Source organism: Thainema salinarum CENA647 (assembly GCF_057732415.1).
The window spans coordinates 2,476,182-2,533,852 of record NZ_JBYJZJ010000022.1; the positions used below are offsets into that span (position 1 = coordinate 2,476,182).

Annotated in this window: 47 protein-coding genes and 1 pseudogene (2 of these 48 cut by a window edge); 13 read left to right on the top strand and 35 right to left on the bottom strand. The window is 49.8% G+C overall.

Translation table 11 applies throughout. The features are described from left to right. The 4 genes and pseudogenes from AC286M_RS17815 to AC286M_RS17830 all read right to left on the bottom strand — a co-directional run. A protein-coding gene (locus AC286M_RS17815) for a TniQ family protein (protein ID WP_488205668.1) crosses the window boundary here: on the bottom strand, nt 1-158 show its 5' end (the start). It extends 247 nt beyond the left edge of the window; 158 of the gene's 405 nt are visible here — the first part of the coding sequence; its start codon is at nt 156-158; its stop codon lies beyond the left edge, outside the window. A 106-nt stretch (nt 159-264) separates the two neighbouring features. Further along, a pseudogene (locus AC286M_RS17820) lies at nt 265-1,478 on the bottom strand (ISAzo13 family transposase). Between the two features lie 142 nt (nt 1,479-1,620). Continuing rightward, complete coding sequence (locus tag AC286M_RS17825) at nt 1,621-2,481, bottom strand: AAA family ATPase (protein WP_488205669.1); 861 nt, start codon at nt 2,479-2,481, stop codon at nt 1,621-1,623. A gap of 3 nt (nt 2,482-2,484) precedes the next feature. Next, the gene (locus AC286M_RS17830) at nt 2,485-4,395 is read right to left on the bottom strand and encodes a TnsB C-terminal domain-containing protein (RefSeq protein WP_488205670.1); all 1,911 of its coding nucleotides are present in this window, start codon (nt 4,393-4,395) and stop codon (nt 2,485-2,487) included. A gap of 207 nt (nt 4,396-4,602) precedes the next feature. Here AC286M_RS17830 and AC286M_RS17835 point away from each other — a divergent pair, with 207 nt between their 5' ends. Then, complete coding sequence (locus tag AC286M_RS17835) at nt 4,603-4,776, top strand: hypothetical protein (protein WP_488205671.1); 174 nt, start codon at nt 4,603-4,605, stop codon at nt 4,774-4,776. A 395-nt stretch (nt 4,777-5,171) separates the two neighbouring features. Here AC286M_RS17835 and AC286M_RS17840 read toward each other — a convergent pair whose 3' ends face one another. The 11 genes from AC286M_RS17840 to wecB all read right to left on the bottom strand — a co-directional run bounded on the left by AC286M_RS17840 (nt 5,172) and on the right by wecB (nt 19,136). Then, nucleotides 5,172-6,662, bottom strand: a complete 1,491-nt coding sequence (locus tag AC286M_RS17840) for a WD40 repeat domain-containing protein (RefSeq protein ID WP_488208849.1) — start codon at nt 6,660-6,662, stop codon at nt 5,172-5,174. 36 nt (nt 6,663-6,698) lie between these two features. Beyond that, nucleotides 6,699-7,442 (bottom strand): hypothetical protein, encoded by a 744-nt coding sequence (locus tag AC286M_RS17845; protein ID WP_488202632.1) that lies wholly within the window; start codon nt 7,440-7,442, stop codon nt 6,699-6,701. Between the two features lie 50 nt (nt 7,443-7,492). Then, nucleotides 7,493-7,966 carry a hypothetical protein gene (locus tag AC286M_RS17850; protein WP_488202633.1) on the bottom strand — a complete coding sequence of 158 codons (474 nt, stop codon included), beginning with the start codon at nt 7,964-7,966 and terminating at the stop codon, nt 7,493-7,495. Between the two features lie 33 nt (nt 7,967-7,999). After that, nucleotides 8,000-11,479: an nSTAND1 domain-containing NTPase gene (locus tag AC286M_RS17855; protein WP_488205672.1), complete on the bottom strand. Its 3,480-nt coding sequence runs from the start codon at nt 11,477-11,479 to the stop codon at nt 8,000-8,002. A gap of 2 nt (nt 11,480-11,481) precedes the next feature. After that, entirely contained in the window at nt 11,482-12,540 is a 1,059-nt protein-coding gene (locus AC286M_RS17860) for an ATP-binding protein (protein ID WP_488205673.1), read from the bottom strand. Between the two features lie 24 nt (nt 12,541-12,564). After that, nucleotides 12,565-13,700, bottom strand: a protein-coding gene (locus tag AC286M_RS17865) for an IS630 family transposase (RefSeq protein ID WP_488205674.1) whose coding sequence is annotated in 2 segments (ribosomal slippage) — nt 12,565-13,268 and nt 13,268-13,700 — 1,137 coding nt in all. Because the reading frame shifts where the segments join, the coding sequence is not laid out codon by codon here. A gap of 40 nt (nt 13,701-13,740) precedes the next feature. Beyond that, complete coding sequence (locus AC286M_RS17870) at nt 13,741-14,037, bottom strand: P-loop NTPase family protein (RefSeq protein WP_488205675.1); 297 nt, start codon at nt 14,035-14,037, stop codon at nt 13,741-13,743. Nucleotides 14,038-14,481: 444 nt separating this feature from the next. Continuing rightward, nucleotides 14,482-15,633, bottom strand: a complete 1,152-nt coding sequence (locus AC286M_RS17875; protein WP_488205676.1) for a baeRF7 domain-containing protein — start codon at nt 15,631-15,633, stop codon at nt 14,482-14,484. Between the two features lie 156 nt (nt 15,634-15,789). Further along, on the bottom strand, nt 15,790-16,299 hold the full coding sequence (locus AC286M_RS17880) for a hypothetical protein (RefSeq protein ID WP_488205677.1): 510 nt from the start codon (nt 16,297-16,299) through the stop codon (nt 15,790-15,792). Between the two features lie 165 nt (nt 16,300-16,464). Further along, complete coding sequence (gene glmU, locus AC286M_RS17885) at nt 16,465-17,820, bottom strand: bifunctional UDP-N-acetylglucosamine diphosphorylase/glucosamine-1-phosphate N-acetyltransferase GlmU (protein WP_488205678.1); 1,356 nt, start codon at nt 17,818-17,820, stop codon at nt 16,465-16,467. Nucleotides 17,821-18,023: 203 nt separating this feature from the next. Next, nucleotides 18,024-19,136: a non-hydrolyzing UDP-N-acetylglucosamine 2-epimerase gene (wecB, locus tag AC286M_RS17890; RefSeq protein ID WP_488205679.1), complete on the bottom strand. Its 1,113-nt coding sequence runs from the start codon at nt 19,134-19,136 to the stop codon at nt 18,024-18,026. Between the two features lie 374 nt (nt 19,137-19,510). Between wecB and AC286M_RS17895 the strand changes: the two genes are divergently transcribed. Then, the gene (locus AC286M_RS17895; RefSeq protein ID WP_488205680.1) at nt 19,511-21,157 is read left to right on the top strand and encodes a sensor histidine kinase; all 1,647 of its coding nucleotides are present in this window, start codon (nt 19,511-19,513) and stop codon (nt 21,155-21,157) included. Between the two features lie 164 nt (nt 21,158-21,321). On the opposite strand, the gene AC286M_RS17900 is transcribed toward AC286M_RS17895, so the two are convergent. Beyond that, nucleotides 21,322-21,561, bottom strand: a complete 240-nt coding sequence (locus AC286M_RS17900; protein WP_488205681.1) for a helix-turn-helix domain-containing protein — start codon at nt 21,559-21,561, stop codon at nt 21,322-21,324. A 109-nt stretch (nt 21,562-21,670) separates the two neighbouring features. Between AC286M_RS17900 and AC286M_RS17905 the strand changes: the two genes are divergently transcribed. After that, nucleotides 21,671-21,928: a hypothetical protein gene (locus AC286M_RS17905; protein WP_488205682.1), complete on the top strand. Its 258-nt coding sequence runs from the start codon at nt 21,671-21,673 to the stop codon at nt 21,926-21,928. Between the two features lie 3 nt (nt 21,929-21,931). Here the strand turns inward: AC286M_RS17905 and AC286M_RS17910 are convergent, their stop codons facing one another. Both AC286M_RS17910 and AC286M_RS17915 read right to left on the bottom strand, forming a co-directional pair. Then, nucleotides 21,932-22,975 carry a tetratricopeptide repeat protein gene (locus tag AC286M_RS17910; RefSeq protein ID WP_488205683.1) on the bottom strand — a complete coding sequence of 348 codons (1,044 nt, stop codon included), beginning with the start codon at nt 22,973-22,975 and terminating at the stop codon, nt 21,932-21,934. A gap of 43 nt (nt 22,976-23,018) precedes the next feature. After that, entirely contained in the window at nt 23,019-24,074 is a 1,056-nt protein-coding gene (locus AC286M_RS17915) for a tellurite resistance TerB family protein (RefSeq protein WP_488205684.1), read from the bottom strand. 559 nt (nt 24,075-24,633) lie between these two features. On the opposite strand from AC286M_RS17915, the gene AC286M_RS17920 reads away from it, so the two are divergent. Then, nucleotides 24,634-27,216: an O-antigen ligase family protein gene (locus tag AC286M_RS17920; RefSeq protein WP_488205685.1), complete on the top strand. Its 2,583-nt coding sequence runs from the start codon at nt 24,634-24,636 to the stop codon at nt 27,214-27,216. Nucleotides 27,217-27,551: 335 nt separating this feature from the next. Beyond that, nucleotides 27,552-27,779, top strand: coding sequence for a DUF4278 domain-containing protein (locus AC286M_RS17925; protein ID WP_488205686.1), 228 nt, complete (start codon nt 27,552-27,554; stop codon nt 27,777-27,779). Between the two features lie 340 nt (nt 27,780-28,119). Here the strand turns inward: AC286M_RS17925 and AC286M_RS17930 are convergent, their stop codons facing one another. The 5 genes from AC286M_RS17930 to minC form a co-directional block, all read right to left on the bottom strand. Beyond that, nucleotides 28,120-28,767 carry a response regulator transcription factor gene (locus tag AC286M_RS17930; RefSeq protein WP_488205687.1) on the bottom strand — a complete coding sequence of 216 codons (648 nt, stop codon included), beginning with the start codon at nt 28,765-28,767 and terminating at the stop codon, nt 28,120-28,122. 649 nt (nt 28,768-29,416) lie between these two features. Beyond that, nucleotides 29,417-29,911, bottom strand: a complete 495-nt coding sequence (locus tag AC286M_RS17935) for a (2Fe-2S) ferredoxin domain-containing protein (RefSeq protein WP_488205688.1) — start codon at nt 29,909-29,911, stop codon at nt 29,417-29,419. A gap of 41 nt (nt 29,912-29,952) precedes the next feature. Beyond that, nucleotides 29,953-30,555 (bottom strand): cell division topological specificity factor MinE, encoded by a 603-nt coding sequence (minE, locus tag AC286M_RS17940; RefSeq protein ID WP_488205689.1) that lies wholly within the window; start codon nt 30,553-30,555, stop codon nt 29,953-29,955. 184 nt (nt 30,556-30,739) lie between these two features. Next, a complete protein-coding gene (gene minD / locus AC286M_RS17945) occupies nt 30,740-31,546 on the bottom strand; it encodes a septum site-determining protein MinD (RefSeq protein ID WP_488205690.1) in 807 nt (268 codons plus the stop codon). 57 nt (nt 31,547-31,603) lie between these two features. Beyond that, nucleotides 31,604-32,404: a septum site-determining protein MinC gene (gene minC, locus AC286M_RS17950; protein WP_488205691.1), complete on the bottom strand. Its 801-nt coding sequence runs from the start codon at nt 32,402-32,404 to the stop codon at nt 31,604-31,606. A gap of 417 nt (nt 32,405-32,821) precedes the next feature. On the opposite strand from minC, the gene AC286M_RS17955 reads away from it, so the two are divergent. Continuing rightward, entirely contained in the window at nt 32,822-33,571 is a 750-nt protein-coding gene (locus AC286M_RS17955) for a DUF1995 family protein (protein WP_488205692.1), read from the top strand. A 36-nt stretch (nt 33,572-33,607) separates the two neighbouring features. After that, nucleotides 33,608-33,859, top strand: a complete 252-nt coding sequence (locus tag AC286M_RS17960; RefSeq protein WP_488205693.1) for a hypothetical protein — start codon at nt 33,608-33,610, stop codon at nt 33,857-33,859. A 299-nt stretch (nt 33,860-34,158) separates the two neighbouring features. Here AC286M_RS17960 and AC286M_RS17965 read toward each other — a convergent pair whose 3' ends face one another. The 6 genes from AC286M_RS17965 to AC286M_RS17990 all read right to left on the bottom strand — a co-directional run bounded on the left by AC286M_RS17965 (nt 34,159) and on the right by AC286M_RS17990 (nt 40,807). Continuing rightward, nucleotides 34,159-34,530 (bottom strand): cyclic nucleotide-binding domain-containing protein, encoded by a 372-nt coding sequence (locus tag AC286M_RS17965; protein ID WP_488205694.1) that lies wholly within the window; start codon nt 34,528-34,530, stop codon nt 34,159-34,161. Between the two features lie 27 nt (nt 34,531-34,557). Beyond that, nucleotides 34,558-35,328, bottom strand: a complete 771-nt coding sequence (locus AC286M_RS17970; RefSeq protein ID WP_488205695.1) for an SDR family NAD(P)-dependent oxidoreductase — start codon at nt 35,326-35,328, stop codon at nt 34,558-34,560. 210 nt (nt 35,329-35,538) lie between these two features. Next, the gene (locus AC286M_RS17975; RefSeq protein ID WP_488205696.1) at nt 35,539-37,056 is read right to left on the bottom strand and encodes a leucyl aminopeptidase; all 1,518 of its coding nucleotides are present in this window, start codon (nt 37,054-37,056) and stop codon (nt 35,539-35,541) included. Between the two features lie 133 nt (nt 37,057-37,189). Continuing rightward, on the bottom strand, nt 37,190-38,584 hold the full coding sequence (gene argH / locus AC286M_RS17980; RefSeq protein ID WP_488205697.1) for an argininosuccinate lyase: 1,395 nt from the start codon (nt 38,582-38,584) through the stop codon (nt 37,190-37,192). 251 nt (nt 38,585-38,835) lie between these two features. Further along, nucleotides 38,836-39,123: a hypothetical protein gene (locus AC286M_RS17985; protein WP_488205698.1), complete on the bottom strand. Its 288-nt coding sequence runs from the start codon at nt 39,121-39,123 to the stop codon at nt 38,836-38,838. A 115-nt stretch (nt 39,124-39,238) separates the two neighbouring features. After that, on the bottom strand, nt 39,239-40,807 hold the full coding sequence (locus AC286M_RS17990; protein ID WP_488205699.1) for a PP2C family protein-serine/threonine phosphatase: 1,569 nt from the start codon (nt 40,805-40,807) through the stop codon (nt 39,239-39,241). 1,047 nt (nt 40,808-41,854) lie between these two features. Here AC286M_RS17990 and AC286M_RS17995 point away from each other — a divergent pair. After that, complete coding sequence (locus AC286M_RS17995; RefSeq protein ID WP_488205700.1) at nt 41,855-42,319, top strand: hypothetical protein; 465 nt, start codon at nt 41,855-41,857, stop codon at nt 42,317-42,319. 54 nt (nt 42,320-42,373) lie between these two features. Here AC286M_RS17995 and AC286M_RS18000 read toward each other — a convergent pair whose 3' ends face one another. Continuing rightward, entirely contained in the window at nt 42,374-44,647 is a 2,274-nt protein-coding gene (locus AC286M_RS18000) for a RelA/SpoT family protein (protein ID WP_488205701.1), read from the bottom strand. 909 nt (nt 44,648-45,556) lie between these two features. Here AC286M_RS18000 and dprA point away from each other — a divergent pair. Next, nucleotides 45,557-46,666: a DNA-processing protein DprA gene (gene dprA, locus AC286M_RS18005; protein ID WP_488205702.1), complete on the top strand. Its 1,110-nt coding sequence runs from the start codon at nt 45,557-45,559 to the stop codon at nt 46,664-46,666. Nucleotides 46,667-46,733: 67 nt separating this feature from the next. Here the strand turns inward: dprA and AC286M_RS18010 are convergent, their stop codons facing one another. The 4 genes from AC286M_RS18010 to ureE form a co-directional block, all read right to left on the bottom strand. Beyond that, nucleotides 46,734-47,714, bottom strand: coding sequence for an IS110 family RNA-guided transposase (locus AC286M_RS18010; protein ID WP_488202946.1), 981 nt, complete (start codon nt 47,712-47,714; stop codon nt 46,734-46,736). Nucleotides 47,715-48,423: 709 nt separating this feature from the next. Then, entirely contained in the window at nt 48,424-49,062 is a 639-nt protein-coding gene (gene ureG / locus AC286M_RS18015) for an urease accessory protein UreG (RefSeq protein ID WP_488205703.1), read from the bottom strand. A gap of 104 nt (nt 49,063-49,166) precedes the next feature. Then, complete coding sequence (locus AC286M_RS18020; protein ID WP_488205704.1) at nt 49,167-49,847, bottom strand: urease accessory protein UreF; 681 nt, start codon at nt 49,845-49,847, stop codon at nt 49,167-49,169. Nucleotides 49,848-49,940: 93 nt separating this feature from the next. Next, entirely contained in the window at nt 49,941-50,417 is a 477-nt protein-coding gene (ureE, locus tag AC286M_RS18025) for an urease accessory protein UreE (RefSeq protein ID WP_488205705.1), read from the bottom strand. A 595-nt stretch (nt 50,418-51,012) separates the two neighbouring features. On the opposite strand from ureE, the gene AC286M_RS18030 reads away from it, so the two are divergent. After that, nucleotides 51,013-51,543: a helix-turn-helix transcriptional regulator gene (locus AC286M_RS18030; RefSeq protein ID WP_488205706.1), complete on the top strand. Its 531-nt coding sequence runs from the start codon at nt 51,013-51,015 to the stop codon at nt 51,541-51,543. Between the two features lie 432 nt (nt 51,544-51,975). On the opposite strand, the gene AC286M_RS18035 is transcribed toward AC286M_RS18030, so the two are convergent. Then, complete coding sequence (locus AC286M_RS18035) at nt 51,976-52,254, bottom strand: hypothetical protein (protein WP_488205707.1); 279 nt, start codon at nt 52,252-52,254, stop codon at nt 51,976-51,978. Nucleotides 52,255-52,374: 120 nt separating this feature from the next. Between AC286M_RS18035 and AC286M_RS18040 the strand changes: the two genes are divergently transcribed. The 3 genes from AC286M_RS18040 to AC286M_RS18050 form a co-directional block, all read left to right on the top strand. Then, nucleotides 52,375-53,235 carry a sulfurtransferase gene (locus AC286M_RS18040; protein ID WP_488205708.1) on the top strand — a complete coding sequence of 287 codons (861 nt, stop codon included), beginning with the start codon at nt 52,375-52,377 and terminating at the stop codon, nt 53,233-53,235. Between the two features lie 200 nt (nt 53,236-53,435). Next, nucleotides 53,436-56,456 (top strand): HAMP domain-containing protein, encoded by a 3,021-nt coding sequence (locus tag AC286M_RS18045; RefSeq protein ID WP_488205709.1) that lies wholly within the window; start codon nt 53,436-53,438, stop codon nt 56,454-56,456. A gap of 75 nt (nt 56,457-56,531) precedes the next feature. Then, nucleotides 56,532-57,671, top strand: the beginning of a protein-coding gene (locus tag AC286M_RS18050; RefSeq protein WP_488205710.1) for a chemotaxis protein CheW. It continues 2,178 nt past the right edge of the window; only the first 1,140 of its 3,318 coding nucleotides appear in the window; it begins with the start codon at nt 56,532-56,534; its stop codon lies beyond the right edge, outside the window.

Below are 57,671 nucleotides of genomic sequence, written 5' to 3' on the forward strand. Positions count from 1 at the left end.
TGGGTAATGCCTTTGCGCGGCAGCATGTCCTGAAATCGCTGAGGATCAAGACCAATTAATTGTGCGATCGCAGCTAACTCAGCCTCAGTCGGAAATGGATTGAAGTAGAGCTTTTCCCATCGCGCCGTTACACCGCCAATTCCAGCGACTTGGCCCAATGCAGAAGCCGAGGGTAAGCTGTTGGCCTTGTATCGCCTGAGACGGCCTAGATAATGACTGATACTCTCGTGCTCAAATGGTGCAACATAGGCTAAGGATTGTGAATTAAATAACCTGTAATTCTGGTTTTGCTGTGTAATTCCATTGCGGCAGAAGCTCGTCGAAGACAATCTTCATGTTGGCTTTGAAGTCCTCAGCAACTTTACGACCCTTGTGATACGTTTTATCGAGAATCGTCGTAAAGACCTTGAGACCTGTGCGAGTGGTTGCCTTTTCCATCAGCTCTTTTACCATCTGGACACTCTCAAAAATTACCCCTTGACACCTGCTTGAGACGTGAGGAAACAAGCGGTGTTCAATTGGATTGTACTTGGAGGTATAGGGGGGATAGTGAGCAATGCGAATTTCAATCCCTAACTCGTTGACCAATGCTTGCAAGTCTTGCTTAAAGATGTAGTAGCGAGAACTGTTACTGCCCCCACCATCGCAAAGCAGCAAAATCGAGCCAGCTAGGGGATAGCGTGCTTTGCCATAGGTGTTCCACCAGTAGCGAATCGATTCGCAGGCAAACTCACTGGTATCATGACTCGTGCCGATCTGGATGTAGCCAATATTATCGCTCAAGTCGTACAGTCCGTGGGGAATAGCGACGCCTTCTGCGAGCGTTGCCCAATCATGGTCAAACACTTCGACTCCCTGCTCTTGAGTGTACAGTTGCCCCGCTCGATACAACTTGCCAATTAATTCTCTTTTTTTGTGTCCATACTCATGACGGGATTGCCAGCAGCTTGATAGGTGCCTTTCAACTGCTCAATCCGCTCAAATTGTTCATTGCGATGTTCACTCTCCCCAGTTGCCAGTCTTTTCACCGCTTTGCGTTTACGAAAGTTGTGCCGCTCCAACAACTGATCGACCACCGTCACACTCACGTCAATTCCGTCCTCTTTCAGCAAGGCCACAATCTCATGGCGCTTGAGATTAGTCCACTTCACCGTCTCATCCATGGGTGAACCCGCCGTGTGTTGCTCCAACACCTGCAGAAATGACGCATCTAGCCCTTCAATGGTCTCAAATGCTGACTTCCGTCCACCTCCCACTTGACGAATCCGTTCCCGTTTGAGAGCAGGTTCATCATCCAGTTCTGCCAGTCCCAACGCTAGGGTTGCATGATGGCATCCGAACAACTCTCGGATATAGGCTTGCCCACCATATCCGAGTTTGATCGCTTCAATGGCGGCATAGCGACGACGATCCTTCTCAGACAACGATTGATAATAGCGTTGCATTTGAGCTTCAATTGGCGCAGGGTAGGGTTGCATTCAGGTTCTGCTTCATCTTCTATTGCTCTAGCTTACAAATACAGACGGTAAAATTACATCTTATTTAATCCACGATCCTAAGCGCGGCGAATCAATGTCAGGCTGGCTCATGATGCACTCTTCCTGCAAACACAAAGTGGAATTAGCTCTCTGTTAATTGCTTTCTGGCTTCTCGCGGGATATAGCGTCTGCCATAGCGATTGGCAATGTTTTCCAAAATTGCCTCATCCACCTTGCCATGCCCTTTTTTCAGCGAGTGCAAAACAGCCTTAGTCAAAATTTTGATCAGAACGCCCATGCGGGCTTCTGTGGTGGTGGCCAAAATCTCGAACAGAGTGCCTTCAGCCAAGTTAGAGGCTTCAGGTAGTGCCAAAATATCGAGTTCAATCGTATCTAGGGTTTTCTGGAAGTCTTCATAGTCCAGGCGATCAAACTCAAACAGGGTCGGAAAGCAGGTGAGCAAATCGTAATTGTGCAAGCAACTGTCTAGATCTTGACTACCAATGAGCTGAATCGGCACGCCCGACTCTTCATAGAGCTGTTTCAGATCAAGAAACGCCTCCCGCTGTAGGTTTTCGGCATTGTCGATGAGCAGTAGCTCAATGCCAAAGGGTTCCAAACATCCCGCTAATCGGGAGTGCAAGTCTTGCCGCTTACCGCGCGGAGCCGCATGATTGATGTCCTTGAGGATTTGAGAAAACAGGCGTTTAGAACTCGAATTCGACCACGCTTTCACATAGGATATACGCTTCCGATCTTCACCTCGGTAATGCAGCGAGGAACGGCTCTTGCCCACATCCCGAGGTCCAATGATGCGACCGCATTGTTTCAAAAGTCGCTGTTCATCTAGCCACCTAAAACATTGGGAGCTGCGATCGGTCGGAATAAACGCTGTTTTGAATAGCTCCTCAATCACTGCTGTTTTGGCCAGCAGGTCTGTAATATCGAGTTGGGGAGCCAGTACTTCGACAGCAGCTTGATCGACTCGTTGGGGTTGCGCCATGTCTTACCAAATCCTCTTCAATTTCTGATCTTTTGGAAGTACTAGCCGATGACGTTCTCTAGGTTGAGCCTCTGCCACCGTTGGTTGAGTTGTCTGAGGCAAAGAGGCTGGTTTGGGTGACGGGATCTCCTCTGGTGTAATCCGCTCGGGCAACAGCTCTAGCGGCTGAGACTTATTAGCCGATTTTGCTCCCCGTTTCTGCCGAATCTCAACCACGTTCGAGTTTTGCTGAGTTTTCTGACTCTTGCTTCTGCGCCACTTTTTCTGCTCTGAACGCTGGCGTTCTTTTTTATCCTGCTTGCGCTGCTCTGCCAGCTTATTGCGTTTGTCGAGAGCTAGTAGAGCATCGTAGTTGGAATGTTGCCGCTTAGCGTTGCTACGCTCTTTGTTTAGCTGCTCTAACTCAGCCAAACTCAGATCCTGAGCATCCATATTAATGGCATGGGCATAGCCAATAAACTCTCCGGGTTCATTCTCCCTACTTGGGCTGTAAATAAATAGCGTTAGAATATGTTCCGGGTCGTAGCGCAATGTCACATATTCACCAATCCGCGATCGCAACTCTTCACAGCGATACGTCAAATTCTCGAAGTAAATCGACCCATGTGCCTGAACGACTCGTTGTTCCTCTTTCATCAGGCAGATGTCTAAATCGCGTTCATTCACGGGTTCAGGTAGCTTATACCCCATGCCTTTGAACCAGCGTTGATAACGGGTTTCGCGTGGATCTTTGGGGTAAGGCTGATGGTTATAGTCATCGCAAAAATAAATGGTCAGCAGCTTATCAAGATCGTCGATCGTGAAGGAGGCTTCTTTCTCAGCTCGCTCTTGCACTGTTTGAGTTGTTTCGCCCTCTTTGGGTACTAGGGAACCAGGCAAACCCGCCAAGAATTGGGTATTAACAGTTTTAAATAATCGCTCTACGATGCCGCCTTGAGACGGGCGATCACGTAGTTCGCATTGAAAGCCTAATTTTTTACCGATTGCCTTGATATGTTTCGACTTACTGAGATCTTTCCCGCCATCGGTGAAGAAATATTGGAGAGGAGCACCGTAGATATTCCACTCTTTCTCAAGCTGATAGTCAGGTGGATACTGCTTTGGCAAGATGGCGTGTCTCAATGCCAGAGAAACTTCGTGAGAGCCGGGTTGTTTATGCCAGAGGCGATAGCCAATCAGGCAGCTTGAAAACGTATCAACGACGGTGGTGAGCCAGGGACGCCAATTCAGCAGATTTCTATCTTTGTCAACAATCCGGATATCGAGCTTAGTGTGGTCGCATTGAACAATTTGATTACTGAAGTCTGCTCTGAGCAGTTTTCCATCTCGCGTTTCAACGGCTAGCCAAGACCCAGAACCAGGATTGCGAGCTTTTTTCCGCTGCTTTTGCTGTTTAATCAGCGGGTTGAGAATGCGATAAACGGTGGCTGGATGTGGATAGTCGCCTTCTTCATGTCGTAGATCGATGACTGCATGACGTTGAACTTCGCGGACAACATCGGCGGGAGACATGGGGTGTTTGGCTTTGATGCTCTTCTCGTAAACAGTTTGGATGTAGTCCTGCCAGTATGAGTCGATGCGATGCTGGCCTTTGTCAGAGCGCTCAACTCCAGTTGTTTCGTGTAGTTCGTAGTCGTAATACTGCTTGAGCAATCGTTCAACTTGACGGGTAGAAACTTGAAGCGTTTTGGCAACCTCAGCCTTGCGTTGGGCTTTGACCCTGCGATTGGGTGAATCAGCTAACCATTCGATGAGTTGATAACGAAGCCTCTGTGGATCGGCGGATTTAATTATGGTGGAAAGCGGATCAGAATTGAGGGTGGAGCCGCTTAATAAAATCTCGTTATCGCTGAGCAGTGCTTCTTCAACTGGTTGAGAGTTGGCTGCTGAACGGGTCGCTTGGCTGTTATCCATCGGGAATTGCTGCGCTTCCAGCTGCTTAGTAAAAGAGTACCAATATCTTATGGGAAAGCGCTGGAAATTGCGACATTAAATTTGCGATTGAATTTTTGAATTTGAAGGTATTGGCGGGCGTAGATCTGTTGATGGCTGCGATTGTCTCATATTTTATTCTGAGCCAAATGCTGGTTGCCTGTCCATGGCAGGGATTCTACGTTTGCGGTGGCGATTGGCCGAGATTGGGAGGGTAAGGTTTCGGTGATTATTTATGCGGTGGCGATTCCGCTGGCGTTTGTGGGGGCTTGGCTGGTTTGCCTGCTTTATTTGTTGGTTGTTGCGATGTGGTTGATTCCAGATCGACGGATTGAGAGGGTACTCATTCGCGATGATCGTTGACCTCATCTGCTAACAACGCCTTACGCCTCTCTCCACTCGTTTTAGAATGCCACAAAGGGCGCAATTTCCGTTACTAAAATAGGTCAGGTAATCATGAACTTAAGCTGTTAAAATCTAAAAACTATCGGCTACCACTTGGTATTGATGGAGCTCTACCGGGACCTCCTACATCGGATGGACGACCTCCCCTAAAGTGAGAGCTAATCTCTGATACTTCTTTAGTTGCCTCAGCTTTGGCTACATCTAAAATTATGAGGGGCACTAAAATAGAAATTGCGATAAGTGCAGAAGAATAAGGTTTCATATCTTTAGCCTTTAAGTCCAACGATTATATTACAAACTCTGAAGCTACTATGTACAAAGCATCCTTACTAAATAGTAGCAAATCTTGAATGTCAGCTTCCACACAAATCATCTTGACCTTTTTTAGAGGGTGCTTCATATTCCGATAGCCAGCTACATCCCGATTTGATCAATTGAGATAACTGCTGAATTTCCCATGTTCTAATATTTCCTTCACCATCAGACACTAAAAATAGCTCTGTATGTGGAAGGAAATCAATGCTAAATGCTCCACCGCGATGGCCATCAAAGTACGATAACTGTCTACCGCTCAAAGTCCATTGCCGCACTGTTTCATCTATACCAGCAGTAAAAACACTCCTTCCATCTGGTGAGAAGCCTACCCAAGGTACCCGGCCCAGATGGCCCGTGAATTCAACCAAAGAGCTATCTTCCAGATCCCACAACTTAGCCTTGCCATCTTTTCCAGATGAAATCAAAAATTGCCCATCAGGGCTAAAATCAACCCATAGCGCACCATTTTGATGTCCATCGTATTCGCCGACTTGCTGTCCCTTCAAATTCCATAAACGAACACGACCATCCTCACCAGCTGAAGCCAACGTTTTTCCGTTGGGTGAAAAACTGACGCTGTAGACATCAGATTCATGAGCTTGAAATCGAACAATATCTTCGCCAACTCTATCCTGTAATACAACCTCACCCTCTTTGCATGACGTTGCAATTATTTCCTCATCCGGACTAAATTGCGTCATAAAAGCAATATTTTGGCAACTATGCCAGGCTCTGACTAACTCTCCTGAAGTATTCCAAATTTTTGTCATTCCATCTGCTCCAGCAGAGACCATCTCACGCCCTTTAGGATCGAAAGATACCCACAAGGTAGCCCCTTCATGCCCTTCAATCTCAAAGAGCTTCTCTCCAGAAGGTTCCCATATATTTATCAGGCCATCTTGCCCTGCTGTAGCGACGAGTCGTCCATCAGGACTGGTACTGACGCTCCATGCCGCACCAGAATGAGATCGCCAAATAGCAAGTTCCTTGTCTAAAAATTCCCATATTCTTACTGTTCCATCAGCGCTTGCCGAGACAAGTTGCTTACCATCTGAGCTAAAGTTGATGCTCCAAATAAGATTTTGGTGTCCAGTTAATTCGAACAGATTCTGACCTAACCTATTCCAGACTCTAATTTTTCCGTCACTCCCTGTTGTTAAAATATTTGTCCCATCAGGGGAAAAACTTACATTCGTTACCCATCCCGGATGTCCTGCAAATTCTGCTAATTTTTCGGCATTCAAGTTCCAAATTTTAGCTGTTCCATCTTCTCCCGTTGTGACGATAGTGTCGCCATTAGGAGAAAAGTCAGCGCTTGTAACAAATCCCACATGTCCACTGAACTCAGTAATAAATTGAGCCTTTGCATCCCAGAGCTTTGCTAAACCATCTTCACCAACGGTCAAAAAACTTTTTCCATCTGGACTGATGCTAATCCAGTTTACAGAGCCTTCATGACCAATATTCTCAAAAGATAACTTGCCAGAGGGTTCCCAAATCCGTATGTACCCATCCTGGCCAACCGAAATAAATTGATTTGTTAAAGAATTAAATCTAGTTCCAACTTATTTTGTGTCAGCGTTCCTGAGCAATGGTCTTCTGCCATTCAACGATGAGGCAATCAGCCAATTGCGAACCCAGTTGTCGTGATAGCGGAAGCCGTTGAGTTGCTCAAAGGGGCATAAGCACCCGCCCATTGCTTTGCGAGTCTTGCGACAAAAGGGATGGAAGTTCCAGAGTAAGGCCATCGAGCGCACCGACTGTTCCGCCGAGTCCCAGAATCCATGAAAATCTTGCATGGCATACAAGATGCGGTCAAGATAGTTCATCGGACGGTCAACCTGATTGCTGGTGCGATAGGCGTCAGGGAAGTCAAAGGCGCGTTGGAAGACGTGAGATTTGTCGTTGAGGCGTCGCAAGCGAGCGTCAATGGCCTGGGGCAACGCGTGGGTGTTCACCCACTCCAGCAACCGACGCAACCGTTGAGCAAAGTGACGTTTGCTCTGGCCCCGATACAGATGCCAAAGCTTGTCGGCTAGTTGCTGACCCAGGACTGGTTTAGAGCGGCACCCATCGCGAATTTTAATCACCTCATGCAGGAAGCACAGAATCCAGACCAGGCCAGGGAATAGCTCCTCCCAAGCGGCTCGGGTGGCCTCCCAACCATCAGTCGTCACCGTCTCGGGCGCATAGTCGGGAACATGATGGGCAGCTTCCTGCTGGAATACCCCATAGGCTGCGGTTAATCCATCCTGACCCGCATTGGCACTGAGACTGGCTCCCAGGACGCACCCTTGCGCCGCTGTCACTGCCAGATAGACTCGCTGCCCGTGCCAATCACAATGCTTCTCATCGGCAACTAGATGGGGGGGAGCGCCGTTTCCCTTTTGAGGGTACTGCCCACAATCGAGGCTCGACCGAACGACTGACAGAGCCGATACCAGTGCATCTCAGAACGGCCCAGCACATAGGCAATCCCCTCATACGACAGGCCATGCTTTCTTAAATAGAGCGCTTTGTCGGCCATCTCCGCCGTCTCGCTCATGTACGGCATCACCAAATCGGGACGCAGTTGATAAGCCTCTCCGGTACTCGGCAGCAAAATCCGCCGGGTCTTGAGCTGTTGACGAGAGGACTCGACCCATCCGTGAAAGCGATAGCCTGCCTCAATCCCGTCGGGAAACAGTTCCGGGTGGGATGCGATCTGCTCGTTGAGATACTGGCGAAAGGCTTCCCGGTCTTCTACTAAGACCTCGTAGTCAAGGTCGTCTGCAATGGGCAGACAAATCGTTTTATCGCCTGCTGTGCCACGCTTGCGTCGTTGCTGAGCCATCGGCTTTGGCCTGCTGAACTCTCTGCCTCAATTCTACTCAACACAAACTTGGGTGGAACTAGAATTAAATCTTATACTTCCGACTCCACTTTCGTGCGCATTCCAATTGAGTATCTTACGGCCATTTACAGTCCATAACTCGATTTGACCAGTAACACCACAAGCAGTAGCTAATTTGTTATTCTCAAAGAAGCTGACACCCCATGCAGGAGCACCCTCACAAGCCTTGAACTCAGAAACTAAAGCCCCTGAGACTTGTCTTATTTGGATGAAGCCGTCTTCTGAGGTAATAACAAGGTGTTTACCATCTAAGCTGTAATCTACCCATAGAACTTCTCCATGTTGTATATTAATTCTATTCTTCTCACTAATTTGGTTGAGAATCTTCTGTAAGGAGAAAACAGGATTCAGAGCTGGATAATCTTCTAAGGCGATATTTTCATCTATTAAATCATCTAACCTTCTTCCGGCGCTTATTGCAGTAATTAAAGCATCAATCTGTGATGAGTCAAACTGTTGCAAAGCATAGTTGCCTGACTGTTCAATTTCGGCAGCTAAAGATATTTCTTCTCTTTGGCTTTCAGCTTTCTTGTTTGCAAAAGTCGCAAAAGATACTGTTGCTAAAAATACACAAACTGATACTCCTAAAGTAGCTTTTAATAGCTTGCCAGCCCTTTGCCTTGCATTCTCTAGAATCTGGTTGGAAGATGAAAGCTCTGCTCGTTCTGCTTCTGATTCGATGAGCTTTTTATGAAGACTGAATTCATACCTTGAACGAAAGCTCTCTGCAATATAATCATGAACTAGTTGATACCTTCCATCTGTATCTTCCGGTAAATAGATTATAATTCCCGATCCACATAAAATTCTCAATACATACTCTAGTGGCTCATTTACGGCCTGTCCTACCTTCTCTTTCCCACCATTAGGAGAACGGTTGAGGTTGAGGTCTAAATTTCCACAATTTGACGAGTAATCAGAGGAGACGGTATCCTCAAACAAACCCGGCAACAACGCCTCTAACTCCCGCCGCAAATCCGATCGCGTCTTGAGCGGTCGCGTGCCCCGCTCGTCCGTCAGCAAATACAGCACCAGTTCCGCAATCTGTTCATACTCCGCGCCACAATCGTCGATTACCTCTTGCAGATAGCGGCTGACCAACTCCTCCTTTGGCTGATCGCCCAGCTCCCGATATTGCGCCAATGAGCGAATCCGCTCCGTCTCCAACTGCGAACCCACAATCTGTAGCTCAATTGGGCGCACCTCCTGCAACGGCCCCGCCAGATCCGCCACCAGCGCATCCACCAAATCCGGCTCCAGATACGATCGCGACTGCTGAGTCAAATCATCAATAATCGCCTTTGCCTGCTCCGGGCTGAAATTGCCGATGGGATAGAGAATATCGCGCCCCAGAATATTGCCAAACAGATTTTGGCTCAGCATATTAGGGCTAGCAACACCGCGTAGCGCCCGACTCGCTTCCAGCAGATAGTGAAGATAATCCTCCCGCAGCGACAGGATGATATTGAGATAGGTGATTCCCAGACAATTGCTCAAAAACTGAAAAAACTGCCGCCGCTGCACCGGATCAGGATTGGCAAAAAAGAACTCCTCAAACTGGTCAAACACCAGGACAATGCAGCGATTGTTCTGCTCGCACTGGCGCAGCATCGCCAAAATATCAGGACTGGATTCTGGCACCTGCACCGTTTTAGATCGTGACGATGCCTGAATCGATTCCGTCAGCGCCGTCGCTAGTTCCTTTTCCCAGTTCATATACTGCCGCACAATCACTGGCAGCGCAGACCGATAGCCAATCGCCTCTTTTTGCAGCGCCGGAATCAAACCCGCATTCACCAGCGAGCTTTTGCCCACTCCTGAATCCCCATGCAGCACCGTCAGCTTCGAGTCCGTGCTGTTAATCCGGCTCAGCAGTTCTTGTAGATCTAACTGCCGACCCGACGCATAAATCTCTGGCGCTGGCTCATCCGACTCCTCCAGCAGTTGCCCTTGTGCCCCCAGCCGTCCAGCACCGACAAACGCCCGAATGCCAGCAACTTTCTCCACCTCCAGCCGCGCCTGCTTCAGCTTAAACGCCTCCAGATAGCGCTTCTGCTGCCAGTACAGTTCACGCAAATCGCCCAAAATGGTGCTATAGGTGGTGGGATGGCCACGGTCACCTAAATATCGCGCCCATTCCAATAGAGTGATAGCACCTGTTTCATTACCTAACTGCACCTCTGCCTTGGCTTGCAGTGCCAAATACAATCCTTCTGCCCATTGTTGTGACAATGGCAATGGTTGAATAGTTTCCACTGCTAGATCGGCATAGTGTCTCGCCATTGGCCAATCTTGCTGATGTAGTTTCAGCTCAGCCAAAAAGCCATAATCCATCGCCAAGCGACTCAGCATGTGGTACTGCTGATGTAGTGGAATCACTTGATTCAGCAGCGGTTCCAAATCATCCCAAGCCTGTAGTCGTCGCAGTGTACCGAGCAGATGTCGGCTCACCTTAGCAACCATATCTAGACGATTAGCTGCTGCAAACAATTGCCAGCTTTCTTCCAAGGGCAGACGCGCCTGCTGCCAACCGTGATCGTCATACTGAGCCTGATCCAGTCGCCTCATTTCATCCGTATGATGAAAGTAAAATCGACCCAAGAAAAAGAGCGCCAACGCTAGTTTCAGATTCGCTGCCGGAGTAGTTTCGTGAATTTGCCCTGCCTGAACTTGGCTGCGCCAATAATCCACACAGGCTTGGAAATGTCCAATAGCGGCTTCGTCTAAACCCGCATCAGCACCCTCAACTAAATGCAGATCAGCCCGTAAATCAGCAGGTAATGAAACGGCTCGGTCGGATAAAGTCTGCAAAGCTTGGGCCAGTTCAGATCGACGCAAATCACCAAGTTGCGCCGCATCTATTGCTGCTCTCACCCTTTTAGGCAGAGGCTGATCCGGATCATTGGCAAGCTGGGGTTGATTTGGTTTGAAACAGGCTGCGTAAATTGCTTCCACGCCCTGCTGCAAAGATTGAATAATCGTATCAGTGGGAATCTCAAACGTCGGCGTGTCTACAGGTGCCCAGGTTTCAAAATTGGGTGCCCGATCCTTAAAGCTGTTGAACTGGGTGTCGTCCAGCCACAGCACGATGGGCATGGGCAACTGCTTGCGAAACTCTTCCCGCGCCGCATCCGCATTAGCAAACAGCTGATCTAAATCCTTAACCTGCTCAAACCCGACCACGATAATCCCCTCTGGTGGGTCGAGCGAAACTGCGATCGCATCTCGGATGGTGGTGTAAAGCTGCTGCGTATCGGCAGTCAACGTAATAATTTGAAGCTGGATTGAACAAATGTTCTGCAACTGAGTAATCAGGTGAGATCGCACCGCGACATAGTTGCATCGCGCTAAGAACAGATGAAATTCGCCGACTGACCATTCCAACGTTTGCGCCAATTCCTCTAGCGTTTGGCGATTGTGAACTTCAATCTCATCCTCCGGCCACTGGCTCATGCCTATAGCTCCTTCGCATCCAACAGAATTGGATTCACATCAAACCAAGACTCACCGCGATCGCGATACTCAAATACTAGCCGACTGCGAATTAATGTCTGATAGTCGTCATCGCCACTCACCTTTTTGCGCTGCCGCACCCGCCGCAGTAGCTCCCACTCATCGTCTGAAATATACATTGTCATTTCATTTCGATAGCCGCGAATCACATCTTCAAGTTGCGATCTCATTAGGGGAAACTGCCGTGCCTTTTTGATCCAGGCATTCAAAATCCGCAGCAAGTCCCGCACATGTCCACCACTAACGTGACAGAGATGATCCAACGATGCCGCCTCATCAAAAATTTCAGTTAGTGCCGCTAACCGTTCCGTTTCACTTAAATCAGGAAACGCGCGTGCCAACACCATCTGCTGCAACAACGCCATGCCCTCACTGCACTCAGTTCCATCTTGCCGCTGAATTGGCACCATTGGCAGCACCTTTGGATCTTCTGGAAAGCGCTGGGTCAACATGCCATATTCATTGGAGAACTTTAGCGCCAGCGGCATGGTATAAACCAGATGGCAACGTAAATTTTTAAGACAGCTGCTCTGGTCAATAAACAAATATTCTTGCTGAGGACGACCGTGAGATCGCGGACGATTGTCAATCCGATCCAGATTGTCCACAATCACGACCAGCCCCTTCTTGCCGTGCTGCTTCAATTGAGCAATGGCGGGTTCGATTAACTCCTGATTAATCGCTTTCAACAGCTCATTTTTCTGCGGCCCTAAGTAGTTGTTGATGCGATCGCGCAGGTTGGGGTCGCTTTTTGTCCGAGCGGTAATTTTGCCAATGCCTGCCGACAGAGAAAACTCACCATTATCGCTCCAAGAGATTCCTCCAATTCCTGGCACCTCACCAGACGCCCCAGTCACTTCAATTTCGGTCGTCAGGATCTGCACCGCTCCCTGCAAAATCGCCTTCAGTCCTGTGGGTTCTGCCAGTTTATACTGCTCAAGGCTCTGGCTGATGCGACGGGCAACCGTCAACAACACATCACCAATATCCACATCGGCCATTTCCAGATCATCACTAGTGGTTAGTCAAGAATTAATTGACGGGTAAAGTCGTTTCAACTTAATGCGTGCGTCCTCGGTGGTGAAGCGCCAATCAATCCACGTTTGCTGCTGATTGCGGGTCTCTACCCAGGCTGAAACTTCACGTTGCAGGGGTTCAAATTCAGCGATGCGTCGGTCTAAACATTGACGAGCCAGAATGCTCAACTCAATCTCGGCCATATTCAACCAACTGCCGTGCTTAGGGGTATAGCAAAATTCCAGGCGATTGAGAATGCGACGCGCCTCGGCCGGTTCAAAGGCTTTGTAGAGAGAGGCGGGTGTATGGGTGTTGAGATTGTCTTGCACCACCGTGATGAGCAGGGCATCGGGATAATGCAGATCGACAACATCTTTGAGCAAATGAGCATAATCAACAGCGGTGCGCTGTCGCGTCACCTCAACGTGTCGCCACCCCGCTATCGGTTCACATAACATGAATAGATTGGCGGTGCCGTTGCGCTCATATTGAAAATCCTGTCGCTGTGGCTGTCCCGGTTGTGCCGGCACTGGTGCGACGGTTTCTTTGACGAGCTGTTTCATCGCTTCGTCAAGGCAGATGATGGGGAAGTCAGGGTGATAGCGGCGCTGGTAAACTTCCAGCACGGATTCCATTTGGCAGACAAATTCGGCATTCTGTTCTGGCGGAATTACCCAGCAGTCTTGTTTCCAAGGCTGTAATTCGTTTTTTTCAGCGTTTGCCGAATGGTTTCATGACTCACGCTCTCAACATGGCCGAGTTGCACCATGTGACTTGCCAGCAAGCGCAATGTCCACCGTGCCTGACCCGCCGGAGCCTCACTACAGACCAAGGCAATCAAATGGGCTTCTTGTTCGCCATTCAAGCAGCTTGGTTTGCGTCCACCCCCGGTGCGTCGCACTAATGATGCCTCCAGCCCGAACTCCACAAAGCGACGGCGGACGCGTTCGACCGTGCGAACCCCGACGTCGAGGGCCGTCGCAATCGCCTGATCTGACCAACTGCCGTTGGGTTGATTGCAGTCGGCTTTGAGCAGAATGCGCGCACGGGTAATGCGATCCGCCGCGCGACGGCCCGTTGTCGCGAACTGTTCTAAGTAAGTCCGTTCTTCAGCACTCAAATCCACGATGTATTTCTTGACCATGACCGAAAGTAAGAGGTGTTTTTCTTACTTTAGCTGGCCGTCATCTATTTGTTGACGCACCACTAGACTCGAAATAGACAACGTGAAACTGCTCTGCCTCCAACTCTTGCTTTAACCGCAACAACTCCGTCGATTTACCACAGCCAATATGCCCCGTAAATAGAGTGCAAGTGGGTGAATCTGGAGAGAAAAAGGTGATGTTGTCCTTAAGTTCCTGAATAATCTGGCCACCGCGCACATCAGAGAAATCGACATACAGTACTCGATCATTGGCGTTCTCAATATTGAGCGTTCTGCTCGGGTTCGTCGCCTTGAAAAAATCTCGAATGTCTAGCACTGATAGATTCTCCTCAATGTCGCCCGATTGGATTCCTTGAATCGAACCTCTACACCCGTTCGAATCTATGCAATCCTAATCACTAGGCAGCTTCTAAGCGCTGCATATCTCTACCAATGGTACTCCGCAAATTCCGTCAACTTAACAAATTCTCCATAGGGAAATATCAAGGACAACATTCGCGACGACAGTGGGCAAAAACGACATCGAAATTGCGAAACATCGAAATGCAAAAATACGACACTTAATTTGCGAAATCTGATGTTGCGACATTAAAACTGCGAAACACCACGATGTCGCTCTTTTCATCAGAAATCGTCAGACCGCTTAGCTGATAAAGATTTCAAGCTTTTTACGGAAAGGAACGAAATCCATGAAACAGCGACATTAAATGTGCGAATGTACATGTACTGTATTGTATATTCGCACATGTACGTTCGCATATTAAGCTACGAATCGTAGAATTGCGGCTACGGGTTCATCAGCGGGCATGGCTTCGTCGGTATCGACCGCGAATACTTTGCCGCCGTTGAGGAAAGTTTGCACAGCCGCAAAATCCAGTAGGTCGGTGTCTTCAGCCTGCTCCTGATTGTGGAGTTGAACTGCATGGGTCTGCGGGTTGAACTGGCCCCAGCAATGCTGGTCAGCGCGGACAAACAGCGTATCGATCTGGCGATCGTAGGCGGCCTTTACCACGTCAGCCACATCGCTGGAGGACTCTGGTTTTGTAAGCAAGTCTCGGTAGGTGCTAAAGGCGTGCTCTTGGGCCTGATGGAAATAGGGCTGGACAACCTGCCAGGCTTGTTGATGGAGTTCTTCAGGCTTAAGATGTTCTGGATTACCTATTACGCCTTGTTCAAGCAGATGGGGATAAGAGTTAGCTTCGCGATAAATAGGATGGAGATATTCAACTCCAGCAATTATCAATGGTGCAGTTTCGTTGTTCAAGAATGAACTCAATGAGCTGTCTAGTTTTTGACAGAACCGTAAGATATTGGTCTTATCTTGAGTAGTGCCAACTCCATGACCATGGTAGACAGGAGATGACCCATCACCACTAACATTATGAAACTGAAGCTGCTTTTCTGGATCGTCGTACTGTAGTGCTTCTGCCAAGCTACGGGGCATGTCGTCTGGATCAATCTCACTAATGGTGTAGTGAGTGCCTTGGAAGAGCTGCACTCGGTTTTGGCTGAGCGAGAGTAAGTAGAAATAACCATCGCCGGACAGCATAGGCATGAGCGGCTTTAAGTGAATGCGATCGCTAACAATCGTCTTCTCTTCAAACTCCAGCGGTAAGCGATACAGGCGGAAAAAATTAGGCGCAATAAAGAGAGCTAACCCTTCTTTCTGATGCCGCCAAAACTCCATTTGCTCGGTCAGTTGCTGAGCGCGATCCAACAGAGGGTTGACATCATCTGAATTGTGGCCAGCTTGCTCTAACCGCTCGCGGGCTTCATTCAGCCGATTTTTGAACCGAATGGGATCTTGCTGAATTTCTGGCCCAGCTATGTGGGTCGGCATGTAGATGGAAATGCACGGTTCTGCCTGCATTTCGGCTAGGGTTTGCAATTCAGATTTTGTCAGTAAAGCCATAGATCGAAAGTAGAATTCGTCAAAAATGTCAAAGTTATATGAAATCCGTGGTGTAAGAACCCTGTTTATTTTTGATGAAATGCTTGCCAAGCAAATGTTTCACCAAAGTAAACAACGGGTTTTCAGCCGGATTGCATATTAAAGCGTGATGGATGCCTAAGCGGGTTGACGATACCCCTGCAAGTTTTCGGGTTCAAACTGGCGCAGAATTCGCGTTGCTTCACGCGTGAGTGTTTCTGAACCTGTGACCACGATTAGGTACTTACCTGCATTGAGGCGATTGCGATAGGGCAGAGCGTCACCGCTGCCGACCGTCCATCCGACAGCACCGCCGACTAAAACTGCACCCAATACGCCAGCCAAGGCACCGAGAATGCCGCCTAGCATGTGGTTGCCGATGGGGCCAAGGGCAGAAAAGATTTCAATTCCGGTCAGATAGTTAAATGCATATCCGGCAATAAAACCAAAGGGAACCACCCAGTAAGACAGTCGCCGCGAACTCTTTTGGGCTTGCTGATTGGGTTCGATGAAGCCGAATTCATCGGCGCTTTGGTAGCCTTCGCCGACCAGACTAATATGTTCCGGTGCGATGCCGTCTGCTTGAAGAGCGGTTTGGGCTGCCTCGACCTGTTGACGGTCAGACAGGACTGCAATGAGATAGTTCATAGGGGTAGCTAGAGCCTCCGAGTGGGTGATCGCTATTGTGGGGGTGATCACCTTTTAGGTTAGAAAAATGCAGCTAAAAGAACGTCCATCGCCAGAACGGCGATAAACGCGATCGCATAATTCAAAAGTTAGGTTTTGGCTCGCTTATCGGGACTAGCAACGAGACTACTGGGCCGATTTCGGCTGCCAGTCGGGCTTCACTACCTGCCGCGCACGGGCAATCACTAGTGCTTCATCGGGAACATCTTCAGTTACCACTGACCCAGCCGCGACAGTGACATCGGTGCCGATGGTGACGGGTGCAACGAAAACGGAATTCGATCCAGTCTTAGTGCGATCGCCAATCGTGGTGCGGTGCTTCTTGAAACCGTCGTAATTGGCAGTAATCGTGCCAGCACCGACGTTCACTTGATGGCCCAGCGTGGCATCACCCAGATAGGACAGGTGGGCGACATTTGTGCGATCGCCAATGTCGGCATTCTTCAGCTCGACAAAGTTACCAATCCGGCAGCGCTCTCCAACTTGGGCATGACCGCGCAGGTGGGCATAGGGGCCAACGCGAGTATTATCGGCCACTTCGCTATCGGAAATGACGGAATAATGAGCCGTCACGTTTTGACCTAGCTGGCTGTTCTCCACCAGCGTACCGGGGCCAATCCGGCTACCTGAGCCGATGCGGGTTTGGCCACGCAGATGGGTTTGCGGCTCCAGGATCACGTCCGGCTCTAGCTCAACCGTATCGTCAATCGTGATGCTGTTGGGGTCAACCATCGTCACGCCTGCCGCCATCCAGTTGTCCTTGATGCGCTGCTGCAAAATGCCATAGGCCGCCGCCAACTGCTTGCGGTTGTTGATGCCGACGATTTCCTGATAGTCTTCCACATCAACGGCCATCACAGGCTTGAGATACTGCACCGTATCGGTCAGATAGTACTCTTGCTGGTCATTATTAGAGGTGAGCTGGGGCAATACTTCTGCCAGTGCCGTCCAGCGGAAGCAGTACACGCCAGCGTTAATCCGGTGGTTTTGCTTCTGGGCGGGACTGCAATCGCGGTCTTCCACAATTTGAGTGACGATATTGTTGCCATTGCAGAAGACGCGGCCATAGCCCTGGGGGTTCGGCAGTTGAGCCGTCAAGATCGTAGCGGCATTCTGGTGGGTGCGATGGGTTTCGAGCAGCTTCTGAAGCGATTCAGATCGCAATAGCGGGACATCACCGTTAAGTACCAGCAAGTCCTCCTGAAACCCTTCTAGATAAGGAATTACCTGCTGAATAGCGTGTCCCGTACCGAGCTGCTCGGTTTGCTCGACAAATTCAATCGTGCCGTTGTGACCCAGCGCTTCACGAATTAAGTCGCTCCGATAGCCCACAACCACCAGGCGGCGGCTGGGCTGCAATGCTTCTGCACTGTCTAGTACCCGCTCAACCAGTGGTTTCGAACCTAATGCGTGCAAGACCTTGGGCAGGTTTGACTTCATGCGTGTGCCACGACCTGCCGCCAAAATTGCTACCGCTACCATGCCTGTATACTCCATTAACCCCAAAGGAGTATACCGTGCTTCCAGCCGATTGCTGAATCCGTTAAGAAAATTGGCTTTAACCTTTTCTTAACCAAAAAATACGGCAACTAAGTACTCTGTAAATTAAGTTTTGCTGGTTGATGGGCCGCGCGCCGCGCGGCCCATCAACCAGCAAAACCCATTAAAACAAAGTTGACAGACGACTAAGCATCGAGATAGTCGCCCACAATCTTGAGAATGCGCCGAGCTGCCTGCCCGTCGCCGAAGGGATTCACCGCATTCGCCATCTCTTGATAGGCCGTTTCGGATTCCAGTAATTTTGCGGCTTCAGCGGTGATGGTGGCGGCATCGGTGCCAATTAACTTTGCGGTGCCCGCTGCGATCGCTTCTGGACGTTCGGTGGTTTCGCGCAGCACCAGTACGGGTTTTCCCAAACTGGGCGCTTCTTCCTGTAGCCCACCGGAGTCCGTGAGCAGCAGGTGACAGCGCTGAATCGCACCCACCAGAGCCGCATAATCCAGCGGCTCCGTCAAAAAGACGCGGGGATGATCACCCAAGATCTGTGTCAATGGCTCCCGCACGGTGGGATTGCGGTGCAGCGGCAGCAGCAGAGCGGTATCCGGAAACTGGTTCAGCGTATCGAGAAAGCCCTGGGCAATGCTGTGTAGCGGTTCGCCCCAGTTCTCCCGCCGATGAACGGTGGCCAGCAGGACGCGGTGCTGATTCCAATCGAGTCCCGGCACGTCGCACTCCGGCGACCTGTCGGCCACCGTCAGCAAGGCATCAATCACCGTATTGCCCGTCTGGTGAATTTCGCCGACGACGCTGGAATTTTTTAGATGCTGCACGGCGGTTTCCGTGGGCGCAAAGTGCAGAAAACTAAGCTGCGAAATCAACCGTCGATTGGCTTCTTCGGGATAGGGATTATAGAGATCGTCGGTACGCAAGCCAGCCTCAACGTGACCAACCGGAATTTTTTGATAAAACGCAGCCAGCGCGGCAGCAAAGGCAGTGGTCGTGTCGCCCTGCACCAGCACCACCTGCGGCTGAATGGTTTGAAAGAGAGATTCCAACCCTTGCAGACTGCGCTGGGTGATATCCGTCAGCGTTTGCTTAGGCTGCATGATGTCTAAATCATGGGTTGCTTCTAGCCCAAACAGCTCCATCACCTGATCGACCATTTCGCGGTGCTGCCCCGTCAGGACGACATGGGTTTCAAAGTCGGCTGACTGCTGAAATTGCTGAATCACCGGAGCTAACTTAATCGCTTCCGGTCGCGTTCCCAACGTAATGCAAATGCGTTTGGCGGGTGACATGCTTGAGTTCCATGCAAAGGGCAAACATACAGCATGGTAACCGAATCTGTCGGCAATCAAAGCCAGATTTTGCGATCGCAGCGGAGATTGCGCTGGAGAGGTTCGGTTCTACGGCTACTCCTGCTGCTGAAATACCGATAGTGTAGAAGCATAGTAATTTATGCAGTTTTCAAGCAGGGAAAGCGTGCAGTTGCTGAAGCATCACAGTTCAATTTTAAAGATATTTCAGTCATCACTGCTGCTCCAACCGATGATAAGCGTCATAAGCATCAATGGTTATAGCAATCCGCGATCGCAACTCATCTTGCGATGATACCCACCAAAACACTGATTTACAGTTCGATTTACACAAGTCACGATTGAAGGCAAAGCAGATGTCAGGTCAAGCGAGGAGGCTACCCACACTTAGTCAGGTTTTGACCCTGGACAAGTTAGAAGATGTCCAAGGTGGCTATGCGGCTGAGCCTCAGGCAGTGACCACACGCGAGCAGCAAAACCGAGCCGAACAAGAATGGTATGCTGCGATCGCGGCCTTGAATCAGCTACTCAATCAAAACGTTGATACCTATTCAGTGGCCGTCTGCGATGGAGCGATGCCTGTCAAAGGCGTCGTGCTATCCGGGCCAGCACCAATTCTGGAGTCGCCTACCCTGAGCGAGCATTTTGCCGATTGGGTGTTGACTTCAGAACCCGCTCAGGTATCGCTCCAGCTTCCGCCCAATCTTCAGGAACAGGCGCAAGAGCCTGCGCGAGTCGTGTCGCTACCCATCTCGCAAAGCGACCCGATCATTAACGAGCAGTTTTGCCTGGTGCTGACCGCCGACTTCTGTTTGGTGCTCACCCTTGGTCAGCCGGACGATGGGCCAGTTGAATTTCAGTTTTCGTTCAATCCCGCCATCGTCGAGCGGGCTTGGCAAACCCTGCGTATTCGCCTGTCACTGACCAGTCCCCATCAGATGCAGCAGATGGAAACCTATATCCAGCAGTTTGCTCCCGTGGAGCCGGACTATCAGCTCGTCATGCAGTTTCAGCGGCTGATGCTGAAGCAACTGCCTGTGGTGGCGGCGAACCTTTCGGCAGTGGAAGCGGCTCGTACGGCGGCGCAAGCGAATACGGTACGGCAGCAGATCTCCCAAACCCAAGCTCAGGCTAATGGTCATGGCAAGCAGGTTAGTCAGGACTGCGATCTCACATCTCCAGCCCCATCCACCGACGCTGCAACCACCTCTAATCCACTGAGCGATGTTGCCTCGTCTCTCTCTTTGGATGCTGAACTGCTGCGGGCAATGGCGCATGAAATTCGCACACCGCTAACGACCATCCGCACCCTAACTCGTTCGCTGATGCGTCGCACTGAACTGGGTGAAAAGGTACTGCATCGACTAAAGCAAATCGATCAGGAATGTACCCAGCAGATCGATCGATTTGGCCTGATTTTCCGGGCGGTTGAACTGGAAACGCAGCAGTCGAGCCAATCAATGGGTTCATTAAGTGCGATCGCGCTTGATCAGGTGTTCGAAGACAACATTCCCAAGTGGCAGCAGCAGGCGCAGCAGCGTAATATTCAGCTTGATGTGACGCTGCCGCATACGCTGCCGTGGGTGGTCAGCGATCCGGTGATGCTGAATCAGGTACTCACAAACTTAATTGAGCGGTTTGCCCTCAGCTTGCCCGGTGGCAGTCATCTACAGCTCGGCGTAACGCCTGCCGGACATCAGCTCAAGCTCCAGTTCAAGTCGAGTTTGCCCCATGATGCGGCTGGTGAATCTAATTCAGATGGGTTCCAGGCGGACAAGGCGTACACTTTTGCCAACATGGCGTTTAATCCCCATGCGGCGTTCAAGTCAATTGGTCAACTGCTGATGGTGCAGCCGGAAACGGGCAATCTGAGCCTGAATTTGTCGGCCACCAAAAACCTATTCCAAGCGCTGGGCGGCAAGATGATCGTCAAGCAGCGACCGAAGCAGGGCGAAGTGATGACTATCTTTTTACCGCTCGATTTAAGACAGCATCAGCCATAAGCGTTGGCTATTGTTTTTCTGAAAGGCTAGCTGAGCTAGCCTTTCGTGTTTTTACTACTGGGCTGAGTGCAATCGCAGACTGATCGCTTTCTGCTTTGCAAGGAACAAGCCACTGCTCTCCTTCACTGGCGTGGACATCACCGTACCTAGTCTGCTAGCAGGCTTCACTCTTGGTCTGTCAATACATCGCCTAGATAGAGCTGCACGAACTCTTCAGCAGCTTTGTAATTAAGCTTTTTCAATGCTTCTACGATTTCTACGACGGTTTCAGCAGTCGGATCACGTTTGTTGTGGTACCAACGAAATACGCTACCGCGTTCAACGCCCATTGTGACGGCTAGCTGATTTTGGCTGATACCGTAAGTCTCTAAAACGTGCTTGAGTGCTTGGCTTGCTCTACCCATGACCTAATCGTGTCAGAGAGTCATGAGCGAGTAAATGTTGCTTTTTGGATCACGAAACTGTGTTTGATGGTATTGTGTGATCCATTGAGCCTACATTAGGATACCAACTATGCAACGCCAAGCTTTCCTCTCTTCAACGCTATCTAATGCCGATATACATACAGCAGTAGTGTCTGAACCAACTGCTGAGGTTGGCAGAGAAAAAGTGAGGATTCTGGTTATTGGTTCTAGCTATGCAGTTGAGCGTGTCGTTTTCGAGCTTTACCGAGTTGGTTTTGCCGAAGTCCGAGAATGGAGCAAACCTCAACCCACAGGAAAAGTAAATGAGGTGATGCGGGTTTTAACTCGATATGTGATTTTGCAGTAAAAATTAGCAGCTTGAATTTGATGATTTGCAAGCTGATTTCCATTCAACCTTTGATACTGTTCCTTTAACTGGATCTCTTGCATTATTAGTCAATTCGGTTCTGATATAAATTATCATAGCCATGTTTTCAGATGTAATGTACCTACAAGAATATCCATTCTTGGTTTGACAGGAAAATTCACCACCATCTTGCGCTGCATAATTTTTTAGCTTCCTTATAGCACTATCGGAACTCTCTCCTACTTCTATATTTGGAGGCATTGCAACAACTATACCCATATTTTTAGAAGAGATACTTGGATTTAGTACAGGATTAGTTTTTAGTACGGGATACATAAATATAGAAAGGCAAACAATAAAATACAAAACGAGCAAGGAAGCAAAGAGCGATAAAATCGGATGCTCAAGTGCAAATTTGCGTAGATTGTTTGCTTTGCCAAGCAGCTTTTGGATTTTTTGAGATGCTTTGTAAGAAAGCTTAGACTTTCGTTCCTGCTCTTTCTCTGCCTCGAGCTTTCTTAAAATGCCTTGCTTGAACTGAAGAGCTTGACTTTTAGTCTTATCACTCACATTTAGATGTTGTATGGCATTGAAATCTTCAATTGCCGATCTGTAATCTTGAATATTAACGGCAGACAATGCTCTAAACGAGTAGCAGTAAGCTAAGTCATCCTCAGTAAACTTGAATCTGCCAATTCTGGGAGATGAATCTTGCTTATCTAGAACTTGTTCACGTATGACTTCATTTATTACTTGCGTTGATACTTCAATAACCTGTTTATTTTCATTGATCGAAGCTAAATGAACAGTTTTTGCAAATTTAGTTGCAATACTAGTAGGGGCAAGTGCAATTGCCTTATCTAAGTCCATCTGAGCTTCTGAATGCTTGCCCTCCATTGAAAAACATATTGATCGCAAAGCATAAGCATCAGAATAATGATCATCAAGTTTAACCGCTTTAGTAAGCAGCTTTATTCCTCTTTTTCTGTCAGAGGATGTGTTCGCTTTATCAAAAAGTAGCTTTGCTTTATGCTTTGGATCACTCATCACTAATTTGAATTTTATCGGAGAAGAAAGGGTAATAATCTACCTAACCTACAGTCATAACTTCTTCTAAATCGCTTCCATCAATCCCCATCATTTTCCCAACTTGCTTAATGTAGATCTTCTCGGAGATATGAAAATCTCCATCTCTCTTAGCCAAACTCACTAGCTCAACAATTAGACTAGTAGCATCGCTAGGCGAATCAGCAATCTTGGAATAGTCGATCTTAAACTTTGAGCCTTGATTCATTTGCTCAATTAGATCTAATTTGTTTTGATTTTCAATGTTGGCATCATCGATGATCTGGGCAATAAACTCCATTTCTTCATCTTCAACAGAGCCATCAATACGCATAAGATTGATAAGTGCTTGAATTTTTAGCTCGTCGAAGTTTTCTTCTTTAATGTCTTCTAAGGCTTCAGAACCAAAATCGGAAACAGTAATAATTTCATCACCATCGTCAACTTCATCTGAGATCTCAATCTCCTTCTCAAATACTGAAACTGCCTTACGCGCGATCATATTTGTAGAGATCTTAGACCAGGCCGCTAAAGCTACTGCACCTGCAAGAGGAATCCACTTACCTACCATCGATTTAAGCAGTCTTTGGGTTACTTTACCTGCCATTAGTTGAACAAGCTTCTGCATGATTCGCAGAGATCCCCGCTTAACTAAAATCTTCTGGCTGTGAATAACAAGTAAACCCAGAGTTCCAGTTCCAAGTGCATAGCCAAAAACACTAGCTAAAAGCTGAGGATCAATTTCTTTACGATGTCCATAAGCTACGCCAATATCGTAAACCATTGAAATTTGATTTCTGATAATTAATACAATTTCAGGAACTACCGCCAGCATTCCCCAAGGGCCAGGAACAAGACTAGCACCACCAGAAATTGCTGCATTACCAATTGCATAAGAATTAGCTATTGCAGAAACACTGTTTGGTGTGGGAACTTTGTCTTTGTTCTCATCAAAGTATTTGCCTCTGTCTTCAATAACTTTCTCAAACAGATCAAGCATTTTTTCTTCGATCTGTTGCTGTAGTTTGTTAGAAGCTGATTCAGTATCAGAGTTATCTTTTTTAGACTGGAATACTTGCATGGGGTGATATTTTCCTAATGCTGGGAAACAGGTGAAACGAACCCTATTCTATTAAGATGCCCCTTACAAACTCAGAACTCTCACGCTTTCAGTAAATTTGCGAGAATTCTTTGCAGATAACAAAAGGATATTTCATCATCAACTTATTGAGCTATAGGCCAGATGAAGTTTTCAGCCAGCTCTAATAAGCCTTAGTAAAGCTCTTCAGTAATTCCACGGTTAATCCGGACAGTAACGCAACCAAGTTGAAATAAATATTTATACTTATTGGTGATTCAATTCTTCTCAGCTAGTCGGCAATGTAATTTAGTGGCTACCACCGCTACTTTGTTCGTAAACCAAAATGATAAAGACACATCTGAAGAAATGACATGTGAGATCGCAGTTTTGGTTTATGAGCTGGAAAGTGCGATCGCAGTTCAATTTTGCTGCAATTAGATAGGTAGTAGATCCCCCACTGAATGAGCAGCTTTGTTCTATAAAGAATTGCGATCTAGGCTCCACCGTTCATTAGTTTTCTGGTGAAACTAGGAAGAGTGTTTGCCTCCAATGGATGATCATGTCTGCATCTTCGACCGTTGAAACTGCATCTGCGCCTAAATCTGGGCGACTTTTTGCCCTGCTGACCGGAGCCTTTTTCGTCCTGTTTACCCTGCTGCCCAACAGCAACAGCCTGATGGTGGCGTGGCCATGGGTATTTTTATGGCAGGTGGGACTGCTTTGCCCGATTCTGTGGCTAATTGCGCAGGTTTGGCAGACCCGTTCTTGGCCAAAGGTTGGACACGGTATGGATTGGCTGCTGGGCTTCATCACTCTGAGCCTGATCTTATCCTCAGTTTTAGCTGAATTTCCGGCTCAAGCTCGCTGGTATGGCTGGGCCGCGTTGGGCTTCGTAGCGACGCTGATTGTCCTCACCGATCGGCTGCGGACTCCCGAACAGCGATACTCGCTCCTAGTCAAGCAAGGCTATCTCAGCCTCGCGTTTATTCTAGTCAGCCTGGGCCTTTGGACGACGCAAACCCTGCTGCCAGAACTGGTACGGCTCCGGGAACTGCGGCAGTTTGGCTACGAGGCAAGTTTTGATTTTTCCACGTTGACTCTGCGTAACTGGGTGCCACTGGGCCACCAAAACTACGTTGCGGGCTTCTTGCTGCTGGTGTTGCCCCTAGTGGTGGGCCTCGCCATCCTGGACAAATCGAAACGCAATCTCTGGCTGGTCACGCTGGGGCTGGGACTGGTTGATCTCTATACCACGAGTTCTCGTGGTGGCTGGTTAGGACTCGTTGTGATCTGCGTTTTTGGCTTTGTGGTACTACTCTGGCGCAGCTCCATTTCGCGATCGCGTTTACTCCTAGCTGGAGCAGGCGGACTTGCGGTACTGGTGGTATTGGTTGCAGCTAATAACCGTTTGCGCACGCTGATTCCGGCGTTGCTTCAGGGTGACACAGGGGGAGAACTGGCTTATCGCGTCGTCACCACCGTTACGGGCTGGCGCATGGGCGTAGATAACTGGTTCGCTGGGGCTGGACTAGGTTCAGTTCCGCTGCTCTATCAGCGCTATCGTCCAGATTGGGCAGGTCACTTAGGTGAACTGGCTTATCAGTTACACAGCGCCCCCATTCAGATCTGGGCCGAGCTGGGGCTGCTAGGCGTGCTGATCATGCTGGCAGCGGCGGCTATTTTCGTTTACTTGCTCGTCCGCTGGCTCACTCCAGCCGCCAAAGATCGCTCCTTGTCGGATCAGGTTCTAGCGCTATGCCTGCTGAGCGGATTGTTGGGCTACGGCGCTTTAAGCCTGACCGACTATCAGCTCGACAATGTAGCCATCAGCGGCATGATTGTAATTTACACCGCCGTTTTGGCTGCTGCTACACCTCGTCCGGGTCAAGCCTCAGTCCAAACAGTCAATCCAACAGAAATGGAACCTGTACGCGTGTTGCCCACCAAGCAACCGCTACCCGTTCTAAGTGCGATCGCACTTAGCCTCGTCACGCTGATTATGGTGATCAGTCTGGTGCCAGCTCATCGGGCTTGGCAGTTGTCTAGCCAAGCGTTTCTAGCGATTGATCGCGTTCAACCGAACTGGCAGGCTTTCAATCAGTTTCTCAGCCGTGCCCACGAGATTGCGCCGTGGGAGCCGTATTATCCGTATCAGCTCGGCTGGAACTTCGGCAACATTCCCCGCACCGCAGAAGTTGAAGCAGAACAAGCGCAGGAGCTGATTGAGCAGGGTATCGCCGGACTTCAAACGGGTACGGAAGTTGCGCCCTATAGCGAGTTTGGCTACAGCAATCTGGGCTGGCTGCTGCGAGATAGCGGCAATGCTGAAGCTGCGGCCCAGGCGTTTGCGGCTTCAGCCGAGTTAGTGCCAGCGAAACGAGGCGTTTTCTTCGGACTGGGACTGAATTTGGCGGATCAAGATCAAGCCATTGAAGCAATGGCGCTGGAAATTTTGCGCGATCCGCTGTTTGTCACCAGTCCTGTGTGGCTGGAGCCGGGATTGCGATCGCAGTTTCCACTCATCCTGGAGCGGGTAGAAGCGAGGCTGGATGAACTGATTACGACCAGTGAAGCAAACGCAGATCAATCCGAGCTAGCTGCCTACTGGCATCAAATCCGAGGTGGTATTAACTGGTGGCAGGAGGACTGGGACGCGGCTCATGCGGATTGGGATGACTATGGTGATCCGACCAGTCAGGCTGTCCTGGCGCTATCTGAAGACGAGCAAGTCGCTGTGGCAGATGTTGAAGCGCTACCGGACAGTGCCGCTAAATATGCGATGCTGGCGTGGCTGAGTCCAGAGCAGCGGCAAGAGTATCTAGATTCAGCTTGGCTCTATGCCACTGAAACGCCACCAATCGGCGAACTACAAACCGCACTTCTGATGGGCATGGCTCAGTCTGAGGATTTTGACCAGTGGCTCAGACAAAATGCAATTACCCGTCGCTATCGCAATGAACGACTTGGCTTTGGCACCCTCAGCCGCCACATTGACGGGCCGATTCCAGAAGATTTTTGGGTGATTGTCGAGAATATTCCAACTGCCCAATTTTTCAGCGATCTGCTGCCCACGCCCGTCTATAATAAACCGCTGGATCAGAGCTTACAGCCTTGGCGCGATCAGCTTTTGTCCCAAGTTTAACCGTCTCTAATTTAAGGCTTAACACTCAATCGCTACAGTCGAAACTGAGGCGTGTTCCTTCTCTGAAACTTCAAGCTATCCCTTGCTGCTAGCGGTGGGGGATTTTTTATACTCAACTCTTGCACCTGGCACGTTAAGAACCTGAAGATGTTATTTTGCTGCCGCATCGCGGCGGCAAAATAACCCTTCTGGGTTTTGGTGCAAGATGTGATAGGTATCCGGAGTTAAGCTATCGACTTATCTTCTCGCTTAAATTCAAAAACATCGGTGGTACTTCGCTGGCAGAAACGGCAAACTAAACATATTGAAAGCCCCCAAACAAAACGGAGTCCACCATGACTACTCAACTCACCTATCGCGGTTGCTCTTACAACGCCCCCGTTGCCGCAATGCCCCTTATTAAAAGCGAACTGAAAATAACAACCACCTATCGAGGTGTCCGGACAACGGTTAAGCAATACCAGTTTCAAGGTGCTAAGTTTGAAAATCCGAACTGGCGCACGATGCGGTTTATGGGCAAACGCTATATGACGGCAGCTACCTCCGCGTTGGGTATCGCTTAATCCCAGCCAAGTCTTCCCCTCCCACGCGCTAAAGCAGATCTCTTCTCCTAATGACCTCTAGACAACTCGCTATCAACAGCCTCCATCATTTGATTGGAGGCTTTTTTATAGCTGTAGCCAGCTAAGTTAGGACACGAGAGTTGCTGTGGCGCGGCATCGCCACGCCACAACAACTCTCTAAACAAATAAATATGGCTATCGCTATACAACTGATAAAACCCTAAAAGGGACGTTCCTTCGCCACCATGAGCGGAGAAATGTTCTTTTTAGGGTTTTACTTAAGCGTGTAGCGCTATATAACGAACTCTGCCAAAGAACAGGCAGTTCATTAAGAAGCTCATCAAGCCATGCTGTTTTCCATTGCCCAGCGGGCCAGCTCGGTTCGGTTGTGTAGCCCTGTTTTACCCAGCATATTGCTGACATGGCTCTCAATGGTGCGCTGGCTAACCTTCAGCTCCTCAGCAATCTCGCGGTTGGCCATACCCCGAGCCACAAACTGCACAACCTTTAGCTCTGTAGGCGTTAGCTCAACATCAAACGGAACTTGAATCGTCGGGCCTTCTGAACCACCCTTGTTTTGATGCTGGATTAAGCGGGATGCCTGCTTCAGCGAAGATTCAACCTGGGCAACTAGCTCCTCAGGTTCAAACGGCTTCACCATGTAGACGTCGGCTCCGGTATTCAGGCCTTTGACCCGATCCTGGCTCTGCCCCTTAGCGGACAAAAACAACACTGGAATCCAGCTTGTTTTTGGATCTTCCCGGACATGCTTCACTAAAGAATAGCCGTCCATTTCCGGCATCATCACATCGCAAATAATCATGTCGGGGGTTTCCTGCTCCAGTATTTCCAGAGCTTCACGACCATTCTCGGCTGTTGTGACTTGGTAACCTCGAAACTCTAGATAATCCTTTACCAACAGGATTAAGTTTGGATCGTCATCAATCAGCAACAACTGTTTTTGGTCACCCGTGTTGGATTCCTTCATGCTCAATAACTCGCCGTCTTTGGATGAACGTTAAGACTTTAGGAAGATAGACATTACTACCCAGCTAATGATTCTAGCTAAGAATCCTTGGATTGTAATGCCGATGCTCAAACCGTCAATAGATAGATACATTTGGTAATGCAATAGTACGCAACTCGTAACGCAACTCAATTACACTCCCATTCGATAAGCTTAGAACGATTAAACGATTAAATGAATAAACGTTAATCAGCAGCTTTTAAAACAATAGGTTCCTAACTTACATCAGGATTAGATCAAGCACTGCAAGTCGCAATTATTGTTCAATCACCTGTAATCCTTCTCAAAGCAACTTTTAACCTGTCAAATAGACTACTAAGAGCCATGTGCATCGTTTTTTACGTATATACTTAATCATACCCAGTACGAGAAAATATGCACCCTCTAGCGTTGGCTTCTGTTTGAGAACTTTACCAATTTTTCAATAACGGTCAAATGATGATAAGACATGAACAGCAGAGGGAACCTACCTCCTCAGATTTTGCATCTTGCACAACTAGAACCTAAAGAAATTCTTTTGAAAAGACTAGAACAGATCTTGTAGGAAGCGTATTGTTTCTTTTTTATCCAAAATAATGACGGGTTTTCAACTCGTTCTGCTCCCAATCATTTATTCAGTTGCGGTCTCAGTTGCGATCGCACCCGTCAGCGGTTGAACCAAGAAGGCGTAGTCCTCAACTACCCGATTTTGCAGCAGATGCTCCTGAATAATTCGCTCAATCACCTCTGGCGTGGCGCTGTGATACCAAACGCCATCGGGATAGACCACTAAAATTGGCCCGTTTTGACAAACCCGTAGGCAATTGGCTTTGGTACGAAAGACACAGCTAGCTCGATCCTCGGTCGGAACATCTAGCTCTAGTTCCTTAAGCCGCCGCTTCAAGTAATCCCAAGCTTCGATACTGAGTGCTTTGCTACAGCATTTAGGCTTGGTCTGATCGGCGCAGATCAAGACATGGCGCGTGATCTGGTCGAGTCCCAATGATTGGATGCAGGCAGAAAAGTCGGGCTGTTTTGAATTCGGCGTTATTTCAGGTACGGCTGGAGTATCGGTGGATGCAGTGGATGCAGTGGATTCAGCAGAAGGAGAATTTGACGGATTCATGTCGGGAGTCAGGATGTGAGATCTAGGGAGTGAGATCTAAATTAGTCGGGCTTGGAGTTTGGGGGGTCGAGGGAGTCAGAGTTGGTGAGTTCTTCAGTGGAGATATCCGGTACGGGTGGAGGATTGCCTGTGGAAGAGGCTGACGGGGTATCAGGCTTGGCTTCAGTTTCGGACTCCGGTTCAGGCTGAACGTCAGATGATGCCGATGGAGGGGAATCTAAGCTTGGGGTTGGTTCTGATTGATTGTGCGATCGCGCCTCCGGCTGATCAGACTCCACTGGCTGCTTGGTTTCTGGATTGGGCTCTACTTGATCCGATTCATTTAAATCGAGACTTAGCTCTAGATTATCGTCTGGGACAGGTTGGTTGTCCTCGGGGTTGCCCTTAACTCGGCGGATGGGTAAATTGGCGATCAGCGCCGTGACCCGTTGATCACTTTCTAGACTGAACTCTAACCCATCGCTTTCGATTTCAACGTATCGAGAAACGACCGCTAAAATTTCCTGGCGCATTTGCTCAACGGTTGAGGGATCGAGGTCAACCCGATCGTGAGCCAAGACAAAGCGGAGTCGTCGCTTGACATCGTCACGGCTGGATCGATTGGCAGTGCCTGGGAAGAGTCGTTCTAGAAGTTCACTAATCATCAGATCATGGGGAGATAGACAGTGGGAAAATCATCAAAAAATTCAAATTCGATTTGTAGATGCAAGCTGTAGAGACTGATTTATAAGGTTTATATAGAGGCTAGTTTGATTTGTTCTGCTGCAACCTAACCGATGGATGGGGATTGCTGTTGGGCAGGAGGCGGTGCCCACCCTACAAGTAAAATTAGGCTGAGCCACCCCGGAAGAAGCGCCGGATGCGAGAAAAGAAATCGTCGCTGGGTGCATCTAGATCTAAAAAGGGTACGTCTTCGCCGTTTAAGCGACGGGCGATATTTTCAAAGGCGAGGCCAGCCATAGACAGCTTCTCTTCTAAGACTAGCGGTTCGCCTCGGTTGGTGGAGACGATTACCCGCTCGTCGTCGGGGACAACGCCCAGCAGCGGAATCGCCAGAATTTCCTGCACGTCCTCGACTGACATCATCTGCTCCTGCTTGACCATGGCGGGCTTGAGCCGATTGACGATCAGCTGCACTTTTTTAATGTCGTTAGCTTCCAGCAGACCGATCACGCGGTCGGCATCCCGGACGGCGGCAATTTCGGGCGTGGTGACGATGATGGCTTCTTGGGCAGCTGCGATCGCATTTTTAAAGCCCATTTCAATCCCCGCCGGACAGTCCACAATCACATAGTCGTAAGCCCGTGCGATCGCCCGCACCAGCTTTTGCATTTGGATCGGCGTGATCGATTCCTTGGTGCGGTTTTGGGCCGCAGGCATCAGCGCCAATTTTGGCTGCCGCTTGTCTTTGACCAGAGCTTGATCGAGTCGGCACTGTCTGGCAAAGACATCAATTGCGGTGTAGACAATGCGATTTTCCAACCCTAGCAGCAGGTCTAGATTCCGCAGGCCAAAATCAGCATCAATCACCGCCACGGAACGGTTTTGCTGCGCGATCGCCATGCCTAGATTTGCGGTGCAGGTGGTTTTGCCTACGCCACCTTTACCAGAAGTGACAACAATAATTCGGCTCATGGACGGCTTAAATTGAGTGGACTATGACAGGTTAGAGTAACGGTTTCTGAAGACAAATTAAAGCTTGGATGAACGATCGTCTGGTCGAACAAAGTCAGCCGCACGGGCAATCCGAATGCCATCGGCAGCCACGTATGCCACCTCAGCATCGCCCAGCGGCGGCGAGTCGGGGCCACGCGCCACACTGCTGCCAATCCGAATTTGAGTCGGCTCCATGTGCAGCGCCATCACCAGGCACCGATCGTCATCTTGCGCACCCGCGTAAACATTGCCCCGCAGCCGTCCCCACACCAAAATATCGCCATCGGCCACGATGGAACCGCCGGGATTGACATCACCGTAGACAATTACTGTACCAGGGTGCTGAATTTCCACCCCCGAGCGAATGGTGGTTTGCAAATACAGGGGAGCCTGCATCGGTCGCCGCTGTTCAGATGCAGACGATTGCTGAATCAGCTTGGCCACCGATGACTGCTGCTCAACCGAATAGCCAGCGGTGGCAGCCGCAACTGCGGTTTGGCGACGGCTGGTGTAGACCCGCTTCAAGCGCAAGTTGACGTTCGAAAGGGCTTCTGCGATCGCATGCAGCTGGCGATTGTCCAATAAGCGATCGCGGGCAATCAAATACACGGTGGTATCCGGTTGCCAAAACCGATCGCCCGCGCTGAGACGATGCTTAAACTGCTGCCAAATTTCGTCCCAGTCGGAACCCGCATCCGGATCAGTGGGCTTGGGCGGCAAAAACAGCATGATCCGCTCGCCTTCCGGCTTGAGATGCACCTGTGGCAGGCTGTCCTCCGCCGAGGAGGACGAAATATCAGAGACAATTTCAGAAACAGGAGAAGTATCAGAAGTCATGAGCTTTGGACGCTAGGATTCTTAGCGAGCTGTGCAATGCCGATTTAGGCGTTTTAATCGTATCGCTCTCGGCGAATTCTGTGACACAGGATGCCATAAATTTATCTTTAGAACTATGAATTAAATAGCCTGTAAACCGTTCCATTTGTAGGGACACGGCATTGCCGTGTCCCTACCCCAAAAATTTCACCTTATTCAATCCGAGTTCCTTAGTGTTCGGAAAGTCTCTGAAAAAGCGCCAGAACCTTTGCCCCTCATCCCTAGACTGGAGTTTGAGGGTTGATCTCTGGGTTGATTTTATGAGAAGAGGTGTATACAACAGGGGCATAGACGGCAGGTAGCAACTGAGGGGTACTTCTCCTCGGGAAAAGCTGAAATAATAGATGGGATAACCTGATGTTGTTGGCTGATGAAACGATGACTGGACTGCCCAAGAGTATTGAAGAGGCTGTAGAACAATCAAAGGCGGCTACCCAAGCTGCGATCGCAGATGGTCTAACCCGGATACAGGTGGAGTATGCCATTCCGGAACTGAAGATTATGCCATTGGCCCGACCGTTTATTGCGCTGTTTGAGGAAAAAGATTGGCAGTTCAAGGTGTTTTTTCCCGATGCGGGGGCAGCGGCACTGGCCCGACGCGATTGGGGCGAGCCGTCCTACAGCGTGCGCGGCATTGGCGAAATCAAAGGCCAGATAGAAGAAGATGACGATGCATTTTTAATCATTGAGCCGTCGGCAGTTGAGGTGAAAAAGGTTGAAAAGATGTATGAGGCAGCGAAAAATCGGCCATTTGTCATGCTAAATCCGCAATTGGAGGATGTGGCAATTATCGGCATTGGCTATGCTGGACGGCAACTGCGAGAACGCTTCCTCAGTACGATTGAGACAGTTTACTGCATTAAGCCACTGAATGGAGCAGCTGTGTTTCGCTGCTACCCACAGCCTTGGCAGGTTTGGCTAGAGAACAGTCCAGGCAATTATGACCTCATTGCCGAAGAAGCTGAACGGCCTATTGGTGAGGTGCTGGATCGAATTTTGATGGGTGCAACGGGTAGCTCTACTAATGAAGCAAGTGCGGAAGATTCAACTGGACAAAAAGCGGCTAAGCCGCGACGGCGCGGTTTCTTAGCAGAGCTACAGCAGTTTTTGAAAGCGTTGAGTCAGTGATGCACTCCGCAATGCTCTCTACTAGGACAGTGTCTAATGTCAAAACACTGGGAGATCCTTCAAGCACATTATCTACAGGCGAGTCGAGTCACTCAGCTCGATAATTTGGCCTTGAGTTTGGCTCAAATTCAGCTGTCTGCTCAGAGCGGCACGGATGAATCTGCCATCCAACATTTGATTCAAGAAAGCCAGAGCTTTGTTGAGTGGGTCGTGGATAGTCTTGATTTAGAAGCCGACATCGTATTTGCGACTGAGCTGACCGATCTCCAAGCGTTACTCAGTCAGTGAGTGGGCCTTGAGTTGGTCAGAACTATGGCCTGATGAGAACGAGCGTGAGGAAATAGCCGTTCTGGCCCAGCAGTGGTGCGATCGCATTCATGAACAGAGTGAATTGCTGATGCGTTGACAATTTAAGCACTCAGTGCTGGTAATGCCCCAAGCGTCAAACATGCCTCTGCTAGAGATTATCTGGCCTGGACTATTCACCAAGCAGGGTGGACACCGCCCACCACAATCTTAAAACTCAGACAGAGAGCCGATGGTGGGCGATGCCCACCCTATGTATCTTGAGGACTTCTAGAAAGTATCTAGGCAAAATGCTTCAGCGATCGCAGGCGATCGGAATAGCTGCGCATGACGTGCAGCGCGAACAGCGGCGTGTTTTCAACCAAAAATAGAAACTGAAACCGATCAATCACCGCCAGTTGACAGTCCGTTTTCGCGATGGCTGTCGATGCCCGCAGGTGGTCATCATGTACCAAAGCGCCTTCGCCAAAGAGATCACCTGTGTGTAAGGTCTCAACTACTTTGTCATTGACGATGAATTCAACATCACCGGACAAGATGCCGTACATCACAGAGCCAACGTCACCATTGTTGAAGATGACCTCCCCAGCAGCAAAGGATTTGGAGTTTTCGGGACGTTTGAATAGAGCGATCGTATCGATAGGTTCAATCATGGAATTCGAAGTTCGCAAGTTTTGACATCACCACGGCAGTTTACTGCCATCCCAGGAGAAAAACTGACCGCTTTCATTATCTTTAACCTGATCGAGTACGGCTAAAAGCTGCGACACGGTGCGCTCCGGTGAAAAGAGCTTCTCCGGCGGCACATTGCGCTGAAATGGTTTGGACAGTTCGGTATCCGTCGTGCCGGGATGGAGCAGTACCAGGATGGTTTTGGGACTCTTACGGCTATACTCAATCGCGGCGGTGCGAATCAGCATATTCAACGCCGCTTTGGACGCCCGATAGCCATACCAGCCTCCCAGATAGTTGTCGCCAATGCTGCCAATCTTGGCTGAAATCGTGGCAAACAGGCTGCGGTGGGAATGCTTCAGCAGTGGCAGTAAATGCTTCGCCAGCAGCGCCGCACTAATGCTGTTGACCTGAAAGTATTGAGTAAGCTGATCTAGCTCAAGCTGCCGCAGACTTTTCTCTGGCTGAATTGTGCCCGTATGCAAAACACCAACGCAGTTGATCACTAAATGAATCTCCGGCGTTTGCGCTTGAATTTGCTTCACCTGAGCCGCAATCTGTGCCTCATCGGTCACGTCCAACTGGCAACAGGTTAACCGATGGGGATGCTGAGTTGCGATCGCAACTAACCGACTCGCCGTTTCTGGCCGTCGGTAGGTGGCATAAATCTTGGCCACCCGATCATCATTTAGCAAATGCTCAACAAAACTGAGACCAATGCCGCCATTTGCACCAACGATGAGGACATTGGCCTGCTCAACACCATCAAAGAGGGTCATGCTATTGCGGGATCGAAGAAAATCTCAAATTACAATTCACGTAAGTGGGTTGGCATAGATAAACGCATCCAAAAAACCGGGGGAGCGCCCCTCAGGGGCGCTCCCCCGGTTTTTTGGATATGCATTTATTTGATATGCAGCTACGTATCTGGTAGGGGCAAATGGCCATTTGCCCCTACGTAGGGTTGCAATTACAACAAACTAAATGAACTAGCTGAGTGTTGGCTGGAGCGGAATCACAGGCCGATCGCTGGTTTCCTCGCTCAGAACCCACTGGACTAAGGTACGTACGGCAAATCCCGTGCCGCCTGGATTGTTGTAGCTGCTTTCCTTCTCTGTCCAAACGGGGCCAGCAATATCGAGGTGCGCCCAAGGCGTGTTCTCAATGAACTGCTTGAGGAATAGCGCGGCTGTGATGGAACCGCCTGCCCGTGGCCCGGTGTTTTTCATGTCGGCCACCATCGACTTCATGCCCTCGAAGTATTTTTCTTCCATCGGCATTTGCCAGAACTTTTCGCCCGCCGTTTCCGCCGCGTAGATTAGCTGGCTAGCCAGGGCATCGTTATTGCTCCAGACGCCTGCAATGTCGTCACCCAGCGCGATAATGCAGGCTCCGGTCAGCGTTGCTAGGTCAACAATTGCATCGACGCCCAGTTTTTCCGCAAACACCAGCGCATCGGCTAAGGTTAAACGACCCTCAGCATCGGTGTTGTTTACCTCAATGGTTTTGCCATTAGACGCCGTCAAAATATCACCGGGATGCAGGGCATGACCGCTAATCATGTTTTCCGTGGCGGCGCTGATGAAATGCACCTCAACATCGGGCTTGATCTGGCCGATTGCCTTAGCGGCTCCCAGCGTGGCGGCGGCTCCACCCATGTCCATTTTCATGGTCTCGATGCCGCTGCCAGAGGGTTTTAGATTCAAACCACCGGAGTCAAAGGTGAGTCCCTTGCCGACAATGGCTAGTTTTTTGCGGGGTGTTCCGTCCGGCTTGTAGGTGAGGTGAATAAACTTCGGCGGCATATCGGAGGCTTGCGCCACGCCTAAATAAGCGCCCATGCCCAGCTTTTCGCAATCTTCCCGCTCCAGAATTTCCAACTCCATACCGGAGTCACTAGCAATGGACTGAGCGGTTTCCGCCAAGCTCATCGGCGTCACCACGTTGGGCGGAGCTGAAACCAGTTCCCGCGCCAAAATCGTACCCTCTGCCACGAATCGCGCCGTTGCGATCGCAGCATCTTGGCCACCCAAGTCGAGTAAATCCACTCGCTCTAGCTTCAGCGCCCCATTTTCTTTATCCGACTTGAAGCGATTGTCCTGATGCAGCGCCAGCAGTACGCCTTCTGCAATGGCCTGCGTGGTCATCGTCGGATTGTTGCCGCAGAGAGGCAGGCTGATGCCCAGAGTTTTACATTTCTCTTTCTTAGCTAAACGTGCGATCGCAGCGGCGGCGCGTCTCAGCCCATCAAATTTGAGAACATCGGGTTTGCCGAGACCGACTAGCCCGACTTTTTTAATTTCACCTTGGCCAACCCGCGTCACCACGCTGCTGCCTTCGGTGGCTTTGAATTCTGACTCTTCAATCAGTTCGCTGAGCAGCCCCGATAGATTGCCATCCAGCTCGGCCAAAGCGCCCGTTAGCTGCTCAGTATCCTCAAATAAACCAATAATTAAGCAGTCGCCAAACCAATTTAGGATGGATTGATCTGTTACCCGAAGTTCCATTCCTAGCCTTTTCCTTCACATCAATTGTTCGTTCTTGTTCCAGTATTACGCACTTCCATCGGATTATGATGTTGGGCTGCGTGGGCTGCGTCAGCTCAGCCCACGCAGCCCAACATCATGACTAAACATCCAATTACAATCGGGTTCGTGCATTATGTACGGCACTGCGGACTTGCTCAAAGCCCGTACCGCCAAAGCTGTTGCGAGCCGCGACTACTTGCCGAGGTGCGATCGCATCATAAATATCTTTTTCAAAAGCCGGGTGAATCTGCTGCCATTCTTGTAGGGTGAGATCCTTGAGTAGTTTCCCTGCCGCTAGCGAAGTTTTGACCACTTTACCGACTAGGTTATATGCCTCACGGAACGGCACGCCTTTAGCTGCCAGATAGTCTGCCACGTCAGTCGCGTTAGAGAAATCTTCTGAGACCGCTTCAGCCAGTCGCGCTGTGCGAAACTCCAGCCCTTCTTGAAATAGAATCGTCATCGCTTCAAGACAAGCTTTGACCGTTTTGACAGAGTCAAACAATGCTTCTTTGTCTTCCTGCAAGTCCTTGTTGTAGGCCAGCGGTAGCCCCTTCATCAGCACCAGCAGCCCTTGCAGATGACCGAACACGCGCCCAGTTTTACCCCGCACCAGTTCGGGCACGTCAGGATTCTTCTTCTGCGGCATGATGCTTGACCCGGTGGAGCAGCTATCCTTCAGCGAAACGAAGCGAAACTCTTCTGACGCCCAAAGAATTACTTCCTCAGATAGCCGCGAGAGATGCACCATAATCAGGCTGGCCGCGCAGAGGAACTCAATCGCAAAATCGCGATCGCTAACGCCATCCAGACTATTCGTATAAACCTGACCAAACTCCAGCAGATTAGCCGTGTAGTGGCGATCAATCGGAAACGTTGTACCCGCCAGCGCACCGCTGCCTAAGGGACAGGTGTTGACCCGCTGATAAACATCGCCCAAGCGCTCCCAGTCTCGCTGCGCCATGTCGCAATAGGCCAGCAGGTGATGCGCTAGGCTCAGCGGCTGCGCCCGCTGCAGATGGGTATAGCCGGGAATCAAGGTTTCAATATTGCGCTCGGCCTGATCGAGCAGAACTGACTGGAACTGCTTGAGCTGGGTGCGAATTTGGTCAATCTGATCCCGCAGATAAAGCCGGATATCGGTACCAACCTGGTCATTGCGCGATCTCGCCGTGTGCAGTTTTTTCCCGACATCGCCAACTAGCTCCGTCAGTCGCCGCTCAACCGCAAAGTGAACATCCTCAGCTTCAATGCCGGGAGTAAACTTGCCGTCCCGATATTCCTGCCGAACCTGCTCTAATCCTGCAATCAGGGTTGTTCCTTCTTCCTGAGAGATAATGCCCGTGTATGCCAGCATATTGGCATGGGCTTGGGAACCAGTGATGTCATATTCAATCAGCTCAATATCAAAGCCAATACTGGCATTAAACTTTGCGATCGCAGGATGGAGAGCCGTTTCAAATCGCTGGCTCCAAGTTTGAGGCGCGGATTGGGAAGGATTGTTCATGCAGTGCCATCAGAAAGTAATCAAACAGCAAGCAATGGGGCTACGCAGAATGAATTACCGTCCCCAATGCTTTAGTAACAATAGCGGAATGCGGTTATAAATTGAACTAGCTGACTCTGGTCATGCGCTAGGAGACCATGACACAAAGTAGACCGAAAGGAAAACGGTGGATTTTGCCGCTAGCGGCAAAATCCACCGTTTTCCTTTCAGTTCGGTGAAAAGTAGATATCAGGCTGATCCAAGACTGAAAATTAGCCGAAAGATGTCAGACCCTTTAAGAGGTAACCCAGCACAATACCGATTAGCAGAGCCCAAAGTTGACCCGACTCAACAAAGTTGTTGAATGCACCACTAACATCACCCCAAAGATCCTGCTCAAACTGCGCCAGCACAAGATTTTGGGCATCAGTCGTAGAAAACAGCTCCATGTGCCAATCGATTGGCATCGGCTCGTAGTTTATTTCTAATTCAACTGGATGAACGATGATCAAGTCTGCTAAATCTGCGATCGCACTCAATCCTTCCATATGCTCAACCATAAAAATCACCTCACACAACGACCATTCTGACCACAGAGCTTACCAGAAACTAGTATGCCCAAATCGCTTTATCTCAAAAACGCGACTTGAAATCTACACAATCTACTTTTGAAATCTACCTTAGAAAATGAGGAAGTTGTGGCTCCCGACCTGTCTCTTTCTTCTTCAATGCAGATGAACCATCATCAGACGATTCATCTGTGGTTGTGTCGGTTTCCCCATCCTTATTTTGAGCTGCGCGCAGGGTGCGATCGGAATCAACTCGCATCACAATCAGCGTCATGTCGTCTTCATTGTGACGAGCCGAGCCAATAAACTGCTGGAGCCGACTGAATAAATAGTCCAAAATTTCTTCGGGATGATCAAAATTCTCGCAGGCCCAGCAAAAGCTCTGGATTAGGTTTTCCTCATCAAACCGCTCACCGCTTTGATTGGCGGCATCCGTAAAGCCATCTGTGTAGTAAATGATCGTATCCCCTGGCTGGAGATGGACTTGGGCATCGTGATATTGCGTGTCTCGATCCAAGCCAATCAGCATACCCAATGTGTCAAGCCGTTTCACCGTCTTCTTCGACTCGCGCCAGAGCAGTGGCGGATTGTGAGCAGCATTGCTGTAGCGCAAAATCTGCGTTTCTGGATCATATTCTGAGTAAAACAGCGTCACAAACCGATTAGAGTTTTCCAAATCGGCATACATAACGCGGTTCAGGTGTTGCAAAATCCGCGCGGGTGAGTGACCATTCAGCACCTCCGCTCGCAGCATTCCCCGCAGCATGGTCATAATCAGTCCGGCGGGCACCCCCTTGCCCATCACATCTCCGATCGCAAAACTCCAGGTGCCTTGCTCCGGCTGATGATCGCCTTCATGGGGCCTCAATTCGTCATAATTCGCTGGAATAAAGTCATAATAGTCGCCACCCACGCGGTTTGCCGTTTTGCAGCGAGCCGCTAGCTCAATTCCTTTAATAGTTGGGCAATGACTAGGCAAGAGCTGAAGCTGAATTTCTGCGCCAATTTCTAGCTCGCGATCCAGCCGATCTTTCTTGCGTAATTGAACTGTCAGTTCATCATTTTCAATCGCGACAGCCGTTTGATCGGCCACTAACCGCACCAGTTTTTGTCGCGTTTCTGTCCAGCTATAGCTGGAATCTCGACTAAAGACGTATAGGCGTCCCCGCTCCACATTTTTAACAATGATGGCGGTGCCAAAAATTTGAATATCTGACCCTAAAAACTGATGAATCTGCCGATCCAATGCCAGCATTGCACCTGATGCCAGCGTGATTGCACTTGATTCGGTCGGTACAGGCAGTGTAGAGGTCACATGGCGAGTTGCTGCCTCAATCGCGCGTCTCACATCCCGACAGCGATCGCTACCTTGACAATGCAAACGCTCTAACCGCATTTGGCCATCTGGCCGAAACAAAATAAGAGCCCCTCCATCACTGTCGGTTACGCGGCTAGCCATCATCGGAATCAGTTCTAAAAACTGATTAAGATTATTAAAGCTACGCAGAGCAAAGCCCAGTGAACTCAGCAGATCCTGAATCTTGTCCTGTTCCCGCCGTAAACGCGCCACCATTTCCTTCAACGCGAAAACAGGCGTCACCTCTGGAGTCGATGGCTGACTAGCAGACTTGTGAGACGATTTAGGTGACCGTGGTGGAACAGGCACAGCAGTCATGAACAAAAAAGAAGAACAATTGCGAAGTGATGAGTAGATGCATTATGGACATAAAATGCCCAGAACGCCAGAAACTATTGCAGTAAATTCTAGCGGATGAGATGAGATCTGCGACAAAAAGCTTTCAACACTCTAATTTGAACTGTTCAAATCAACAACTTAAGGGTTAGCTATTGTCGTGTAACCCTTTATTGAAGGGGTTTTAGGCGATCAATTTGGCAAATGCATCATTTCATTACTAAAAAACGAAGCAGGTATTTGTCATCACCCTTCAGGGTGGCAAACGCTGACGTTGATTTTGAGTGCAAACTGAGCAAGTAAGGCCGGATTGAAGGGTTTGATAAAGGATTTGAGAATTAAGGCGAAAGGTGAGAGGAATAAGCAAGACGATTTCCGAGTTGGCTCAGCACGTGATCTTTCGTTCTCGACGTTGATCCTTATGCTCATAATTCTCATGCTCAGCCCTTTACTACCAGAACTTAAAAGCTGATCTAGCTGATCTATAGGTGGATAGAGCGAATCGGTGGGAGATCACCTCCGGGACAGAGGACGCATCAACGTTATTTACATTAATTTGATGGTTACGAGGGTGCTTGATTTGTTTGCTGCAGTGCCCAAACGACTCAACTTATTTTTTATCTCAATTTCCGTTTAATAATTTATTTTGCTTGACACTATCATGTTGGCTAACTCTTCAGTTCAATCCTCGGTTCAATGTCGGATTCGCTCTTTCAAAAATGAAATTCAGCTAACTCTTTGGGAACCTGCAGCTCCCAATGATCGGAGGGACAGAGCGTTTACATTTTTAGCTCACTATCGTTTGTCGTCCGAAGAAGAAGCAAAGCAAATTATTTCTCAGCATTTTGCTGCTAACTCAAGGTTGAATGCTTAAGCTCAATATTTTTGGTGGCTTTTGGTACACTAATCCTAAATTACGAGCCAGCTAAGTTGTGAGTCAGATTAGTAATATCTTCCCTCTGTGATAAAACTTATACTGGCTAGTTTCCCTGCTTAGGGTTTTATGTAAGCTGTAGAGCAATCTAATTTATGAATAAGCAAACGGGGTTGACTCCTCAGCAAGAGCGCTGGATCAAGATGATTAATACTGCGATCGCAGGTTCAGCGCTCACGATCCTGCTTGGCTACATGATTTATTTTTTAGTCGGTGCATTTGCAGCAAGTTCTGTTACCGGCTTGCGCAGCTTGTTTGCCGCTGTTCTACCCTTCATTTTCAATATTTACATCACCTTTTTCTCAAAGGTGACGAAGGGGCGGAATCAAACTCCGCCCTTCAACCTTTACTTTGTCTTCTCCGTTTGGACAATCATGATGTTCATCATGGCCCGAAACTTCTATGAAACCAGTTTTCCAATTGGAGAACTCTTGTTTTCTGGGACGTTTGCGGCCATCGTCTGGAGCTATCATCGCAATTCGTTGAAGGGGTTCATGTCCTGCTGCTACGGAGTGGTCACCGGATTCTTGATCTACATGATTTTGGGAGTTCAAGTTTAGGTGAACCCCATAACCCTGTCTCAGGCTCCAGATTAGCCAGGTTGGTCGTTCAGACTAGTCAGACTGTAGAACACGCTTGATATTCAGCACGTCCGCCATTTTACGAATCTGCATGAAGGTGTACTCTAACTGCTGATGATCACGAATATCGATGCCGAGGTTAATAATGGCTGTTTGGCCTGGGAAGGTTTTGACCTGAGCATTATTGACGTTGATTTTGTGGTCTGTGAGGTGGGACAGAATATCCTTCAGGACGCCCACTCGGTCTATCACCTCAATTTGAATATTGACCGGATACGTTTGAGGCCGTCCGTGCTGATCGTTGCTGTTGTTCCAGCTTACTGGAATGAACCGATCGCCATCGATGGACTCGATATTAGGACAGTCTTGGCGGTGAATGGAAATGCCGCGGCTGCTAAGGGTAACTACGCCGATAATCGGTTCACCGGGTAGCGGATTACAGCATCCGGCAACGTGGTGCAGCAGTCCTTCAACACCTAAGATTGGCGAGCCTGATTGTTTTTGCTGAGGCCGCGCTTGGGTTACGTTAACGGCTTCTTCGAGTAATTCCTCTGCGGTGACAGCAGGTGCAATCGGCTGCTGGGCTTTAACGGCATCACGTAAACGGTTGACCACGTTGTTAATGGTGACTTCGCCGTAGCCCAGACCTGCCAGCAGATCGTCTACGGTTTGATAGTTACATCGTTCAGCTGCTACCTGAGCTGGGCTGGACTTGAGCAGCGACTCAAAGCCTTCCTTACCCAGTTCTTTCTCCAGCATGTCGCGCCCACGAGCCATATTCTCATCGCGATGCGATCGCTTATACCACTGGCGGATGCGGTTGCGAGCACTGGTGGTTGACGCAAAGTTCATCCAGTCCAAGCTGGGATGGGCATTCTTTTGAGTGATGATGTCAACAATGTCGCCGTTCTGTAGCCGATAGTCCAGCGTCACGATTCGGCCATTAACTTTGGCTCCGGCACAGTGATTTCCCACTTCAGTATGAATGCGATAAGCAAAGTCAACGGGGGTAGCACCGCGAGCTAGGGCAAGAACGTCACCTTTAGGCGTGAATACATAAACGTCATCATCAAAGAGATTATCTTTAACGTTTTCTAGATATTCATTGGCATCTTTCAGGTCGCTTTGCCACTCTAAAAGCTGGCGCAGCCAGGTAAACTTTTCGTCTTCTGCCGTGACCTGAACGCTGGCTCCACCAGATTCTTTATACTTCCAGTGAGCCGCGATTCCATACTCGGCAATGTGGTGCATTTCCTGAGTGCGAATTTGCACCTCAATTGGACGGCCTGTGCGACCAATTACCGCTGTGTGGAGCGACTGATAGCGGTTGGGCTTAGGCAAACCAATATAGTCTTTGAAGCGACCCGGAATCGGGCGAAAGGCATCATGTACAACCGCCAGCGCCCGATAGCATTCATATTTCTCGGTCACAATGATGCGAATGGCTGCAATATCGTAGATTTCTTCAAAGCCCTTTTGCTGGCGCTGCATTTTTTGATAAATGCCGTACAGATGCTTGGGCCGACCGCTGATATCAACGGGATCAATGCCCAGTTTGAGTAAGCGATCGCAGATCGTCTGCACCACATCTTGTAGGCGATTTTCCCGATCGGCCCGCTTTTCGGCTACTAGGGTTTGAATTTCGCGGTAGGACTGCGGCTCGATGTACTTGAACGCCAGATCCTCTAGTTCCCACTTAAAGCGACCAATTCCGAGACGATTCGCTAGGGGGGCAAAAATTTCGCGAGTTTCTTGAGCAATGCGGCGCTGTTTTTCAGAGGGCAAGTGTTCCAGCGTTCGCATATTGTGCAGTCGGTCAGCCAGCTTCACGACAATCACGCGGATGTCCTGTGCCATTGCCAAGAACATGCGGCGGAAGTTCTCAGCCTGCCGTTCGGTTTTGCTGGAAAAGTTGAACTTAGAAAGCTTAGTGACCCCTTCAACCAAATGTCGAACTTCGCTGCCAAACCGTTCTTCAATTTCTGTCGGGGTGACATCGGTATCTTCCACAATGTCATGTAAAAAACCAGCCGCAATCATGGCGCTGCCGCCACCCAAATCTCGCAGAAGTCCAGCCACTGCCACCGGATGACTGATGTAGGGTTCACCGGATGCTCGATATTGATCCCGATGCAGCTGATAGGCAAATTCAAACGCGCGACAGACCAAATCCACGTCCTGTGCAGACGCGCTGTCACCCAGTTGGTCAGACTTACTACCGGGTTGGGCAATCAGACAAGACTGTAACCAATCGGGTAATGGCACATTGTGATTTGAAGTTGTTTGAATGGCAGCGGGTAAGTTCATAGGAATAAGAGAACACAGTAGCTAACTAACTGGTGAATGGTCTCGCTCAACTCACTGGAAACTGAGGAAGTAAGGGGCGCTGGATTGACAACGAACACACAATGAATAGCAGAAGGGCGACGGGGATCAAACTGGCTAGGCGACTAGAAATGAAATTGATAATTGAGATGGCGATAGCGATAGGATATCGGCTAAATCAGTATTTGCTACATACTGAGTAAAAAATAGGACAAAAAATAAAAGAAGCTGCCCAAGCTGAACTCAGCATCGGGGGAGAATGGACTATTCGGGGCAGAGAAATTAACGATGTGTTCGCGAGGAAGTGTGACTAGGAATACAAACAGAGAAACACAAAAGTACACACTTTTGCAAGAATGTTTATTTTGGATGCGTGTCTTTGTACTTACCCTTGATTGAGTAATGATAGTATGCGCGATCGCACATCGTGCTGGTCAATGCGTTGGCTATACTCCTTACTTTTTCCTCAGAAACTTGCCTGTTGACAACTAGCGCCTAGTGGTAGATACATCAGGCAATGAATGGGAGTCGTCGCTATCAACAGCGACAAACATGGGTTTAACAGAAGTCAAGCAAGTTGAGCAGGCAGCCAAGCATCAAGCCATAATGAGTTCGTGTTGTCTGGTTATCTACTACTATAAACAACCTTCTGGGGTTGTAATCCTTTTTTCAATTGGTTTCGTCACAAAATATTTTGAGCCAATTGTTCCACTGTTGTCATCAACCAAACGTTGCAAAACGAGATAAGGTTTCCGTCAATTGGCGATCAATCTCCGCCTTTATGCTGAATTGAACTTGATACCATACCTATTGCCGTTGAGTAAGTTGCGGTTGGTCAACGGCAACTGCCATAGTGTACGAACATCAATAATTGGCAATTTCGGCAATTTCATGACAGAGCGGGCATATTGGCTAGCTTGGTCAACGATTAGTGGCGTTGGCCCCGTTATCCTGAAGCGAATTCATCAGCAGTTTGGCAGTTTAGCCAAGGCCTGGGCTGCCAGTCCAGCGGATTTACTGGCCGTAGACGGCATTGGCTTACAGGGAGCCGATGCAATTGCTCAGTTGCGATCGCGGATTGATCCCGAAGAATTACTTAAACAGCATGAGCAGCGCTATCCCTGCTTTTGGACACCCGCTGATCCCGACTATCCCAAGCTGCTGTTTGAAATTACCGATCCGCCACCCGTACTGTATTATCGCGGTCAAGTTAATACAGATGAAAACCGGGGGATCACGCCCACTGTGGGGATTGTTGGCACTCGCAGCCCATCAGATTACGGGCGTCGCTGGACGCGCAAATTGAGCATGAGTTTGGCGCGCAGTGGATTTGCGATCGCATCCGGTTTGGCGAACGGCATTGACACGGAAGCCCATAAAAGCTGTCTTGAAAAAGACGGACGCACGATTGCTGTACTCGGTACAGGCGTCGATGTCGTCTATCCCCGCTCCAACCAGTTTTTGTACAAGCGCATTCTAGAACAGGGACTAGTAATCAGTGAGTATCCTGACGGAACAACCCCCGATCGCGCCCATTTTCCCCGTCGTAACCGAATTATTGCCGGACTGAGTCGAGCCGTAATCGTCACCGAAGCGGGTGATAAATCTGGCGCACTGATCACAGCCCGCTTGGCCAATGATTACTGTCGAGATATCTATGCCCTACCCGGTTCGCTAGATAACCCGCAGTCTCACGGTTGCCTGCGACTAATTGATCAAGGTGCCCACATTATTCTGGACAGTGACATGCTGCTAGAAGCATTAGGCGCAATGCCACACTTGCGTCTCGTGGAAGATTTACCAGAAGACTCGGCACCGCTGCCAAATCTCAATCCTCAGTTGAAGCAGGTGTTTGACGCAATTCCCTTCGATCCAATGCCGCTGGATTTAATCGTGCAGAAACTGGGCTTACCAACAGGACAGATTCTGGGTGCGCTGACACAGCTTGAGCTGATGGGCCTGGTGGCACAGTTGCCGGGGAATCAGTATCGGAGGAGTTAGCAGAAAGGGCTGTAAAGAAAGTGAGGCGAGAGCGATTATCTTAAAAGTCAAGTCGAAAGGAGGTCAATTACGTCATAGCAGCCTCCGGTGGTTGCCAGTGCGTGCCGTGCTTGAGCATGGCATTGAGGATCGTCAGCAGCTTGTGCATAGCGGCAATGCGGGCGACTTTGGCTAACTTGCCACGCTGTTGCAGCCGCTCATAAAAGGCTTTGATGACAGGGTTGTAACGAACTGCAACTAGAGTGGCCATGTAGAGCATCTGCCGAACGGGTTTGCGGCCACCAAAGATCGAGCGCTGCCCTCGCTTTTGCCCACTATCGCGATTGAGCGGAGCCACCCCAACGAGAGCGGCAATTTGACGGTGTGAGAGCGTTCCTAGCTCCGGCAGCAGAGCCAACAGGGTGTTGGCAACCACCTGACCGACACCTGGAACAGAGGTCAGTTGAGCCTGGTGCTGCTGCCACTGTTGGTTGTGTTCCACTTGCTCATCAATCGCTTGGTCAAGGTCGCTGATGCGGTCTTTGAGCCAGTCGATATGGGCTTGAACGTCTTCCTGAGCGGGACCTCGCAGTCCAGCTAAACGGTTGCGCTCCATGGTGAGCATCTCCACTAATTGGCGGCGACGGGTCACCGCATCCTGTAACTGTTGGTGAGCCTCACTGGCCAACGGTCGTAGCGGAGGCTGCATCGCTTCGCCAAACCAGGCGAGGATCGCCGCATCGATTCGGTCGGTCTTAGCCAGTTGATTGGCAGCTCTGGCAAAGTTGCGAGCTTGCTTGGCGTTGATCACCGCTAGTGCATAGCCCTGCTGCTGTGCTGCAAGCGCGATGTGTCGCTCATAGCCACCTGTGGCTTCAACGATGATGCGACCCACCTGCGACGGCTTGGCCAACCGACGGGTTAAATCCTCAATTCCCTCACTGCTGTTGCTCACTCGGAAGTTCTCTCCAGACGGTCTAACATAAACATCCAGCCACCGTTTACACACATCAATGCCGACCCACTGCTTGACGGCTGATGACCTTGAGTCGGTTGATTGCGCGCACATAGTACTCTCCTTGTAGCGAATTCTAGATGGACGATACACACAACTCAGCCTTGCGTCATTCGGGATCTCTTTGTCCCTGCCGATGATCCGAGTTTGGGGTATCAAGTTGAGAGGCGACCCTGGCTCTCGCACGATGTCTCGCATCTCAGGAGGGTCGGTCTACCTCTCTTCTCTCAACATACAAGGAGTGAAATGTAAAGCTCCAAAACCCACCACCCAGTACCTAAAACCTAATACCCAATCCTCGCACTTTCACCAATAATTACCAACGAAATCACCAATGCTTGTAGGGCGAAATGCCTAGTTGGACTTGATATCGTTAGAGTATCAACAAAAGCCCCCAGGAACACTCACAAAAACCTCAACTGAGTCTCACTGGACAAGTAAGTACGACATCAACATGGTGAACAAAGCCTCGGCCTGTGACGGGTCGGGCTTTTTTTTGCGTTTATGGCAGTAGCCAAATCGGGTTAACTCACATCTTGCACCAAAACCCAGAAGGGTTGTTTTGCCGCCGCGATGCGGCGGCAAAACAACCTCTTCGGGTTCTCGAAGTGCAAGGTGCAAGTTGTGAGGTCAACGGATCAGGCGTAGATCGGGTATAGCCCTACGGGCATGGCAACGCTAAAGCGCCAGCGTAACCCAATAAAACCGCTGCTGGTGTTGGGTTTCACGTTGTTCAACCCACCTACCAAGGAACTGGCTCAACTTAGAAAGTACTGCTGTGGGTGGCGTCTGCAAGTTCAACAAATCCGTGGAAGTGGATGAAGTCGATGATTTGGTCTAAGCCCTGCTGCGTTTTGAGGTTGGTGAAGACAAATGGACGTTCGCCTCGCATTCGGCGGGCATCGCGATCCATCACGTCCAGATCGGCCCCAACCAGGGGAGCCAGATCAATTTTGTTAATTACCAGCAGGTCAGATTTCGTAATACCGGGGCCACCTTTGCGGGGAATTTTGTCTCCAGCGGATACGTCAATCACGTAGATGGTCAGATCTACGAGTTCGGGACTGAACATGGAGGCTAGGTTGTCGCCGCCGCTTTCGACGAAGATGAGGTCGAGATTGGTAAATTGCTCAATTAGCTGCTCGATCGCAACTAAGTTAATTGAAGCGTCTTCCCGAATAGCGGTGTGAGGACAGCCACCTGTTTCCACGCCAATTATGCGATCGCGTTCCAGTGCCTGACTACGAACCAAAAACTGGGCATCTTCTTGGGTGTAAATATCGTTGGTGACAACGGCGATTTGGTGCTGCTGGCGCAGGGCTTTGCAGAGGGCATCAACTAGGGCGGTTTTGCCCGACCCGACGGGGCCAGCAATGCCAACACGAAATGGATCGGTACTCATATAAAGCTTTGCTCAATCTCTTTCAATATCAGTTGAACTCATTAAAACCCAGAAGCAGAGATTTGTTACTGCGATGCAGCGGCAAATCTCCATCTCAGATCAGTTTAGCTGCGAAATAAGCGTGAATAGAGCGTTTCGTGCTGCATACTGGCTAGGGATAATCCCCAACTGCCGCTGCTGAGGTCGGCGTCATCCAGCGCCATAACACCAGTAACAGCCTGGTCAATCACCGGATGCAGGTTATGGAGTAGGACTTGCCCCTCGGTTTGTCCCAGCGGTACCAATCGAATTCCGGCATTGATTAAGTTACTAGCCCAGCTATGCAAATAGCCCTGCACAGTCATTTCCAGCGGAACGTGACTGACAGCGGCGGCAATGGCGAATACGATCGCAAAATTGCAGGGGGTTCCTGCTGCTTCAAGCCAACTTTTTGCATCAGCATTTAACTCTGGTAACAAACGAACCAGCGCTCGTCCCATTTGCCAGCTTTGCTGCCGCAGTTCTTCCGTTTCGCGAGCGGCAGATAGCCAATGATTCCAGTACGCTACCTGGCTGGGCTGTTCGGTTTGCACAGCTCGATAAGCGCGGATAAGGATGGCCGCTTCGGTTTGAATGCCGCCGTATTGGAGTTCTTGGCTGAGCCAGTGGTTTAGGTCAGTAGCAGTTGCGATCGCACCTGTTTCCACGAGCGTCTCAATCCCTTCCGAGTAACTGTAGGCTCCGACGGGTAAAGATGCATTGGTCAGCTGCATCAGAGATAGGAAAGCTGTGGAAGAAAAATTCACGTCATCGTTCCTTGTGGTCGTCAGTCAACTTAAAAACCGAAGCGTTATTTTACCGCCGCGTTACGGCACCCAATCGCTCGAAATTGCGTCAGCTTAATGATGATGCTCATGAGCAGAATGATGGTACGCACCAACTTCCGGATTAAAGGGGGCAACTTCCGTAGTGATGAACAGGCCAAGCTGCTGCAGCATGGCTTCTAAAACTGGATCGGGGGATAATCGAAGCCAATCGGAGGTGATTTCCAGCGAAACGTGGCGATTGCCCAAGTGATAAGCCGCTCGCAGTAGTAGCAAGGGGGTGGTTGCGGTAACGGTCAGAACGGATTCAGGTTTCGCGATCACGCGAATGCAGGTAGAACTCGCTGAATCTGCTGAATCTGCGGCATCGGTGAGCAAGTCACCATCTTGTAAAACCGTTCCTCTGGGCAAGTTGAGATAAACTGACTGACCCGCTACCGTCGTGAACCGATGCCGCGATCGCGTGCGCTCCTCTGCAGTGAGCGCTAGTTGGTCGTGAACAATCGTGGTGGCAGTAGCGGGGGAGCGGTGAACCAGAGTCACAATAGACACAAAACTTTAAACTCCACTTCCTAAAGTGTCTCTAAATTCAGTCAACAGATTAGAACAACAGATCCTGAATTGATTGGATCAAGATGAAGACTGATTATCCGGCGTTATTCATAGATTTGCTCAAGATTGCTGAATATTGTACAGATTTTTGGCGGGATACAACGGCAATATTCTGGTCTCGATTCCTAATAATCAATTAGACACATTTTGAAGTGTCACAGAGAAAAAGGCTTCTTATCCGGATTCGGCAAAGTTTGAGGTGGAGTTTTCCACAAGAGCATATGAGACATCCCCCTGTTTCATCCCTGCGTCACTTTGCATACAAGTCTCAGCGTGTAAGACCGGATGGTGTAGTCCTTTATTAAATTCATACATTCAATTCACTTCAACGGCTTCACGTTGCTTGCCTCTGAATCAGTATAGAGACAAGCACGAGAGACAAAGCAATCGAGTGGTTTTACTCTCTGTTGTTCATCTCAAAGCCCCCCTTAACATGAACATGCAAACAGTTTCTCTTGGTTCATTTGATCTAGACAATGTTAATTGCGAGGAGGAGAAAAATCTAAATTCGCCTAATATTCCGTCTGATTTCTTGATGCTACATGCGGTAGTAGAAGGATTATTTGATGGTGTTTTAATTCTGACGCCTGACGGCAAGGTCATTCAGTCCAATTCTTATGGTGCTGAGATTTTAAATGAGCTTTACCAGCGTCAGCCTACGTCTAATCCCCTACCGGAACCACTCTGGCGCATCTGCCAGCTTCTGGTGGAAAGTCGGATTGACTTTCCGGATCAGGTGGTGATGATTGAAGACGAAATTGAAACGGATTGTCCGGCCCCAATTCGAGTGCGGGCCCGCTGGCTCACACTGGCTACAGCAGAACAGCCCTGCATTTTAGTGACACTGGAAGACTGCTATCAAACGGCTTGTCAACGTGCGATCGCAGAAAGTCACCAATATGGTTTAACGCAACGGGAATCAGAGGTTTGGCTGCTGAAACGGGCTAACTACAGCTACGAACAAATTGCATCACAGTTATACATTGCAATTAATACGGTGAAGAAGCATCTCAAGAGCATTTATGCCAAGCAACAAGATGCAATTAACAGCCGTATGGCTTACTAGGGCAATACTACCCAAGTCGCGAGCGATCACTTTTCCGTGATCAATGCGTGATTTGAAAAAAGACAAAATCTTTATACGACATCGGGTTAAACAGTTTTGATATCCAACACTGCAATCTCCTGTAAGGTGGGCATCGCCCACCTTACGCTATGTTTAATCACGTCTAGAACAATAAGGGCATTTTGCTGTCGCATCGCGATCGCAAAATGCCCTTATTAGGTTTAATAACTATCGATGACTATTTTGAAGATGACGATATCAGGGTGAGCCAGTTATCCCGCATCGAGTAAGGTGAGGCGCGAGGAGTAAGGTGAGGCGTGAGGAGTAAGGAGTAATGCGAGTTACAACTTAGAACCCAGCACCCAATACCTAACACCCAATACCTAGCACCAACACCAAACCCCTCTGTAGTGCCAAATTCCAGAACCGGCATTAGCTGCCCGCACAGGGATTTCCCTTACTCGCGCAGGGATCAGCAGACGCACAAGGATTGGCAGACGCACAGGGGTTCTCTTTGCTCGCACAGGGATTCTCCTTACTCGCACAGGGATCAGCCGATGCACAGGGGTTTTCCTTGCCTGCACAGGGATTCGATTCCGTTTGTTCAGTGGCATCCGGGCTACTCGTCGATTCAGGATTGGCGCAGCCCGTTACCATACCAATACTGAGGACAGACGCAACGGCCATCATGCCAAGATACTTCGCTTGCATAGTCAAGTCTCCTCTAAAAATTTAATTACCCTCTATGTCCACCCACCATAGAGGGCTTAAATTGGGACTCAATGGGAACGGAATAAGTTTTCCCTGAAAGAATGCTGAGAGCGAATTAATATGACCGAGCTATTTGTATCTGCTGACTGGTTAGCTGAGCATCTAGATGATCCAAGCGTCTGCATTGTAGACTGCCGATTTTCGCTGCCGGAACCGGATTTGGGGCGTCACCAATACGAACAAGCTCATATTCCCGGCGCTTACTATCTGAGTTTAGATCAGGATTTATCCAGCCCTGTCCAGACTCATGGAGGACGCCATCCGCTGCCCGATCCGGCTCAGTTTGCGCGGCGCATGAATGAGTTGGGCCTTCATGCTGCTCAAGAGGGTCACCCCGCAACGATGGTTGTGGCCTACGATGACTCAAACTTTGCCTTTGCGGCGCGGCTCTGGTGGCTGTTGCGTTACTTTGGCCATGACCAGGTGGCGGTACTTAACGGCGGCTGGTCGAGTTGGCAGGCAGGCGGATATCCCACAGCGACCGAACAGCCCCAGCCCCAATCCGGTACGTTTAAGCCCGAAACTCGCGATCGCACTCTGGTTGATATTGAACAGGTCAAACAGCGCAAAGAACAGCCGGGGGTGACGGTGATTGACTCGCGCGCCCCCGAACGTTACCGGGGCGAAGTGGAACTGATTGACCCCATTGCCGGACATATTCCCGGTGCTGTGAACTATCCCTGGATGCAGGTCGTGGACGAGAAGCATCAGCTGCGATCGCAAACGGAACTGACTGAGCTGTATGCTGCTTTGCAGCCTGCCGAAGAAGTCATTGTGTACTGTGGTTCTGGCGTAACGGCCTGTGTGAATCTGCTGGCGATGGAGGCAGCAGGATTAACCAACGGCAAGCTCTATGTCGGGAGCTGGAGCGATTGGTGTTCCTATGAGGACACGGTTAAAGCAATTGCAACGTCCTTGTAACATTTGATTGGTGCCCTTTCGTGGTCAACGTAGAGTAAAGTGAGGGGCTTTGTAGGTTTGTTGCAGATTGTGGGCGATCGCAATCGGCGGGGAAGACTAACACTACAATCTCTCTGTTTATATGCGCCCTTTTTATATGCACCCTTTACATTCGCGCCCCAGCCGGATCGTGTAAACCAACCATGAACGAGGTGGATGTCATGGCTCAACCTCCTTCCGACCATCGATCCAATTCACCACCTAATGATCACCCTGCCCCAACGAATGGTACAGGGGCAAATGGCGCACGCCCCAACGAATGGACTGAATCTGCGATCGCACCTACCAATGCCGACGTGAATAATATCGAACTGACCGAATCTGAGCTGGCCGAGTTAGAACAATCCGCTGCTAGCTCCCCCCATCCGAATAATGGATATTCCACTTTCAATAACTTAAACAACACGGTAGATCACGCAGGATTAGAGCCTGAGAGGCTAGGTGGCAACGGTTCCGGTAATGGTTTACAGGCCAATCCGACCAGCGATAATTTAGATCACAGGCCGGATGCGGCAGCCTTTGATGAGGAGTTTGAGCTGGAACCTCCCATCGTGTTAGAGCCGGATGAACTTGGTTCCGATGCAGATGGATCATTCATCGCCCTACCGCCACAGGCGTTGCCGCGTCCCCCCTTCTGGCATCGCTTAGAAACCAAAGCGGCTGCGATCGCACTGCTCTGCGGCTTGCTATCGGGGGCGCTGGTGGGTGGCGGTGTCTATCTGGCAACCAGTCGTTTACTGTCTCAGCAGGCCAAGCAAATCCAGACGCAGCAAACTGAGCAGTTGGCCGAAAATATCGCTGCGTTTTTGCGCGATCGCACTCAAGAGATTAGCCAGATTGCCAGTAGCACAACTCTCACCAGTGCCGGATTCTGGAATCAGCCGCTCGCCGACAAGCAGCAGGTGATCAATCGCCTGCAGGAACAGCAGAGCCGCTACGCTACGCTGGCAATTTTTAATCGTCAGGGCCAAAAACTCGTGCAAGCTCCGGGTGAAGTTGACCCAGCACTTGCGAATCCTGCACCTGCCGCCGATATTGCACCGCCAGCCGATGTCGCACCGCAACCAGCCACCCCAAATTTAGGCAATTCAGATGCTGCGAATGTACCTGCGGCTGAACCTGTGGCAGAAGTTGCCCAACCCGTCGCTGAACCAGAACCCGTTGCTGTAGGAATACAGCAGGTTTTAACCTCACAACAGATGGCGTTTACGCCATCTACGACGCCTGGTATGGCTTTTGATATTGCGGCTCCGATTCAAATTAATGGGCAACTGGTGGGTGTCCTGCAGGCGCAGATCGCGGTGGATACCGTTCAGCCCGCCTTCGTTCCCGCAGCTGACCAACCCAATCAGAGTTACTTAGTTCAGTCAGATGGTACGCTGCTCAATCAGTCCGATGCTGCCGTCTCAGATCAACTGCCTGAATCTGTCGTCGCCGCTTGGCCAGAGTTAACGCAATCCAATCCTGCGCTAGTGGAGCAAGATAGTTACTGGGTGAGTGCCGTCCCGGTTGCGCTACCCGCTGCTGGACTAGATGATGCAGGACTGAGCGCCGTGTGGGTGCAGCCAGAGTTGGGAGTGCGACGTTTGCCGCCTGGCGTGGCCTATACCGTCGGGATTGGCGCACTGTTGGCTGGTCTGGGTTCTGGCGTGCTGGGAGCATGGGCCGCTAGCCGCACGACTCGCTCACTGCGGCAGGCCACACAGACCATTCAAGATTTAGAGCGCGATCGCAGATCGCCCACTCTAGCTATCGCAGGCCGAGGCGAAGTGGCGATGCTGGGACGGTCGGTACAGTCGCTGGCTAATCATATTGATCAAACTCGACAAACCCACGTTTTAGAGCTGACTGAGCTTCAGGAGGATGTAGATACGGCTCGACAGCAGGCTGAGGCCATCCGCGATCGCATTCAGCACCTTCAGCAGGAGCATCAGCATCAGTTGGAGCACCTGCAAGCCGATGTTGGTGATCAGCAAGCCACTTGGCAGCAGTCTACGGAGCAACTGCGAGCCGACCATGCTCGACAAGTGGAAGCGATCCAGGCTGATTATCGTCAGCTCATTGAACAGCTCCAGCAGGAAGCCAAACACAGTCGCCACCAGCAAGAAGAGGTGGTTCAGCAGCTTGAAACGCAGCGTCATCGGCAATTGGACGAACTGCGAGCCGCAATGCAGGCGGTTAATCAGGGCAACTTTGACCAGCCCCTGCCCGAAACGACCGGAGAGCTGAAGGAAATTGCTCAAGCCTATAGCCTCACGGTAAGGCACCTGCACCAGGCCAGACAGCAGCAGGCGCGATCTCAAACTCGACTGGCTGAAATCATTTCCCAGCTTGACCATGAAATTCAGTCCCTACAAACCTTTGAGCAATCGTTTGATCCCCTGGCGATGTGGCCAACTGCCGATCAGTCGCTGCGGGCAGTCAACGCCACGCTGCACAACCTGACGCAAAACATGCAGCAGCTCAAAGAACTAGCGCAGACAAGCGACACCACGCTGGCTGATGCGTCGGCGACACAACCGATTGCTAGTTTGCAAACTCTGCACCAGTCATCCGGTGATTTGCAGCAGCAACTGGAGCACATGCAGCCAGGCTTGCAGCAGATGATGCAAACCGTGCTGGAACTGAGTCAGATTACCGGACAAATTACCCTACTCACGTTCAATGCCTCCCTTAATCTGTCGCGCTTGCCGGGTGATATTGGGCAGGCGCGACAGCCGTTGGCAAAACGGCTAGGCCAACTGCGATCTCTGAGCCAGCAGTCCACGCAGAAAACCCAAAGCCTTACCCAGCAAATGGCTCACTTCCAGCAGGCTATCACGCAGGTTTCACCCCAAGTCGCTCAGATTGCTACGCAGGTTCTAGGCAATATCCAGTCCCTCACTCAGCTTCAGCAGCAGCTTGACCATTTAGCCAAACTGCAGCAAACGCTACTACCCCAGCTTGAACAGACCCAGCAATCTTTGGCTGCACAAGCTCACCCGATCATGGGTACTCTAGAAGCGATGCAGGATGCCCCCAGCCTGACTGAACAAGCCCGCGTCCAACTTGCCCAGATTACAACCGCTCTCCAAGAAATCCTAGCGGTTGCTCACCAGCTCGCCAATGAGTCATTTAATGAGCCTAATGAGCCACTTGAACTGAATACCGATTCACATTCGACTCTCCTTGATCCCGATTGAATATTTTCCCTATAGCCCTTTAACAGCCCTCTACATCCTGCGCCCACCCATTTTGCCGCAATCTATTCAAAACCTATGGTGACCTCACCGAACTCTCCCAACGCTCAAACTTTTGCCGAGAACGATGCTCTACCGATGCTGGACGCCTTAGAGAGTGAGCTATCCAGCTTATCCTCTCATCCGTCTGATAGCCGGTTTCATGAACTAGATGGCCTATTAGGTCGGTTGATTGGGCAGGCTAAGCAAGCTCAGGTTACTGTACTAGCCGCGATCGCAACTCGACTCCGGGCGGTTTTACAGCAGTTTCATCAGCACCAGCAGGCGATTCCGATTGACTCGCTGATTCAGCAGTTGTTGCTGCAAGCGCATGAATGTTTGCAGTTACCAGCTACAGAACTCAGCATGTTTGGAGAGTTTGACGCAGCCCAAGCCCAAGCTAAAGCAGAACCGATTTTGCAGCAGCTTGAGGCACGTTTGGCTCAGGTAAATCCGGCCTTTGCGATAGCGGCCCATTCGGCCAGTGATGTCAGTGATATGAGTGGGCTAGATATAGGATTGGACGGCCTAGACGACTTTTCCGACTCCGATCAGAGGTCTACTACCGCTGCTACCGGATCTGTAGGCGATTTGATTGATGATTTGTTTGGCCCCGATGATACCGATGATGATGCGACAGCGGCTGATGCGGACGATTGGCTGATGGCTGATGATGTCCTGCCAGATGGGAATCACGCCCCCATTTCTGATTTAGAACTAGCGACGCTGGCAGAACCCGGACTGGATATTGATAAGCTGTTTAAATCCGGGTTTGCCGCCGAAGAGGATGACGAATCGACCGATTGGTTAAGCGAAGCGGATCAACCGGAAACGCTTGAACCACCGATGCAGAGCAGTGATGCTGGCAATCAGGATATTAGCGATTGGCTGCTGCTGGATATAGAAGACACAGAGGCAGACGAGTCAAGCGATTTGTTTGCCGATACAGTGATGGGGCCATCTACAGACTATTCACCCGTTATGAATAGTTTTGAGGATGTGCTGGCCGCTGATTTACCGTTGAAGGCGGTAGCCACGTCAACTGCGTCAGATCTGTCTGCGTCAGATCTGTCTGCGTCAGATCAGGCCGTAGCCCCCAGCGTTTCAGCTCCAGCAGCGGATCAAGATTTGGTCACGCCAACCAACTTGTTTGATGCATTTCCTGAGCCAGAATCCAAA

Excerpts from the sequence above, each read along its gene's own strand:
- AC286M_RS17825 (WP_488205669.1), bottom strand. The coding sequence starts at position 2,481 with ATGGCGCAACCCCAACGAGTCGATCAAGCTGCTGTCGAAGTACTGGCT.
- AC286M_RS17830 (WP_488205670.1), bottom strand. The coding sequence starts at position 4,395 with ATGGATAACAGCCAAGCGACCCGTTCAGCAGCCAACTCTCAACCAGTT.
- AC286M_RS17850 (WP_488202633.1), bottom strand. The coding sequence starts at position 7,966 with ATGGCTCAGCAACGACGCAAGCGTGGCACAGCAGGCGATAAAACGATT.
- AC286M_RS17855 (WP_488205672.1), bottom strand. The coding sequence starts at position 11,479 with ATGAGCCAGTGGCCGGAGGATGAGATTGAAGTTCACAATCGCCAAACG.
- AC286M_RS17860 (WP_488205673.1), bottom strand. The coding sequence starts at position 12,540 with ATGGCCGATGTGGATATTGGTGATGTGTTGTTGACGGTTGCCCGTCGC.
- AC286M_RS17875 (WP_488205676.1), bottom strand. The coding sequence starts at position 15,633 with ATGGCTTTACTGACAAAATCTGAATTGCAAACCCTAGCCGAAATGCAG.
- AC286M_RS17880 (WP_488205677.1), bottom strand. The coding sequence starts at position 16,299 with ATGAACTATCTCATTGCAGTCCTGTCTGACCGTCAACAGGTCGAGGCA.
- glmU (WP_488205678.1), bottom strand. The coding sequence starts at position 17,820 with ATGGTAGCGGTAGCAATTTTGGCGGCAGGTCGTGGCACACGCATGAAG.
- wecB (WP_488205679.1), bottom strand. The coding sequence starts at position 19,136 with ATGTCACCCGCCAAACGCATTTGCATTACGTTGGGAACGCGACCGGAA.
- AC286M_RS17895 (WP_488205680.1), top strand. The coding sequence starts at position 19,511 with ATGTCAGGTCAAGCGAGGAGGCTACCCACACTTAGTCAGGTTTTGACC.
- AC286M_RS17900 (WP_488205681.1), bottom strand. The coding sequence starts at position 21,561 with ATGGGTAGAGCAAGCCAAGCACTCAAGCACGTTTTAGAGACTTACGGT.
- AC286M_RS17905 (WP_488205682.1), top strand. The coding sequence starts at position 21,671 with ATGCAACGCCAAGCTTTCCTCTCTTCAACGCTATCTAATGCCGATATA.
- AC286M_RS17910 (WP_488205683.1), bottom strand. The coding sequence starts at position 22,975 with ATGAGTGATCCAAAGCATAAAGCAAAGCTACTTTTTGATAAAGCGAAC.
- AC286M_RS17915 (WP_488205684.1), bottom strand. The coding sequence starts at position 24,074 with ATGCAAGTATTCCAGTCTAAAAAAGATAACTCTGATACTGAATCAGCT.
- AC286M_RS17920 (WP_488205685.1), top strand. The coding sequence starts at position 24,634 with ATGTCTGCATCTTCGACCGTTGAAACTGCATCTGCGCCTAAATCTGGG.
- AC286M_RS17925 (WP_488205686.1), top strand. The coding sequence starts at position 27,552 with ATGACTACTCAACTCACCTATCGCGGTTGCTCTTACAACGCCCCCGTT.
- AC286M_RS17930 (WP_488205687.1), bottom strand. The coding sequence starts at position 28,767 with ATGAAGGAATCCAACACGGGTGACCAAAAACAGTTGTTGCTGATTGAT.
- AC286M_RS17935 (WP_488205688.1), bottom strand. The coding sequence starts at position 29,911 with ATGAATCCGTCAAATTCTCCTTCTGCTGAATCCACTGCATCCACTGCA.
- minE (WP_488205689.1), bottom strand. The coding sequence starts at position 30,555 with ATGATTAGTGAACTTCTAGAACGACTCTTCCCAGGCACTGCCAATCGA.
- minD (WP_488205690.1), bottom strand. The coding sequence starts at position 31,546 with ATGAGCCGAATTATTGTTGTCACTTCTGGTAAAGGTGGCGTAGGCAAA.
- minC (WP_488205691.1), bottom strand. The coding sequence starts at position 32,404 with ATGACTTCTGATACTTCTCCTGTTTCTGAAATTGTCTCTGATATTTCG.
- AC286M_RS17955 (WP_488205692.1), top strand. The coding sequence starts at position 32,822 with ATGACTGGACTGCCCAAGAGTATTGAAGAGGCTGTAGAACAATCAAAG.
- AC286M_RS17960 (WP_488205693.1), top strand. The coding sequence starts at position 33,608 with ATGTCAAAACACTGGGAGATCCTTCAAGCACATTATCTACAGGCGAGT.
- AC286M_RS17965 (WP_488205694.1), bottom strand. The coding sequence starts at position 34,530 with ATGATTGAACCTATCGATACGATCGCTCTATTCAAACGTCCCGAAAAC.
- AC286M_RS17970 (WP_488205695.1), bottom strand. The coding sequence starts at position 35,328 with ATGACCCTCTTTGATGGTGTTGAGCAGGCCAATGTCCTCATCGTTGGT.
- AC286M_RS17975 (WP_488205696.1), bottom strand. The coding sequence starts at position 37,056 with ATGGAACTTCGGGTAACAGATCAATCCATCCTAAATTGGTTTGGCGAC.
- argH (WP_488205697.1), bottom strand. The coding sequence starts at position 38,584 with ATGAACAATCCTTCCCAATCCGCGCCTCAAACTTGGAGCCAGCGATTT.
- AC286M_RS17985 (WP_488205698.1), bottom strand. The coding sequence starts at position 39,123 with ATGGTTGAGCATATGGAAGGATTGAGTGCGATCGCAGATTTAGCAGAC.
- AC286M_RS17990 (WP_488205699.1), bottom strand. The coding sequence starts at position 40,807 with ATGACTGCTGTGCCTGTTCCACCACGGTCACCTAAATCGTCTCACAAG.
- AC286M_RS17995 (WP_488205700.1), top strand. The coding sequence starts at position 41,855 with ATGAATAAGCAAACGGGGTTGACTCCTCAGCAAGAGCGCTGGATCAAG.
- AC286M_RS18000 (WP_488205701.1), bottom strand. The coding sequence starts at position 44,647 with ATGAACTTACCCGCTGCCATTCAAACAACTTCAAATCACAATGTGCCA.
- dprA (WP_488205702.1), top strand. The coding sequence starts at position 45,557 with ATGACAGAGCGGGCATATTGGCTAGCTTGGTCAACGATTAGTGGCGTT.
- AC286M_RS18010 (WP_488202946.1), bottom strand. The coding sequence starts at position 47,714 with ATGTGCGCGCAATCAACCGACTCAAGGTCATCAGCCGTCAAGCAGTGG.
- ureG (WP_488205703.1), bottom strand. The coding sequence starts at position 49,062 with ATGAGTACCGATCCATTTCGTGTTGGCATTGCTGGCCCCGTCGGGTCG.
- AC286M_RS18030 (WP_488205706.1), top strand. The coding sequence starts at position 51,013 with ATGCTACATGCGGTAGTAGAAGGATTATTTGATGGTGTTTTAATTCTG.
- AC286M_RS18035 (WP_488205707.1), bottom strand. The coding sequence starts at position 52,254 with ATGCAAGCGAAGTATCTTGGCATGATGGCCGTTGCGTCTGTCCTCAGT.
- AC286M_RS18040 (WP_488205708.1), top strand. The coding sequence starts at position 52,375 with ATGACCGAGCTATTTGTATCTGCTGACTGGTTAGCTGAGCATCTAGAT.
- AC286M_RS18045 (WP_488205709.1), top strand. The coding sequence starts at position 53,436 with ATGGCTCAACCTCCTTCCGACCATCGATCCAATTCACCACCTAATGAT.